The sequence below is a fragment of the Salinicola sp. CPA57 genome (genome assembly GCF_003206035.1).
In the GTDB taxonomy this organism is placed as follows: Bacteria; Pseudomonadota; Gammaproteobacteria; order Pseudomonadales; family Halomonadaceae; genus Salinicola; species Salinicola socius.
In genome coordinates this window covers 1-56,616 of record NZ_PZJR01000018.1, presented here as the reverse complement: position 1 = coordinate 56,616, position 56,616 = coordinate 1, and the positions used below count along the sequence as shown (strand labels likewise).

Sequence of the window (56,616 nt, the reverse complement as noted above, 5' to 3'; positions counted from 1 at the left end):
TGGGCGACTATCTGGCCAGCGGCGGCTACGGCGAAGATTTCCATCGCCGTTACCTTCTGCCCATGGGTGGCGCGATCTGGTCCGCCAGCGAGGCGGGCATGCGCGACTTTCCGGCTCGGTTCTTCGTGCGCTTCTTTCATCATCACGGCCTGCTGTCGCTGAACGATCGCCCGCAATGGCGCACGATAAAGGGGGGATCCCGGGCGTACATCGATCCCCTCGTCGCGCCCTACCGCGAACACGTACATCTCGATACGCCGGTGACGGCGCTGCACCGCGACGACGAAGGCGTGACGCTCGCAACCGCTGTCGGCGAACGGCGCTTCGATCAGGTGGTGTTGGCCTGCCACAGCGATCAGGCCCTGCGTATTCTCGGTGCCCAGGCCAGCGATACCGAGCGGGCGGTCCTGAGCGCCATCGGTTACCGTCGCAACCGTGTCGTGCTGCACACCGACACCGGCATGCTTCCCCGACGGCGGCGCGCGTGGGCCAGCTGGAACTATCGTCTCGACGGCCGTGATGCCGAGGCCTGCGTGCCCGTCACCTACAACATGAACATCCTCCAGCAACTGAAAAGCGACACCACCTTCTGTGTAACGCTCAACGATGATGCCAGCATCGATCCCGCTCGGGTGCTGGGCCGGTTCGAATATGCACACCCCCAGTTCACCTTCGAGGCGCAGCAGGCGCAGGCTCGCCATCGCGATATTTCCAGCGCGTCCCGGCGCACGCATTTCTGCGGTGCCTACTGGCGCAACGGATTTCACGAAGATGGCGTCTGGAGTGCGCTGCGCGTGGTCGAAGCGATCGATGGGAGCCCTGCGCAGCCATCTTCGACCCAATCAGCGGCTCCGGCCGGGCATCAGGTCGAACCGGCATGAGCGACCCCTGCTTTCACAGCCGGCTCGCCGTGGGGCGTTTGCGTCACCGCCGTTTTCTGCCTCGCTGGCACGCTTTCGATTACCGCGTGTGGATGCTGTGGCTCGATCTCGATGAGCTGCCGGCGCTACTGGCCCGGACCCCGGGGTTCGGCACCCGTCGCGGGGCACCGGCACGCTTTCGCCGCGAGGATTATCTGGCGCCCCACGAGCTGCCGCTGGCCGATGCCGTCCGCGCCCGTCTGACGACGGAGCTGGGTAGCGCGCCGACCGGCCCGGTTCGCATGCTGAGCCAGATCCGCCTGTTCGGCGTGCTGTTCAACCCGTTGACGCTGTATTACGCCTACGACGTGCACGGCAGGCTGCGGGCCGTCCTTGCCGAGGTCACCAATACCCCATGGCGCGAGCGCCAGGTCTACGCCTGCCGGGTCGATCCCGAGCGTCATTCGCACCGGGCCGAGTTCGACAAGCGCCTGCATGTTTCGCCCTTCAACCCGATGGAGATGCGTTATTACTGGCGTTTCAATACGCCGCGTTCCGCCTCATCGCATTGCCCGTCGTCGCATTGCCCGTCGTCGCATTGCCCGTCGTCGCATTCCGCCAAGTCGAACGGGCGCCTGATGATGCACATGGAGACGTGGCACGAAGAAGCGCGCCACTTCGACGCCACGCTGACATTGACGCTGAAGCCGGCGACCCGCACCGCCCTGGTGGCAGAGTTGATCAAGCATCCCGGCATGACGCTCAAGACCCTCATCACCATCCACTGGCAAGCGCTCAGGCTATGGCTCAAGCGCACGCCGATTCACGATCACCCCGGACGGGAGACGCCTTCGTCATGACCACCGCCCGCTCTTCCACCGCCGACCGCACCCCGGAAGCCCCGCGACTGTCGCGCTGGTTGCGCCCACGCCTGCTCAAGGCGCTCGATGCGCTGCAAGGCGGCCATCTGACATTGCGCGAAGGGGACGAGGTTCTCGAGCTGGGACAGCCGACGCCGAATACGCCACCGATCCACGTCGAGGTCACCATCCACGATGCCGATCTCTGGCGCCGCTTCGCTTTCGGCGGCACCGTGGGCGTCGCCGAGGCGTACATGGACGGAGCCTGGGAAGTCGACGATCTGGTCGGGCTGATTCGCCTGTTCGCGCGCAACGTCGAACGGGTCAACGATCGGATGGAGAACGGCACCGCCCGCTTCAGTCGCTGGGCGCTGGCCGCCCTCTATACGCTACAGCGCAACACCGCGCGGCGTTCGAAACGCCACATCGCCGCGCACTACGATCTGGGCAACGAGCTGTTTGCCACGTTTCTGGATCGCCAGCACTGGATGTATTCGAGCGCGGTGTTTCCCCACGCCGAGGCCACGCTGGAGGAGGCGTCGACACACAAGCTCGATATCATTCTCGACAAGCTCGCGCTGGAACCGCATCACCACTTGCTGGAGATCGGCACCGGCTGGGGAGGGCTGGCGATTCATGCGGCGAGGACTCGGGGTTGTCGCGTCACCACCACGACCATCTCCGAAGAACAGCACGCCTACACCGCGGCCCGCGTGCGAGAAGCCGGTCTCCAGGGCCGCATCACGCTGCTCAAGGACGACTACCGGGACCTCGAAGGCCGCTTCGATCGGCTCGTCTCGGTCGAGATGGTCGAAGCGGTCGGCCACCAATATCTGGGCACTTACCTGAGCTGTATCGACCGCCTGCTGACCCCCGACGGCCTGGCGCTACTGCAGTGCATCACCATTCGCGACCAGCGCTTCGAGGCGGCCAAGCGCGAAATGGATTTCATCAAGCGCCACATCTTTCCCGGCGGCTTTCTGCCTTCTCACACCGCACTGCTCTCGGGGCTGAGTCGTCATACTCAGCTCAATCTGATCGATCTCGACGAGATCGGCCTCCACTACGCGCGTACATTGCACGAGTGGCGATTGCGCTTCGAAGCGAGTCTCGAGCAGGTACGCGAGCTGGGTTACGACGAGCGTTTCATCCGCATGTGGCGCTACTACCTATGCTACTGCGAGGGGGCGTTCCTGGAACGGGCGATCGGCACCTGCCACCTGCTGCTGGCCAAACCGGAGGCCCGACGCGCCCCTTTGACCGGCGGCGTTTAGCGCTCGCGAATCATGCCGCCATCCAACAGCCGCCTGGCATTAATCGCCAATGCTCTGATGTTTCAAGGGGGCTGGTTCGCGTGTGTACTGGGCGGTTCCGGATGGGCCAGCGTCGTCATGCCGCTGATTCTTTGGGCACACTGGCATTGGCTCGCCCGAGCCGGCGAGTGGCGGTGGTGGCTTGGGTTCGCAATGACCGGCGTCATCGTCGATGGCGGGCTGATGATCGCAGGAGGGATCGAGATCGAACACGGCTCCCCATTCTGGCTCTGGGCGCTGTGGCCACTATTCGCCACGACGCTGCATCACTGTCTGGCTTGGCTTTGGTCACACCGCGCCCTGGCGGTGGCCTGCGGCATTATCGGCGGGCCGATGAGCTATCTTTCCGGCGCGGCGCTCGCCGGTGTCAATATCCAGCCTTGGGCCATCGCTGTCGAAGCCATGGTCTGGGCCATCATCTGCAGTGGAGTCGCGTGGCGCCTGGGCGGTTCCCCCCAGTCGCAGCCCGGCGGGCAGAATCAGGAATAAACGTTTGCCACGGCCTGTCGCAGCCGATTTTCCACTTCCCCGGCTGGCTGGGGTCGGGCATAGAGATAGCCCTGTACGTGGCGGCATCCTCTGGCCAGCAGGAAATCCCGCTGCTCGGCGGTCTCCACGCCCTCGGCGATCACATCCAGATTCAGACCATGGGCCATCGCCAGCACCGCCGAGGTGATCGCCGCATCGGCATGGTCGTGCGGCAGGGCGCGGATGAACTCACGATCGAGCTTCAGCTTGTCGACCGGCAGTCGCTTGAGATAGGCCATCGACGAATAGCCGGTACCGAAATCATCGATCGCGATCTGCAGCCCTTCCCGCCGCAGCGCCTCCAGCCGCCGCGAAATGTCGCCGGCGCGCTCGTCGAGCAGTACCGATTCGGTCAGTTCCAGGCCGAGCAGTCGAGCCGGCACCCGATACTGCTTCAAGGTCGAGATCAGATGCGACTCCAGGTCGCCCTGGATCAGCTGCAGCGCCGAGAGGTTGACCCAGACGGGCAGCACGTCGAGACCCTGTCCCCGCCAGGTCGCGAGCTGCGCCACGGCCTGGTCGATGACCCAGTTTCCCAGAACCGGCATCAATCCGTGGCGCTCCGCCAGCGGAATGAACTCGCTGGGCAGGATCAGACCATGGTCGGGATGATGCCAGCGCAGCAGCGCCTCCATGCCGACCATTTCGCCATCGTCGAGACGATGCTGGGTCTGATAGTAGAGTTCCAGCTGGGAGCCCTGAGCCAGAGCCTGGCGCAGTTCGTTGAGAATGGTCAGTTGGCGGTCGCCTTCGACTTCCAGCGAGGGGCGAAAACGTCGATCGTGGTTGCGACCGTGACGTTTGGCGCTGTAGAGCGCGGATTCGAGCCGCTGGAACAGCACGTTGGGATCGGCCCCGTCTTCCGGCGCCCGACAGCTGCCGATGGTCAATCCCAGATGCAACGAACTCTCGTCGATCTCGAACGGTTCGCTGAGATGCTGGCGCAGAGTGGCGATCCACTTGTCATGATCGTCGAACGTCGTGGTGCGAATGACCATGAATTCGTCGCCGCCCAGCCGCCCGACGATACCGCCAGCCACCTGGGCGGCCAGGCGCTGACCGAAACGTGCCAGTAGCCGGTCTCCACTATCGACACCGAGACTGTCGTTGACCGTCTTGAACGCATCGATATCGATCAGCGCCAGGTCCAGTCCCTCGCCGGCACGCAGATGACGCAAACGCGACGCCAGCAGATCATGCAGCCGCCGCCGATTGGGCAGCCCGGTGAGCGGATCCTCGAAACCGATACGACGCAGATCCTGCTCCCGTGACTTGTGCCGGGTGATATCGGTGAACAGGCCGACATAATGGGATACCCGTCCCTTGTGGTCATGACACGCCTGAACCCGCAGCCACTGGGGATACTGATCACCGTGCTTGCGCTCGTTCCAGATCTCGCCTTCCCAGCGCCCGGTGGTTTTCAGGGTCTGCCAGTAGCGATCGTAGAACGCCTTGTCGTGACGACCTGAAGAGAGGGCGGAAGGATCGAGGCCGCGGATCTCCTCGAGCGTATAGCCGGTGATCTGGGTAAAGGCGGGATTGACGATCACGATTCGATTGGCGGCGTTGGTGATCATCACGCCATCCTGGGACAGTTCGAGGGCCTGCTCGCCGAGGCGACGCCGCTGATGCTCGAGCCGGATCTGGCGCCAGCCATCGACCATGCCAATAGCGATGACCACCAGCGCCGCCAGTCGCAAGCTCAGCAACGGCAGCACGCTAGCGCCAGCGAGTGCCGCCAGCGCCAACCAGACCAGCGGTCGATTCAGCGTAAAGAAAGGCCACATAGATCGTCTTTTATCGTCGTTATCATTTGCCTGGCGGCCGTTGCAAAGACCCCGTTCCCTTTTTGCATCATGCCCCGCCGGTATTCGCCAGAGCAAGCGTCGCGCGGATCATTGCGCGGCAGATCGCACACGACTAGGCTTTGGCCGACGTGCATTCAGTGCTCGCAGCCATTAGACTGGCCGCGCCTTGGAGACGACAAGGCAAACTCTTTTTCGATTCTCGGAACCATCCAGTGACCAGACAGCACTCTTTCAGCCAAGACGATCTGCTGAAATGCAGCCGGGGGGAACTGTTCGGCCCCGGAAACGCCCAGCTTCCCGCGCCCAACATGCTGATGCTCGATCGCATCACGCGGATCAACGAGGACGGCGGCAAGTATCACAAGGGCGAGATCATCGCCGAGCTGGATATCCATCCCGACCTGTGGTTCTTCCAGTGCCACTTCCCCGGTGACCCGGTCATGCCCGGCTGCCTCGGCCTGGATGCCATGTGGCAGCTGGTCGGCTTTCATCTTGGCTGGCTGGGTAACCCCGGCCGAGGCCGCGCCCTGGGGTGTGGCGAGGTCAAGTTCTCCGGACAGATCCTGCCCAGCGCCGGCCAGGTTTCGTATCATATCGAGATCAAGCGCGTGATCACTCGACGCCTGGTACTGGGTATCGCCGACGGCACGCTGTCGGTAGATGGCCAGGATATCTACGAGGCCAAGGACTTGCGCGTCGGTCTATTTACCAATACTGAGAAATTCTGAGCGGGAGGCTTCCATGAAACGAGTGGTAGTCACCGGCCTGGGTATTGTTTCCTGCCTGGGCAATGATGCCCGGCAGGTGCTCGATGCTCTGCGCCAGGGGCGCTCCGGCATTCGCTTCAAGCCGGAATATGCCGAACTCGGCTTTCGCAGCCACGTGGCCGGTGCCGTCGATATCGATATCGAATCGCTGGTCGATCGCAAGCAGCTTCGCTTCATGGGCGATGCGGCGGCCTATGCCTACATCGCCATGCAGCAGGCGATCGAGGATGCCGGGCTCGAAGCCAGCGATATCTCCAATCCGCGTACCGGACTGATTGCAGGTTCGGGTGGCGCGTCCAGCGCCAATCAGGTCGAAGCCGCCGATGTGATGCGTGAAAAAGGTCTGCGCCGCGTCGGGCCTTACCGAGTGACCCGAACCATGGGGAGCACGGTCTCGGCGTGTCTGGCAACGCCGTTCAAGATCAAGGGTGTCAACTACTCCATCTCTTCCGCCTGCGCCACTTCGGCTCACTGCATCGGCAGTGCCGTCGAGCAGATCCAGCTCGGCAAGCAGGACGTGGTCTTCGCCGGTGGCGGCGAGGAGGAGCACTGGACGCTGTCGTGTCTGTTCGATGCCATGGGCGCACTGACCACCCACTACAACGACACGCCGGAAAAGGCCTCGCGCCCTTACGACGTGGATCGCGACGGCTTCATCATTGCCGGCGGCGGCGGGATGCTGGTGGTGGAAGAACTCGAACATGCCAAGGCTCGCGGTGCCAGGATCTATGCCGAGATCACCGGCTACGGCGCCACTTCCGACGGTCATGACATGGTGGCCCCCTCCGGCGAAGGGGCGGCGCGCTGCATGCGTCAGGCGCTCGCGGGTCTCGACGGCAAGGTCGACTACGTCAATACCCACGGCACTTCGACGCCGGTGGGCGACGTGGCCGAGCTCAAGGCGATTCGCGAAGTGTTCGGCGACAGCACGCCGGCGATGAGCTCGACCAAATCGCTGACCGGCCACTCGCTGGGCGCAACCGGCGTGCAGGAGGCGATCTACTCGCTGTTGATGATGCAGAACCGTTTCATCTGCGCGTCGGCCAATATCGACACGCTCGACGAGCAGGCCGACGGTTTCGATATCGTTCGCCAGCGACGCGACGATGTCGACATCAAGCGAGTGCTTTCCAACAGCTTCGGCTTCGGTGGCACCAATGCCTGCCTGGTGCTGGATCGCTTCGAAAGCTGATCGCCGACATCATCGCTGCCAATGCAAAAGGCGCCCCGCGGGGCGCCTTTTTTGGCTCGTTCTAAGTGAGGTCCAGCTGCCGGAGAATGGGGTCAGGACGGCAGCTCTGCCGGCGGCGCCCTTTCCGGCAGCGGTGGACGCGGCACTTCGGAAATCTCGTCCAGCGTGCGCTCGATCCAGGCTTCCATCTCGGCCATCACGTCTTCGGGCCGGCGCCCGACGGTGGCGATCGGTTCTCCCACCACCACGTTGAGCACGCCCGGCTGCTTGATCCAGTGGCGTCCCCAGCGCTCGCCGGCATTATGGGCGACTGGCAGCACCGGCACTCCCGTGCGACACGCGATCACCGCACCGCTCTTGTTGAAGCGGCGACGCTCTCCCGGCGGCACCCGGGTACCCTCGGGGAAGATCAGCACCGACAGCCCTTTTTCCAGCCGCTGCCTGCCATGGGAAAGCACCTGGCGCATGGCCGCCGATGGCTTCGAGCGATCCAGCGGGATCGGTTTGAGCAGACGCACGCCCCAGCCGAACAGAGGAATGGTGAGCAGCTCCTTCTTGAGCACGGTACAGATCGGCGTCTTGAGCAATTGCAGGTAGACGGTCTCCCACTCGCTCTGGTGATTGGCCAGTACCACGCAGGGCCCGTCGGGCACCCGTTCGCGTCCCTCCACGCGATAGCGAATGCCGCAGGTCAGCGACAGCCAGGTGACGATGAATCGGTTATGGCAGTTGAACAACCGAAATCGCGCGCGTACCGGCAGCATCAGGCCAAGAGGTAGCATCACCAGGCCGGAGACCAGGATCGCCAGAAAATAGCCGATATAGAAGATCACACTACGAAAGACTTTCATGCGCGGGCCGCTTCTCCTCTGCTGCTGTCTCGGCTGCCATTGTCGGCCTCATCGTGATCGGGATAGTGCTGCTGACACCAGGCGTCCAGCATCAGTCCCAGCTCCAGCCGCCAGGACTTCTGATGGATCCCGAAGACATCGAGTAGCCGTCGGCAGTCGAGCACCCGCCGCAGCGGCGTATCATGATGCTGGTTGAGCGCCTGTAACTCCCCAAGCGCCGGTGATGCGCCCACGCCCTCGAGGCGGGTCGCCAGCTGAGTCCGGACGACCGAGCAGAAGGTGAAGACGCTGACCGGCTCCGTGCCGCAGAGATGGTAGGTGCCCCAGGCGCCGGCACCACTGTCGAGCTGCAGCAGCATGCCCGTGATGGCACGCGCGGCGGCCATGACCGACGTCGGGCAGAGCACCAGATCCTGAGTCGCTCGCACCGACTCGCCGCGCACCAGCGACTCGATCAACTCACTCAGCCAGGCATCCTCACCCTCGAGACCGAACAGCGGCCCCAGACGCAATATGAGGTGTCGAGGATGGTGGCGCACCCGCTGGCCGACCTCGACCAGACGGCGCATTGCCGCGTCCCGCGGTTGCGGCAGAACGGTCTCGTCGATAGGGCTTTCCGCACCATCTTCGTAGAGCGTATCCGATACGCCCCAGACCAGCGGGATCCCGAGTGTCTGGCACGCCTCGAGCAACGCTTCGACCCGATCGGCATGACGATAGACCGCCGCCGGCTCGCAGTGGCCGGGATCCGCCAGAGGCGGCACGATCACGGCATCCGGTGCTATCTCGGTCAGCACGCCGACGTCCACCACGGCGGGCGCCGGCAGGTACGCGATATCACCACGCTGCACCGCGGTGCCCCGCAGCGCCAGATTCAGGCAGTGCTCCGCTTGCAACACCAGACACTTCACGATGGCACCTCGACACGCCTCATCGCCTTGGAATCCTTACTCGTTTGGAAAACCATATTCCCATCGTCGACACCGGCACTATGATAACCAAGGCAGTGACAACGGAAGCACTGAACACCTCGGAATCGATCATGACCGAGATCGATACCGGTAAAATATCGACTGCCACCTAGCCAATCATGGAGACCATCATGCACAAGGACGTCACCGTCATCTGGAACGTCGGCGCCGAACTCGGCGAGGGCCCCATCTGGTCCGACAGCCTCGATGCCCTGCTGTTCGTCGATATTCGCCAAGCCAGAATTCACGCCTACTTTCCCGATGGCGGCGAACGCCAGAGCTGGGATCTCGACGAGGCCTGCTGCTGGCTGCTGCCCCGCGAGGGCGGCGGCTTCGTCGCCGGCCTGCTGTCCGGCGTGGTCGAACTCGACCTCGATGCCGATGGGCCTCGCATCGGCAAACGTCTGACGCCGATCGAGTGGCTGCCCGCCGGCGACCGCCTCAACGACGCCAACAGCGATACCCACGGTCGGCTGTGGTTCGGCTCCATGGACAATGACGAGGCCGAGGTCCGCGGCCACCTGTTTCGTCTCGATAGCCGTGGCCTGGTCGAGATGGACAGCGAGTACCACGTCACCAACGGGCCCGCCATCAGCCCTGACGGTGCCACACTTTATCATAATGACAGCGCGCGCCAGATCGTGTTCGCGTTCGATCTCGACGACCGGGGCGAATTGTCGAACCGACGCCAACACATCCGGCTCGCGCCCGGTGCCGGCTATCCGGACGGGATGACCTGCGACCGCGAGGGCGGCCTGTGGATCGCCCTTTGGGACGGCGGGCGCATCGCCCGCTACCACGCCGACGGCTCGCTCGATCGCGAGATCGCGCTACCCGTCTCCCGGCCCACCTCGTGCATCTTCGCCGGCGAGGCGCTGGATCGCCTGTTCGTCACATCGGCTGCCACCGGCTGCCCCGACGAGCCCATGGCCGGTGCGCTGTTCGAAATCGAGGTCGATATCGGCGGCATCGCGACCACCCCCGTGATCATGCCCAACGATTCGTCTCTGTAACCCGGCACAGCGACGAGCTCGACCGGCAGGATCAGGAGTCGACCGAAAGCATCGGGATCACCCGGCCCTGGGTAGCGCCAGCACGCGCCGATAGAAGCCGAGGCAGACGGCGACGAATGCCACCAGCCCCAGCCACCGGGCGGTACTGGCGAAGTCGTCGCCGACCAGCGCCAGCGGCGCCGGCGCCCCGCTCATGCCGATGACGCCGGCCAGCAGCACGCCGACCAGGCTCTCGCCAACGATCAATCCTGAAGCGAGCAGCACGCCGCGCTGGCGAGGCTGCGCCGAGGCACGCTCGACGTCCTCGCCCCGCGCCAGCGCGCGGGCCCGCAGCCGACGGTCGATCAACCAGCCCAGCACGGCGCCGATCACCAGCGGCATGTTGATGCTCGGCGGCAGATAGATACCGATCCCCACGGCCAGCACCGGCAGGCGTGCGGTGCCGCCGCGTTTGCGCAACCCTTCGTCGACGGCGATCAATGCAGCACCGATCGCCAGCCCGATGATGATCATCGTCCACTCGAGATCGTGGGAGAACACCCCCCGCACGATGGCCGTCATCAGCGATGCCTGCGGCGCCGCCAGCGCCTGGGCAGGATCCATGCCATCCCGCGGCATCGCCCCGACGAACCCGTAGGCGTTGTAGAGCAGCGACAGCACCGGCGGAATCACCATCGCCCCGACCAGGCAGCCGATGATCAACGCCACCTGCTGGCGCCAGGGCGTGGCCCCGACCAGATACCCCGTCTTGAGATCCTGCAGATTGTCGTTGGAGATCGCCGCCACGGCGAGAATGACGGAGGTCACGAACAGCGCCAGCGCCGTGGGCAGCATCCGCGCGACGCCGGGATCCAGCGCATCGAAGGCATCGCTGATGGCGGTGAAGCCGAGCAGCAACAGCGATACCAGAATCACCGCGACGATACCGATTCCCGAGATCGGGCTGCTCGACGACCCCACCAACCCGGCCATGTAGCCGCAGGCAGCGGCGATCAGAAAGCCGAACACGCCGGCGAATACCACGCTACCCAGCGTCAACGTCCAGAATGCCCCGCCGGCCAGCTGCGGCGCGGCCTCATGCAGGAAGATCGCGAATACTCCGGTCAGCAACAGCAGTAGTACGCCAGTCAGCGCCAGAATGATGCCTGCCGGCAGATCACGCTCGGTGCGCGGCTGATCTCGGAAGACCCCCTGATCCCCCCGCACCGCGCCGAACGAGGTGCGCATGCCGACCAGCATCGGCTTGAACAGCGTCGCCAGAGTCCATACCGCGGCGATACCGATGGTACCGGCACCGATGAATCGCACCTTGTCGGACCATAACGCCATGCCGGCATCGGCCAGCGACTGCCCCGGCCCCAGCGGCGTGATGCTGGTCAACCACGGGACCGCAACGCCCCAGGCGATCAGGGTACCGATCAGCATCGCCATGCCGCCGACGATACCGACCAGATAGCCCGCGCCGACCAGCGCCAGCGAAAACCCGGTGGAGAGCTGAAACGCCGCGCGCCCCGCCGAGAACCAGACGCTGACACTGTCCGCCAGCACTCGCAGGCCACCGCTGGCGATCGAAAACGCCGCGGCGACGATACCGCCCAGCAGAATCTCCCGGGCACCCGGTTCACCGGCAGACTTGTCGTCATTATTGCGCGAATCGTCCAGCTTGGCCGCACCCGACGTTTCCGGCGCCGATGAATCGCGGCTGCCGACTTCGAGGATCTCGGCGGCGGCAATCCCTTCCGGATAAGGAAGATCGCTCTGCACCACCATTACCCGGCGCAGCGGAATCGTGTAGAGCACCCCGAGAATGCCGCCGATCGCGCAGATTGCCGTGGTCTGCCAGAAAGGGAAACCCTGCCAGTAGCCGATCATCAATAGCCCCGGCAACACGAAGATGATGGCAGAGAGCGTTCCGGCCGCCGAGGCCTGGGTCTGAACCATGTTGTTCTCGAGCTTGTTGGCACCGGCCACACGCCGCAGAACGGCCATCGAAATGACGGCGGCCGGAATCGCTGAGGCAAAGGTCAGCCCGACCTTGAGACCCAGATAGACATTGGAGGCGGTGAACAACAGCGTAATGAGCGCACCGAGAATGACGCCCCGCAGCGTCAGCTCGGGGAGGCGGGCCTCATCGGGAATACGTTGTGGCATGGAGAGACTCTTGACGTGAGGGGCCGACGGAAAAGCAGTGCGCCTTCGCCGATGAGGGCGAAGGCGCAGTCACAGCGCACCCCATTAGCAGTACGCGCAAATCATTAGATGACTATCGAGAGCGGTATTCTAGAACCCCCCGCCTTCCGCGTCGAGGCCATCATATCGATGCCGTGCCTGACGGCAGGGCGCCTCAAACCTCCTCATGCCTCGCCGCCCCGATGATATTGCCTTTCGCGTCGTGTTCGAGCGTCACGCTGCGGGCGCGTTGCAGCTCGGCGACCTGAGCCGAGTTCACGCCAAAGGAAAGCGCCAGTTTTTCAGGCGTCACCGGGGAAGCCGGCTGTCGACGGTCGGCATGTCGGAAGCGGCGATAGTTGTAGAACGCCCAGACCAGCAGCGCGGCACCGGCCAGCACGATGGTGGCCGCGTAGATCGCCAGCGACGCCCAGGCATGACCATGATTGTCGATGACATAGGTGTCGAATCGGTGCACGCCGAAGATCCAGCTGCCGATCGTGGCCAGCGGCAGAAGCAGGCAGAGCCACAGCATCCAGCCGATGCCTGCCACCAGCGCGAAGACGCTTCGCTGGCGACGCGACTGCAGGTCGGGACGATGGATGATTCGAGGCAGCCTGACGGCGCCCCGCTGTCTGTGGAGGTCATGAGGAAACTCTTGCATGGCGATACGTCCTGTCAGGGTTGAATGCCGCGATCCGGACTTTTCCAGCGCGCCCGCTGGCGGCGTGAGGCCAGCAGCGTCTTGGGCACGGCAACGACGGCGGTCAAGGTCGACAGCACCCAATACAGCAGCGGGTACCAGATGACCCAGAAATAGTGGCGTAGAAATCCCGCACGTTCGTAGCGCTGGTCGATGCTCAGGCTGACCAGAAACTGGATCAGGCAGGTGGCACCCAGCAGCAGCCCGTTCCACTGCGGCAACAGCGTGGCGACCTGCCAGCGCGGCGGCAGCGGCATGAACCATCCGATGCAGAACAGGGCGGCAATGGCGAGCATCACGTATGCCCATATCAGGCTGGTGAGGTACTCGAGCGCGACGCCCCAGAAGCGACGCTGGCGCCACGCGAGCAGACGTCTGCCATAGCGCAGCATCACCTCTACCCCGCCCTGGGCCCAGCGCAGCCTCTGCTGCCACAGCCCTTTCAAGGTTTCCGGCATATAGATGTAGCAGAGCGCTTCGGGCTCGAAGCGAATATCCCAATGGTTGATCTGGAGGCGCCAGGAGACGTCGATATCCTCGGTCACCATGTCGGAACGCCAGTAACCGATGCTATCCAGCGCCGCGCGATTGAAGCCCGTGATTACCCCGGAGACGGTGAAGATACGACCGTAGGTCCGCTGCGCCCGCTTGATCAGGCCGATGATAGAGGAGAACTCGCCTACCTGGATTTTGCCCAGTAGCGTCGAGCGATTGAGAATGCGCGGATTGCCGGTCACCGCGCCGACGCGCGGCCCGCCGGTGAGATGCTGCATCATCCAGTAGACGGCAAACGGGTGAAGCAGCGCATCGCCGTCGATGCACACGAGATAGTCCGAGGGCGCCGCCAGCGCGCCGGCACGCAGCGCCACCGCCTTGCCCTGGTTGGTCGCGAAATGAATCACGCGCAGGCGTTCATGCTGCTCGGCCAGACGGTCGAGGATCGCCCCGGTGTCATCATGGCTGCCGTCGTTGACCGCGATGACATCGAAATGCGGATAGCGGGTAGCCAACGCATAGCGGATCGTCTGCTCGACCTGATCCGCCTCGTCGAAGCAGGGAATGATGATGCTGGCATGGGGCGCATCGGAGCCTAGCGTTTCCAGTCGCGGGGTCATGTCTCTGCCACGCTCGCGGCGCAGATAGAACCACAGCCCACCGGTAATCCACATCCAGGCCATGAAGATCGGATAGTAGAACGCGAAGCCGAACATCACGTCCCGCCAGTCGATGGCCACGATCCAGGCTTCGATATCGGCGATCATGGCTGACTCCGGAGAGGGGAAGTTGAGTAGGGAAATTCGTTGAGGCTCATGCCCTCGAATGTCGGCTGAAACGCCGGTTTGCCGGTGATGAAGTCATCCGGGTAATAAGCGAGATTCAATCCGCCGCGGCGCACGAGCTGCTGCATCCAGCCCTGGAAGCGTTGCGGTTCGATCCAGCGCTCACGCGCCCAGTCGTATGCCTGCAATTCGAACACCGTCTTGTCGAGCCCGTCGGGATAGCGCATCACCTGATCGATCAGCGCATTCAACCACTGGCTGGCCGTCTCGCCGTCACGCGTCATGTCCGCCTGATCGAGATACGGCATCGCCATCAGCGCCACTTCGTCGTAACTCTCGAGGAACGGCCCCAACGCTTGGGCGAAACGCGACTCGGCATCGGGATCGAGCACCACTCGCGGGTAGATATTGCGCGCCACTCGGAAGCGATGGCTCAGATTGACGTATTCACGGGCACCGGCGACCGCCTGGCGACTGAAGTCGATCAGCGCTCGGGTCTTGTCGCGAGCGCTCAAGCCACAGTCGATCAGCACCTGCTGAGTGCCGGGCCACCGCGCTTCGGGGGTGCAGGCCTGTGCGTCCTCGTCGGCCGCCAGGTAGGCATCGTCGTGAATCAAGATGCCGTTGATGCCCGATGTGTTGCGGGCCAGATCGGCATAGATCCCGCGAACGATCGACAGCGTAGCGGGGCGAAACGGGCTCAGCCGGCGATAATCGCGATCGGCGGCCTGACTGTCGCCGTCGGCGCCATGCGCTCTCACCGCCAGCCGCTGCTGGCGTTCTTCATCCGGCAGATCGAAGGCGAGCAGCGGCAACCAGGCGTAGACCTCGACGCCGGCTCGGGTCTTCAGCTGCCAGGCGACGCGGTTGAACAGATCGGCACGCATCGGTAGCGAGTGGTTGGGGAAGTAGAGCGACGAGGCCGTGCCGTCGCCATCCGGATCGGCGAAGGCCTGCAGGTAGACCGTGCGCACTTGCAGGGCCTGGACTCGATCCAGCAAGGCGCTGAGATTGGCATTGACCTGATCGGGGTCCGGGTCGTAGAGATAGTCGAGATCCACCTGAACGGCGCGCTGTATCCGCTTGGGCGGCGCGACCGCCTGGGCGATCTGGGACTCGATGGCGACCGGATCGGGATCGTCCATGACCAGAAACCGGCCGAAATCGGGTCCGCTCGATGGCGTCGACAGGCGCTGATCGCCAAGGCTGAAGGTAAATCGGTAGCCCGCCTTCCTCGCGATCGCCTCGGTGACGGCATTGGTAGCGCCGTAAGGCCAGACCAGCGTTCGCGGTCGAATGCCGGTGTGTTCCTCGATGATATCGGCACTGCGAACCAGATCGTCATGCACTCGCCGTCGATAGTCGGCATCGCTCTCGTATTCGCCGCTCGACGCATCGTACTGCCGCGTCAGCGCCGCAGGCTCGACGTTACCCTGCGGGTTGGCCGAAATGCCGCGGTGAAGATCGTCGGTATGCGACGCCACTTCCACCAGCCCGGACGCCTGCATCTCGCGCACCTGCCGCCAGTCGACGAAGCCGGCACTTCCTCGCCCGCGACCGTTGTAACGCACCTCGTTGTCGGTCTCGTCGCCGCCATCACCGCGGATGACGGCGCCCTCGTCGAGCGGCGAGGTCACCGGATCGGTATCGGCCGCGGCCACGGTATCGCCGCGACTGACACGCTCGATCCAGCCGGTCTCCACTGCGAACAGCGCCGGGTAGTCGAATGCCAGCAGCAGCGGAAAGGCTCGGGTGTAGAAGCTTTCCAGCCCATCATCGAAGCTCAGCAGAACCGCATTGTGCGGCAGTACTCGCTCGCCGTTACGAGCCGCCTGGATATCGTCCAGCGACACCGGATGCCAATCGTTGACCGCGAGCCAGTCGAACAGCGATGCCAGCCGCTCGGTGCTGACGGCGTAGGGGTCGTGATCCACGGCGGGCTGCGCATCGTCGCGGACGTCGTGGAATGCCAGCGTCACGAATTGGCCGGCCGGAATCTGCAGTGTGGCTATCTTCGACGACGCCTCGCCCAGGCCACGGATCTGCATAGCGGTCGCTGTCCCGGCCGAAGCGCCGGTCGATCCGACGGCCGGTACTTCGGTAGCGGCGCCGGCCTGCGCCGGTGCCGGCGGAATCGAGCCTGCCGCCAGCGTCACTGCCAGCAGGGATCGGGTGCAGGTCGACCGCATCCGCTGACTCATCATAGCGCCCATCACAGCACCCCCTCGAAACCGAACTGGCCCAGCCAACGCCGCTCGCGCTCGCCCTCGTAATCGTGTTGTCCCCAGCCGACGCCATAATGGATCGACCAGGTTCGGGTCAGTTGCCAGGTGTGACCGTAAGTGACGTCGTAACCCGCTGCGCTGCCGTAGCCGCGCTCCCATTCGGAGGCTGCGCCCAACGTCAGATTCTGGGTGAAGGCGTGGTTGTAACGGCGCCAGGTCAGCCAGTCGTGCTCGAGAGCCAACCCCATCGAACGGGTATCCTCGGGGTTGTAGTAATCCGCCTCGGATTGGCTGTTGTGCTCGGCGGAGAGCGAGCCGATCAGTCGCGTCTGATGATGGGCACTGGCCTGAATGCGCTGGGTCAGATCGGCCGCGGCGTCGCTTCGCAGGTTGCCGTCGCTGATATCCAGCGCTCCCAGTGTCAGCGTGGCTTCACGCGACTCGTTCTGACGCCAGGTCAACTGCGCCTGATAGAGCCGCCCATCCAGATCATCGCGCTCCGCACGCAATGGTGTTTCGGGGGACTGGGTCTGGGTTCGCAGCTGGTACTGCCAGCGATCATCGAGCCACTGCGACCAGCCGAGTTCGAGCCCAAGACCGTGGCTGAAATGCTCTCCGCTCAGCCCCGCCCACCAGTGACGACGCAGCCATTGGCGCTCCACGCCGACCCCCTCGCGGTCGTGACGCTCGGTACCCTCGTCGTAGTCGCCCCAGCGGTATGACTGCTCGACGTAAGCGCGATAGCCACCCTCGCTCCATGGGGAGTTCAGCCGAAGCTGGTACTCACCATCCTGGCTGCCGTTGACGGCATTGCCACCGTGGGATCGGCCGAAGCTGCCCTGCCCCTCGAGGGAGAAATGCTGGCGGTCCTGCCACTCGAGGCGGTTACGCCGAATCGCGCTATCGGTCGGAAACTGCGCCGCCAGTGGCTCGATGGTGTGTTGCCAGCGCGGGAAGTTCTCGAGGTCCTGAGCATTTTCGGCAATGTTCAGCCGGGTGGCCTGATCGCCGGGGGCGTAGGCAGCCGCCAGCTCAGCGGTTGCCTGGGCCTGTTCATACCAACCTCTCGAACGCTGGGCGGTAGCCAGACCATCGATTACGTCGGTGTTGCGCGGCGCCTGACGATAGAGCCCTCTGGCCTGCTCGAGAGCCGCTGCCTCGTGATGACGGTAATTGGCATCGAGCACTCGCAGACGGTCGACTTCGCTACGCTCCCAGTTCGGCACCGGCGATGCCGTCGCATTCGGGCGCGAGCGCCAGATCGGTGTGTCGATGTTCATCTGCGCCAGCACTTCGCCCGCGGCGGCGTAGTTCTCGCTCTCGATCAGCGCGTAGTAGTAACCGGTGCGCACGGACAGCGGCGCTTGAGGATTGGCATCGATCGCGTCGCGGTAGAGTCTTGCCGCGACCTCCGGCTGGCGACGCGCCAGATAGGCATCGCCAACGGCACCCTTGGCATAGCTCGGAACGACAATCGAGTCACGCTGCAAGGCACGGTAGTCTGCAATCACGGCGTCGAAGCGATTCAGTTGGCGCAGCACGATCAGGCGGTCGACACGAGTGCGCTGGCGAGCTTCGCTTGCGGCGGGGAAGCGTTCGAGATTGGCATTCAGCGTCTCGAGCGACTTGACCAACTCGAGATTGCTCGTCGCATAGCGATGTCGTCGCTCGAGACGGGCCTGCTCCTGCGTGCCATCGCGAATCGCCGAAGTCGCCACGTCGGCGTGGAAGCGCTCCTGCGTGGCCTGCGGCCAATCGGGCCGATACTGCTCACGCAGCTGATCGGCGCGGCGATGCGCGCCCAGATTGGCCAGGCTGGAAATCCGGGTCTGAATGGCCTGCGGGTTGTCCGGTGCGTACGCCAGCACCCGCTGGGCGAGGCGCAGTGCCGTCGCCGGGTGCCCCTGCTGCCGCTGGCGCTCCGCGATACCGGCCAGATCATCGGCATTGGGTTGCCCCCTGGGACCGGGACGAACGTCGTTACCGTAGGCTGATGCCGGCGCGTCGATCGCCGGCAGGCGACCGCCCGGAAAGCGTTCGGCGGCCTGAGCCGAAGGCGTCAATAGTGACAGGAGACCAAGTGCGAGCGGCGCAAGAGAATAAAAAGCGCTGTCGCGGACACGGCCAGAATCGCCACGAGAGACCGTCGAAAGGTCAAGACCTTCGACAGCTCGCGCGGCTCGACCGCGGAAGCAGGATGTTCGCATTACAGGATTGAACCACCGTTATTTCCGTTAAGACTCTGATACGAGAGCACTCAAATCCCTGAGTGTGGTGCAGACAAGCGAGGTCAACTTAGAGACAAATGGGGTTTCTTACAAATTAGTAAACAATCATATATTTATGTATTTCGAACGCCTCGGCCAGATCCCGGAAACGACGACGCCCCGCGTCGCGGGGCGCCGAGGTGACGGCCGACGAGTGGGTCGGCCGCACGGCTTCTCTCAAACGTTTTTTCAGATGACCGCTAGAACGGGATTTCGTCGTCGAAATCGTCGAAGCTACCCGGATTGGGCGCGCCGTAATTGGGGTTCTGGTTGGGCTGCGGCGCCGGCTGACCCTGCTGCGGTGGGCGCTGTCCCTGAGCCGGGCGCTGCTGGGGCGGCTGTTGCGGCTGCGCGTTGCCACCCTGCTGCGGTGACGACTGATCGTAGCCGCCCTGGTCATATCCGCCCTGGGCCGCTCCACCATACTGACCCTGGGGCTGGTAGTCACCGCCCTGGCCACCGCCACGGGAATCCAGCATCTGCATGTCGTTACCGACGATTTCGGTCGAGTAGCGATCCTGACCGTCCTGGCCCTGCCATTTACGGGTCTGGAGGCGGCCTTCGATGTAGATTCGCGAGCCTTTCTTCACGTACTGCTGGGCGATTTCCGCCAGCTTGTTGAACAGCACCACACTGTGCCATTCCGTGCGCTCCTGGCGCTGGCCGCTCTGACGGTCGGTCCAGCTATCGGTGGTGGCGATGCGCAGGTTGCACACCGGATTTCCCGAAGGCAGGAAGCGAACTTCCGGATCCTGTCCCAGGTTGCCGATCAGGATGACTTTGTTTACACCTCGGGCCATCGTTGTCTCCTCGCATTCCTGCGTTGCGACGCGTTCACGCGTCGGTTCGTTGCCATTGATTACCTGCGATACTGGCCAGCGCCTCGACATCCAGGTGCTGGCGGTCGACCTTGAGATAGGCCACCTGCTCTTCGGGCACGACCATGACGTCCTCGACACCGGTCACCGAGGCAAAGCGCTCGAGTAGTGTATCGAGCCTGTCCATGGATTGCTCGTCGAGTGCAATGATCTCGCTGGAGAGGTGGCGGGGTGCCGGCATTTTCCAGACCACGGCCAGCCAGACCGCACCGACCGCCGCCGCCCCCAGAAAGACACTTTGCACACCGAAGCCTTGCGACAGTGCGCCACCCAGCGTACCGCCGAGAAAGGCGCCAAAGAACTGACTGGTCGAATAGACGCCCATGGCAGTGCCCTTGGCACCGGCCGGGGCCAATTTGCTGATCATCGAGGGTAACGTTGCCTCCAGAAGATTGAAGACCACGAAAAAGCCCCAAAGTAGAGTAACCAGCGTCACCCGATCCGTGGCGAGTTCGCCGAAACCGAGCAGAATCAGCGTCATTGCCGCGACGGCACCGACGAAGATGGGCTTCATCTGGCGATACTTCTCGGCCACGATGACCAGCGGAATCATGCCGAGGAAGGCCAGCGCCATCACCGGCAGGTATACCCAGCCGTGGTCTGCCGGCGCGAACCCCAGGGCCTCGAGCCGAAACGGCAGCGCCGTGAAGCAGGCGGTCAGGATCAGATGCAGCGCGAAGATCGAGAAGTCCAGCCGTAACAGATCGCTCTGGCCGAGCGTCGCCCGCAGCTGGCGGCGATCGATGCCGACATCGCGATGCGACATGCGCCGCGGCGCCTTCGGCACCAGCTTCCATAAAATCAGCAATCCGCAGGCGGCCAGCGCCGCCGTGAACCAGAATACCCCGGCGAGCCCGCCGATGTCCGCTATCAGCGGCCCGGCGACCATGGCCACTGCAAACGCCACGCCGATGGAGAGCCCAATGGTAGCCATCGCCGCGGTGCGGATCTCTTCACGCGTCTGATCCGCCAGCAGGGCCATGATGGCACCGGCAACGGCACCGCTTCCCTGCAGGCAGCGGCCGATGATGATGCCGGTGATGGAGGTGGCATTGGCGGCGACGATACTGCCGATGATGAACAGGACGATGCCGCCGCCAATGACCGCCTTGCGGCCGATGCGGTCAGATAACAGCCCGAAGGGAATTTGCAGGAGCGCCTGGGTCAGGCCGTAGCCGCCCAGCGCCATGCCGACCAGCAAGGGCGTCGCACCATCGAGATGATCGGCATACAGCGCCAGCACCGGCAGGACCATGAACAGGCCCAGCATGCGCGAGGCATAGAGACTGGCCAGCCCGACGATGGCACGTCGTTCGGTAACGAGAAAACGAGAAGTCATGGAGGTCACAACGTTGGGTGAACTCGGTCAGCACCGAGGATGGTTCGGAATGAGCGACGCATTTTACCGCTCGCCTTCCACTAGTGAAAGCAGCCGGCTTTGCCGGGCATTTGATCCGCGACCTATAATGGTCGTTTCCCGCGTCGCAGCATGAGGTAGTCATGGACAGCATTCTGGTCAGGGGCGCACGAACCCATAACCTGAAGAACATTGATGTCGAACTGCCGCGCGACAAGTTGATCGTGGTAACCGGTCTATCCGGTTCGGGTAAGTCTTCACTCGCATTCGACACGCTTTACGCCGAAGGACAGCGACGTTACGTCGAGTCCCTGTCGACCTACGCCCGCCAGTTCCTGTCGATGATGGAAAAGCCTGACGTCGATCACATCGAAGGACTGTCGCCGGCCATCTCCATCGAGCAGAAATCGACATCGCACAATCCGCGCTCCACCGTGGGCACGATCACCGAGATCTACGACTACCTGCGCCTGCTTTTCGCCCGCGCCGGTACGCCGCGATGCCCGGATCACGATGAGGAACTGGAAGCCCAGACGGTCTCGCAGATGGTCGATCAGGTCCTGAGCTTGCCCGAAGGCAGCCGGCTGATGCTGCTGGCGCCGGTGATCAAGGGCCGCAAGGGCGAGCACCAGCAGCTGATCAGCGAGCTGCGGGCCCAGGGGTTCGTACGCGCGGTGATCGACGGTCATACCGTCGAGCTCGACGATGTGCCGGACCTCGACAAGAAGCGCAAGCACGACATCAGCGTGGTGGTCGATCGAATCAAGGTGCGATCCGATCTCCAGCAGCGCCTGGCGGAATCCTTCGAGACCGCCCTCAACCTGGCCGACGGCACCGCGATCATCCATTTCATGGATGGCGAACGGGAAGATCTGGCATTCTCGTCGCGCTTCGCCTGCCCCATCTGTGGCTATTCGCTCGCCGAGCTGGAGCCGCGGCTGTTCTCGTTCAACAACCCGGCCGGCGCCTGCCCGACCTGCGATGGCCTCGGCGTGCGTCAGTTCTTCGATCCGGACAAACTGATCAGCCATCCCGAACTCTCGCTGGCCGAGGGCGCGATCAAGGGTTGGGACCGGCGCAGCATCTACTACTTCAGCCAACTGCAGGCGGTCGCCGAACACTACCGATTCACCCTGGATACGCCCTGGAACGAGCTCGCCCGCCACGAGCGTGATCTGGTGCTCAACGGCAGCGGCAAGGACGAGGTCGCGTTCAGCTACGTCAACGACCGGGGCCGCAAGGTCACCCGCGAGCACCCGTTCGAAGGCGTGCTGCCCAATCTGGAACGGCGCTATCGTGAGACCGAATCGTCCATGGTGCGCGATGATCTCTCCAAGTACCTGGCCGTTCGCCCCTGTCCGACCTGCGACGGTGCCCGCCTCAAGCGGGAGGCGCGCCATGTCTTCGTCGACGGCAACAATCTTCCGACGCTGACCCAGATGCCGGTGGGTGAAGCCTGGAAGTATTTTGGCCAGGTGACGCTGCCCGGCCGCAAGGGCGAGATCGCGGTCAAGATCGTCCACGAGATTCACGCGCGCCTGGAGTTTCTGGTCAATGTCGGCCTCGACTACCTGACCCTGGAGCGCAGTGCCGATACGCTTTCCGGCGGCGAGGCCCAGCGCATCCGCCTGGCCAGCCAGATCGGTGCCGGCCTGGTCGGGGTGATGTACATTCTCGACGAACCCTCCATCGGCCTCCACCAGCGCGACAACGATCGTCTGCTGCGCACGCTGATCCGGCTGCGCGATCTGGGCAACACGGTCATCGTGGTCGAGCACGACGAAGACGCGATTCGTGCCGCCGACCACGTGCTGGATATCGGTCCCGGCGCCGGCGTTCACGGCGGCCAGATCGTCGCCCAGGGCACACCGCACGATATCGAGACGTCGCCGGACTCGCTGACCGGACAATATCTCTCCGGAAAACGCTGCATCGAGGTGCCGCCCTATCGAATACCGGTCAATCCGGAAAAGCAGCTGCATCTGCGCGGTGCCAGCGGCAACAACCTGCAGGATGTGGATCTGGCACTGCCGTTGGGGCTGTTCGTCTGCGTGACCGGCGTTTCCGGATCCGGCAAGTCCACCCTGATCAACTCGACGCTGATGCCGATCGCCGCGCGTGAGCTCAACCGTGCCACGACGCTCACCGCAGCGCCGTATCGCAGCATCGAGGGCCTCGAGCAGCTCGACAAGATCATCGACATCGATCAGAGCCCCATCGGGCGCACGCCACGCTCCAACCCTGCCACCTACACCGGCATCTTCACTCCGATCCGCGAGCTGTTCTCGGGGACCCAGGAAGCCCGTGCACGCGGCTACAAGCCGGGACGTTTCAGCTTCAACGTCAAGGGCGGTCGCTGCGAGGCGTGTCAGGGCGAGGGCATGATCAAGGTGGAGATGCACTTCCTGCCGGATATCTATGTCCCCTGTGACGTCTGCAAAGGCAAGCGCTACAACCGCGAGACGCTGGAGATTCACTACAAGGGCAAGAGCATCCACGAAGTGCTCGAGATGACCATCGAAGAAGCGCTGGCGTTCTTCAGCCCGGTGCCGGCGATTGCACGCCGTCTACAGACGCTGATGGATGTCGGGCTCTCCTACGTGCGTCTCGGCCAGAGCGCGACGACGCTCTCCGGCGGCGAGGCGCAACGCGTCAAGCTCGCCCGCGAGCTGGCCAAACGCGATACCGGCCAGACGCTCTATATCCTCGATGAGCCGACGACGGGTCTACACTTCGAGGATATCCGCCAGCTGCTTGGAGTGCTGCACCGCCTGCGCGATCACGGCAACACGGTGGTGGTGATCGAACACAACCTGGACGTGATCAAGACTGCCGACTGGGTCATCGATCTCGGCCCTGAAGGCGGCTCCGGCGGTGGACGTATCATCGCGGAGGGCACGCCGGAACAGGTAGCCACACTCGAACACTCCCACACAGGCCATTTCCTGGCCCCACTGCTGCCAGCGCCCAAGGCCCGCAAGGCCAAGCGCGCCTGAAGCCCCTACGCCGGCATGCTGCGTTGACGAGAGGGCGACACCCGCTCGTCAATGCAGCACCATGCCGTCGATGACCGCCCTTGATCGTCAGATCCCGAAATATCAGGCAAAAGAAAACCGGCTACCCANNTGGGTAGCCGGTTTTTGTCGTGCCGGAAGCGTGGGACTTATTCGTCGCCAGCGGCTTCTTCAACGACCGGACGATCGACCAGCTCGATGTAAGCCATCGGGGCGTTGTCGCCAGTACGGAAACCGCACTTCAGCACACGGACGTAACCGCCCGGGCGAGTGGCGTAACGCGGGCCAAGCTCGTTGAAGAGCTTGCCGACAGCTTCTTTGGAGCGGGTGCGGCTGAACGCCAGACGGCGGTTTGCCACGCTATCCTGCTTGGCCAAAGTGATCAGCGGCTCGATATGACGACGCAGCTCCTTGGCTTTGGGCAGGGTAGTCTTGATCACTTCATGCTCGACCAGCGAGATGCACATGTTCTTGAACATGGCGTGCCGATGCGAGCTGGTCCGATTCAGATGACGACCACTCTTACGATGACGCATGATTGCTATTCCTTACCAAACTGGTGATTCGAGTCGGCACGCTGGTTTCGACGCTAGGGCGACGACACCGAAGACGGAGTCCCGGCGTCACCTTCCTCAGGCGGAAGCCTTGTCGTCTTTCAAACTCGCCGGCGGCCAGTTATCCAACCGCATACCGAGTGAAAGACCGCGCGAAGCCAACACGTCCTTGATCTCGTTCAAGGACTTCTTGCCAAGGTTCGGCGTCTTGAGCAGCTCGACTTCCGTGCGCTGAATCAAATCGCCAATGTAGTAAATATTCTCGGCCTTCAAGCAGTTGGCACTGCGAACCGTGAGTTCGAGATCATCCACGGGGCGCAGAAGAATCGGATCGATCTGATCTTCTTCCTCTTCGGTTTCCTGCTCTCTGTCAGCTTCGAGGTCGACGAAGGCGGCCAGCTGTTCCTGAAGAATGGTCGCACTGCGGCGAATCGCTTCTTCGGGATCCAGAGTACCGTCAGTTTCGAGATCGATGACCAGCTTATCGAGGTCGGTGCGCTGTTCGACACGTGCAGCCTCTACCGCATACGACACGCGGCGTACGGGGCTGAATGTCGCGTCCAGCTGCAGACGACCGATGGCACGGGATTCGTCCTCGTCGGAGAGTCGCGCATCCGCTGGCTCGTAACCACGACCCCGAACGATCTTCAGCTGCATTTTCAGCTCGCTGCCGTCGTTGAGGTGAGCGATCACGTGCTCCGGATTGACGATCTCGACGTCATGACCGACGGCGATATCACCCGCAGTCATTACACCGGGGCCCTGCTTGTTCAGGGTCAGGACGGCTTCGTCGCGGCCGTGCATCCTGATGGCCACGTCCTTGAGATTCAGAAGAATCTCGATGACGTCTTCCTGAACACCCTCGATGGCGCTGTACTCATGCAGTACGCCTTCGATTTCCGCTTCGACCACGGCACAGCCGGGCATCGAAGAGAGCAGGATGCGACGCAGCGCATTCCCCAGGGTATGGCCGAAACCACGTTCGAAGGGTTCCAGCACGATCTTTGCGTGATGTGCACTGACCTCTTCGACCTTGATGTCGCGGGGACGGAGAAACTCTGTCACTGAACGCTGCATATGAACACCTTCCCAGGCTGCCAAACGAAATTCGGTACCCAATGCTGGAATCGGGCCACACGGAGCGGCCCGATATCAGACTTACTTGGAGTACAGCTCGACGATCAGGTTTTCGTTGATGTCGGCAGACAGGTCACCGCGTTCCGGGACAGCCTTGAAAGTGCCTTCCATCTTCTTCGAATCGATGTCGATCCACGTCACGTCGCCGCGGTTGGCAGCGATGGACAGGGCCTGCTGGATACGGGCCTGGTTCTTGGCCTTCTCGCGAACAGACACGACGTCGCCCGGACGCACCTGATAGGACGCCACGTTGACGGTACGGCCATTGACCATAATCGCCTTGTGGCTGACCAACTGGCGAGATTCGTTACGCGTGGAGCCGAAGCCCATGCGATAAACCACGTTGTCCAGTCGGCATTCCAGCAGCTGCAACAGAGATTCACCGGTCGCCCCTTTCAGGCGAGCGGCTTCCTTGTAGTAGTTGCGGAACTGTTTTTCGAGTACGCCGTAGATACGACGCACTTTCTGCTTCTCGCGAAGCTGCAAGCCGTAGTCGGAAAGACGCTGACGGCGCTGGCCGTGCACACCCGGAATCTGCTCGGATTTGCACTTCTTCTCGAAGGGAGTGACACCGCTCTTGAGAAAGAGGTCGGTACCCTCACGACGAGACAACTTACACTTGGGTCCAAGATAACGAGCCATGAGTCTGTCTCCTTAAACGCGGCGTTTCTTCGGCGGACGGCATCCGTTGTGCGGAATCGGCGTCGCGTCAGTAATGCTCTGTACACGGAAGCCGGCGGCATTGAGCGCGCGCACGGCAGACTCACGGCCAGGACCTGGGCCCTTGACCAGCACGTCGACGTTTTTCACACCATACTCGGCTGCAGCAGTCGCTGCACGTTCACTCGCCACTTGAGCTGCGAACGGGGTGCTCTTGCGAGAACCACGAAAACCCGAACCACCGGCAGTTGCCCAGGAAAGCGCATTGCCCTGGCGGTCTGTGATCGTCACGATCGTATTGTTAAAAGAGGCGTGGATATGCGCAACCGCATCCACCACCTGCTTTTTAACCTTTTTTCGGTTGCTACGCGGGTTAGCCATGTTGATGTATCCTGATCTTAAACGCCGGAACGTTAATTACTTACGAATCGGTTTACGCGGTCCCTTACGGGTACGCGCATTGGTCTTGGTACGCTGACCACGCAGCGGTAGACCACGACGATGGCGCAGACCACGGTAGCAACCCAAGTCCATGAGACGCTTGATATTCAGCGTCACATCACGGCGAAGGTCGCCTTCTACGGTGTACTTGCCCACTTCGGTACGCAGGGTGTCGAGCTCTTCGCCTGACAGTTCCTGAACCTTGGCGGTCGGTGCGATGCCGGCAGCGACACAGATCATCTGTGCACGCGTGCGGCCAATCCCGTAGATGTAGGTCAGCGAGATCGCCGCATGCTTATTGTCCGGGATATTGACGCCTGCAATACGGGCCATCAGCTTACTCCGAATGTTGAGCGGCTTGCTCGTTTTAGTCGTCCACAAAGGGCGCAATAGCATACCCCCTGACCTCTCTCAAGGCAAGGGGTATGCCATGGCCCGCTTTTTACTCGCAACTTCAGGATCAGATCAACCCTGACGCTGCTTGTGACGAGGTTCCGTGCAAATGACACGAACCGCGCCGTTGCGCCGAATGATCTTGCAGTTACGGCACATTTTCTTTACAGAAGCTCGAACTTTCATCGTTCTCTCCAAATGCTCTCTGGCGGAGGCTCAGCGCGTCAGGCCGCCGCTACCGTAGCCCTTCAGGTTCGATTTCTTCATCACCGATTCATACTGATTCGACATCAGGTGTGACTGAACCTGGGCCATGAAGTCCATGATTACCACGACCACGATCAGCAGCGAGGTACCCCCGAAGTAGAACGGCACCTGCCAGGCCACCACCAGGAACTGCGGCATCAACGAGACCAGTGTGATGTAGAGCGCCCCGAACAGCGTCAGACGCGTCATCACCTTGTCGACGTAGCGCGCCGTCTGCTCTCCCGGACGAATCCCCGGCAAAAAGGCACCGGACTTCTTCAGGTTGTCGGCGACATCTCTCGGATTGAACACCAACGCCGTGTAGAAGAAGCAGAAGAACAGCACTGCCGCGGCGAACAGGATGATGTACAGCGGCGCACCGGGTGCCAGCTGTTGCGAGGCCACCTGTAGCCACTCGAAACCATCGCTCTGACCCAGCCACTGACCGATGGAACCCGGGAACAGCAGGATACTGGACGCGAAGATTGGCGGAATCACACCCGCCATGTTGACCTTCAACGGCAGATAGCTGCTCTGTCCGGCGTACATCTTGTTGCCCACCTGCCGGCGAGGATAGTTCACCGTAATACGACGTTGGCCTCGCTCGATGAACACCACAAAAGCAACCGTGGCGATACCGAGAATCGACAGCGCCAGCAAGGGCAGCACGTTCCAGGCTCCATCGTTACGAGCGAGCTCGAACGACTGACCGATCGCATTGGGCAAGCCCGCCACGATCCCGGAAAAGATGATCAACGAGATACCGTTGCCGATACCCTTCTCGGTAATCTGCTCGCCCAGCCACATCAGGAATACGGCACCGGCCACGAACGTCACGATCGCCGTGAAGTAGAAGCTGATGTCGCCCGAATAGGCAACGCCCTGACTGACCAGACCAACTGACATGCCCGTCGCCTGAATCAATGCCAGCAACACCGTACCGTAGCGCGTGTACTGGTTGATCTTGCGGCGCCCGGCTTCGCCTTCCTTCTTCAGCGCTTCGAGCTGAGGCGATACCGCGGTCAGAAGCTGCATGATGATCGACGCGGAGATGTACGGCATGATCCCCAGCGCGAAGATACTCATGCGCTGCAGCGCACCCCCCGAGAACATGTTGAACATGCCCAGGATGGTGCCCTGGTTCTCCCGAAACAGGGCAGCCAGCTGGTCAGGATCGATGCCGGGGACGGGGATGTGGGCACCAATGCGGTACACCACGATCGCGATAAAGACGAAACGCAGGCGTGCCCACAGCTCGCTGAGACCACTACCCATGTTCGCCGGCATGTTTCCTGACTTAGCCATTTAGTCCTCTACTTTGCCACCGGCCGCTTCGATCGCAGCACGCGCACCTTTGGTGACCTTGAGGCCACGCACGGTAACTGCCTTGCTCAGCTCGCCGGAAAGAACGACCTTGGCGTACTCGGTAGCATTCTTGAGTACGTTGGCTTTCTTCAGGCTAGCGAGATCGGCGACGTCGCCATCGACCTTGGCCAGCTCGGCCAGGCGGACTTCTTCGGACACCAGCGACTTGGCCGAGGTGAAACCGAATTTCGGCAGACGACGCTGCAAGGGCATCTGACCACCCTCGAAGCCCGGCTTGACCGAGCCACCGGAGCGGGACTTCAGACCCTTGTGGCCGCGGCCACCGGTCTTGCCCAGACCAGAACCGATACCGCGTCCCACACGCTTTTCAGCATGCTTGGAACCCGGGGCCGGGCTTAAGTCATTAAGTTTCATGGATTACTCTCCCTCGATTCGAACAAGGTAGTTGACCTTGTTGATCATGCCGCGAACGGCGGGGGTGTCTTCCAGCTCGACCGAGTGCCCAATTCGACGCAGACCGAGACCGGTCATCGTCGCCTTGTGCTTCTGCAGGACACCAATGGTGCTGCGGGTCTGAGTGATTTTGATCGTCTGTGCCATGGTCACTTACCCCGCCAGCTCTTCGACAGACAGGCCACGCTTGGCGGCGATGTCATCCCGAGATTGCATGGATTCAAGCCCCTTGATGGTGGCGCGAACCACGTTCACCGGGTTGGTGGAACCGTAGCACTTGGCCAGAACGTCATGCACACCCGCCAGTTCTAGCACGGAACGCATGGCGCCACCGGCGATGATGCCGGTACCTTCGGAAGCCGGCTGCATGTAGACCTTGGACGCACCGTGACGGGCGCGAACCGGGTACTGCAGCGTGCTGCCGCTGAGGCTGACCTTGACCATGTTGCGGCGAGCCTGGTCCATGGCTTTCTGAATCGCAACAGGCACTTCACGTGCCTTGCCGCGACCGAAGCCGACCCGGCCGTTGCCATCACCAACGACGGTCAGGGCGGTGAAACCGAAGATACGGCCACCCTTGACCACCTTGGCGACGCGGTTGACCTGCACCAACTTCTCTTGCAGATCTCCGCCCTTCTGTTCGTTATTCGCCATCGTTAAACCCTTTAGAATTGCAGACCGCCTTCGCGTGCGGCATCAGCCAATGCCTTGACACGCCCGTGGTACTGGAACCCAGCGCGGTCGAAGGCCACTTTAGAGATGCCGGCATCCTTGGCGCGCTCGGCAATCAGAGCACCCACCTTGGCAGCCGCGTCAGCGTTGCCCGTGGCACCTTCGCGCAAATTCTTGTCCAGCGTGGAAGCGCTGGCCAGGACCTTGCCGCCGTCCGGTGAGATGATCTGCGCATAGATGTGTCGCGGGGTGCGGTTGACGCACAGGCGAAACACACCCAAATCGCGGATCTTGGCACGGGCGCGGCGGGCACGACGGAGACGAGATTCTTTCTTCGCGTTCATAACCCTGCCTTACTTCTTCTTGGCTTCTTTGCGGCGGACACGTTCGTCGCTGTACCGAACCCCTTTGCCCTTGTAGGGCTCCGGCGGACGGAACGCACGAATTTCCGCTGCCACCTGACCGAGCTTCTGCTTGTCCGCGCTTTTCAGCACGATCACAGTGTTCTTCGGCGTTTCCGCCGTGACACCTTCGGGCAGTGTGTAATCGATCGGGTGTGAGAAACCGAGTGTTAGGTTCAGCGTCTTGCCACTAGCCTGGGCACGATAGCCGACGCCATTGATTTCCAGCGACCGAGTGAAACCCTCGGAAGCGCCGGTGACCATGTTCTGGACCAGGGCACGCGTGGTGCCGACCATGGCCCATGTCTTCGCCGTTTCGCTCGGGGCGAAAACCAGCTGACCGTCTTCCTGAGTGATCTTCACGTCGGGATGCACGGTCAGTTCAAGCGTGCCCTGGCCGCCCTTGACGGACAGCTGGTCGCCGTCGAACTTCGCTTCGACGCCGCTGGGCAGTTTAACCGGATACTTGGCTACGCGAGACATTTCTCACTCCTAGAATACGGTGCAGATGACTTCACCACCGACACCCGCCTGGCGTGCGGCACGATCGGTCATGACACCTTGGGAGGTGGTGACGATCGCCACACCCAGACCGTCCGCGACCTTGGGCAGTTCACCTTTGCCCTTGTAGATCCGCAGTGACGGCTTGGACATACGCTGGATGTGCTCGATAACCGGCTTGCCCTCGAAATACTTGAGGGTCACGGTCAGCTCAGGCTTGGCGCCTTCGGTGACCGCGATATCGGTGATATAGCCTTCCTGCTTGAGTACGCGGGCCACTTCAATCTTGAGCTTGGAAGACGGCATGGTAACCGTCTCCTTGGTGGCCATCTGCGCATTGCGAATACGAGTAAACATATCCGCTAGAGTGTCTTGCATGCTCATTACATTGCGCTCCTGAATTCCTCGACGTGGCTTACCAGCTGGACTTCTTCAGCCCAGGGACATCGCCACGCATGGCAGCTTCGCGCAGCTTGTTACGGGCCAGTCCGAACTTGTTGTAGTAACCGTGCGGACGACCGGTAATGCGGCAGCGATTGCGCTGACGGACCTGACTGGAGTCCCGCGGCAACTGCTGCAGCTTCAGCTGAGCGTCAAAGCGCTCTTCATCAGAAGCGTTGACGTCATAAATGACGGCTTTGAGCGCGGTACGCTTGGCGGCGTATTTGTCGACCAGCTTCGCGCGCTTGAGCTCACGCTCAATCATGCTTTTCTTTGCCATGAATCCACCCTTATTGCTTGAACGGGAAGTTCAGCGCGCTGAGAAGCGCACGACCTTCTTCGTCGGTGATGGCGCTGGTCGTGATGGTGACATCCAGACCCCGAATCCGGTCGATCTTATCATATTCGATCTCCGGGAAGATGATCTGCTCACGTACGCCCATGGAGTAGTTACCACGGCCGTCGAAGGATTTCGGGTTCAGACCGCGGAAGTCACGTACGCGAGGAATCGCGATGTTGACCAGCCGATCCAGAAATTCCCACATCCTCTCGCGGCGCAGCGTCACCTTGACGCCAATCGGCCAGCCTTCGCGGACTTTGAAGCCTGCGATGGACTTGCGCGCCTTGGTTACCACCGGCTTCTGACCGGAGAGCTTCTCCAGGTCGCCGATGGCGTTGTCGATCAGCTTTTTGTCGCTGGTCGCTTCGCCGATGCCCATGTTCAGCGTCACCTTCGTGATCCGGGGCACCTGCATAACGTTGGCATAGCTGAACTGCTCTTTGAGCTGAGCCATGACTTCGTTTTGATAACGTTCTTTCAAGTTCGCCATTTTGCTACCCGACTCGCGTTAGGCGTCGATCTGCTTCTGCGTCGACTTGTAGATACGTACCTTGGTACCGTCATCCTGTAGCTGAAAGCCGACGCGATCCGCTTTGCCGGTTTCCGCGTTGAAGATGGCTACATTGGACGCATGGATCGGAGCCTCACGCTCGACGATACCCCCCGGGTTGCCAGCCATAGGATTGGGCTTGGTGTGGCGCTTGATCATGTTCACGCCCGAAACGACATAGCGGTCGTTTTCGAGAACGCGCTTGATCGTGCCACGCTTGCCCTTGTCCTTGCCGGCGATGACGATGACTTCGTCGTCACGTTTGATCTTGTGCATATCCGCCTCGCTCCTTACAGCACTTCGGGCGCCAAGGAAATGATCTTCATGAACTTCTCGTTACGCAGTTCACGAGTTACCGGTCCGAAGATACGGGTACCGATCGGCTGTTCGTTGGTGTTATTCAACAGAACCGCCGCATTTCCATCGAAGCGAATCAGCGAACCGTCGTTACGACGGACACCGCTACGCGTACGCACGACCACCGCCTTGAGGACCTGGCCTTTCTTGACCTTGCCCCGCGGGATGGCTTCTTTGACCGTCACTTTAATGATGTCGCCAACGCGAGCGTAACGGCGGTGTGAACCGCCCAGCACCTTGATGCACTGCACCCGGCGCGCGCCGCTGTTATCCGCGACATCCAGCATTGTCTGCGTCTGAATCATTGGTTTTCTCCAAACCTAATCTGACTGCACTGGTTCAGAAGGCGCCTGTCGGGCTCAGCCCTTGGCCTGCTCGACCACCTCGACCAACGTCCAGGCCTTCTTCTTGGACAGCGGACGGCATTCCTGAATGGAAACCAGATCGCCGGCCTTGGCCTGATTCGACTCGTCGTGGGCGTGCAGCTTGGTGGAGCGCTTCATGTACTTGCCGTAGATCGGATGACGCTCACGGCGCTCGATCAATACGACAATCGACTTTTCCATCTTGTCGCTCACCACCCTGCCGGTGAGCGTACGTGCTTTGCTTGCTTCAGCCATCATTGGTCACCTGACTTCTGGTTGAGCACAGTCTTGACGCGAGCGATGTCGCGACGAACCTGCTTCAGCAGATGCGTCTGGCTCAGCTGGCCGGTGGCCTTCTGCATGCGCAGGTTGAACTGCTCGCGGAGCAGTTCGAAAAGCTGCTCCTGCAGCGCATCGACTGACTTTTCACGCATTTCGTTGGCTTTCATCACATCACCGTCCGTTTCACAAAGGTGGTGGAGATGGGCATTTTCTGGGCCGCCAGGGAGAAGGCTTCACGCGCCAGCTCCTCGGAGACACCTTCGATCTCGTAAAGCACCCTGCCCGGCTGAATCTGGGCCACCCAGTACTCGACGGAACCTTTACCCTTACCCATACGAACCTCGAGAGGCTTGTTGGTAATCGGCTTGTCCGGGAATACGCGGATCCAGATCTTGCCACCACGCTTGACGTGACGGGTAATTGCACGACGACCCGCTTCGATCTGACGTGCAGTAATACGGCCGCGATCGGTAGCTTTGAGACCGAAGTCCCCGAAGCTCACCTTGCTGCCGCGATGCGCCAGGCCGCGGTTACGACCTTTCTGCACCTTGCGGAACTTTGTACGCTTGGGTTGCAACATCGATCAGTCTCCCCTTACCTGGAACCTTTCTTCTTCGGTGCGGGTGCCTGAGCCTGCTGCTTCTGCTTGGCACGCACCTCTTCGATGCCCCCGAGGATTTCGCCCTTGAAGACCCATACCTTGACGCCGATGACGCCGTAGGTGGTGTGGGCTTCATAAGTGGCGTAATCGATGTCGGCACGCAACGTATGAAGCGGCACGCGACCTTCGCGATACCATTCGGTACGTGCGATCTCGGCACCACCCAGACGACCGGAGAGCTGCACCTTGATGCCGCCGGCGCCCAGACGCATGGCGTTCTGGACGGCGCGCTTCATGGCACGACGGAACATCACCCGACGCTCCAGCTGACCGGCGATATTCTGCGCGACCAGGGCGGCATCCAGTTCCGGCTTGCGGACTTCTTCGATGTTGACGTGCACCGGCACACCCATCATGCGGGTGACGTCCTGGCGCAGGCGATCGACGTCCTCACCCTTCTTGCCGATCACGATGCCCGGACGGGCAGTGTGAATGGTAATACGGGCGTTGTTGGCCGGACGTTCGATGGTAATGCGGCTCACGGAAGCGTTTTTCAAACGCTGCTCCAGAAAGCTACGCACTTCCAGATCGCTGTTCAGCTTGTCGGCATAGGCTCCACGCTCGGCATACCAGACCGAGGTGTGATCCTTGACGATGCCCAATCGGATACCGATTGGATTGACTTTCTGACCCATCTGGTCGACTCCTACTTCTCGGCTACCTTGACGGTGATGTGGCAGGTGCGCTTCAGAATGCGATCCGCACGGCCTTTGGCGCGCGGTTGAATGCGCTTGAGCGTCATGCCCTCATCGACACAGATGGTCGAGACACGCAGCTCGTCGATGTCCATGCCGTTGTTTTCTTCCGCATTGGCGATCGCGGACTGCAGCACCTTCTTGACCAACTTGGCGGCCTTCTTCGGTGAGAAGGTCAGCACGTCGAGCGCTTCGGCGACCGGCTTACCGCGCACCTGGTCAGCCACCAAACGGGCCTTCTGGGCGGATAAGCTCGCGCCACGCAACTTAGCAGCGACTTCCATCTCTTATTCCTCTTGGCTTACCGTTTGGCTTTCTTGTCCGCTGCATGACCGCGATACGTGCGGGTGGCAGCGAACTCGCCCAACTTGTGGCCGACCATTTCCTCGGAGACATGCACCGGGACATGCTGGCGACCGTTATGTACCGCAATGGTGAGCCCGACCATATTCGGCAGGATCATCGAACGACGCGACCAGGTCTTGATCGGTTTGCGATCGTTCTTTTCCGTTGCGACGTCGACCTTCTTCAACAGATGAAGGTCGATAAAAGGACCTTTCTTCAGTGAACGTGGCACAGCCGTTACCTCTTAATGTCTGTTACTTGGACTTGCGGCGACGAACGATGAGCTTGTCGGTACGCTTGTTCTTGCGGGTCTTGTGGCCCTTGGTGGGAATCCCCCACGGGCTGACCGGGTGACGGCCGCCACTGGTACGGCCTTCACCGCCACCGTGCGGGTGATCCACCGGGTTCATTGCGACACCGCGAACAGTCGGGCGCACCCCTCTCCAACGTTTCGCACCGGCCTTGCCCAATTGACGCAGGCTGTGCTCAGAGTTACCGACTTCGCCCAATGTAGCGCGGCATTCGGACAGCACGCGACGCATCTCGCCGGAGCGCAGACGCAGCGTTGCATAGTTGCCTTCACGAGCCACCAGCTGAGCGCTGGCACCGGCACTACGCGCGATCTGCGCACCCTTGCCCGGCTTCAGTTCGATGCAGTGCACCGTGGAACCGACCGGGATGTTGCGCAGCGGCAGCGCGTTGCCACGCTTGATGGCGGCGTTGACACCGGACTCCACCACGTCGCCGACCTTGACGGCCTTGGGCGCGATGATGTAACGACGCTCGCCGTCCATGTACTTCAGCAGCGCAATGTTGGCGCTACGGTTCGGATCGTATTCGATGCGCTCGACGGTGGCCTTGATGCCATCCTTGATGCGCTTGAAATCGATCAAACGATAATGCTGACGATGGCCACCACCGATATGACGCGTGGTGATACGGCCATTGTTGTTACGCCCACCCGACTTGGACTGCTTCTCGACAAGCGCGCCGTAAGCGCGGCCCTTGAAGAGCTCGTCGTTGACCACTTTGACGACGTGACGACGACCGGCGGACGTGGGTTTTGTCTTGACTACTGCCATGATCCGTACTCCTGCCTTACTCGGCGCCAGAGAAGTCTTCGAGCGTCTCGCCCGCAGCCAGGGTCACATACGCCTTGCGGTAACCCTTGCGCAGACCAGTACCGAAGCGAGTGCGTTTGACCTTACCCTTGACATTGAGCACCTGAACGCCGGCAACTTTCTTGCCAAACAGCGCTTCGACGGCTTTCTTGATCTCGGGCTTGGTCGCATCCTGGGCCACCTTGAACACGTACTGATTGTTCTCAGCGGCGTGAGCGGCCTTCTCGGTCATGTGAGGTCCGAGCAGAACCTTATATACGCGTTCCTGGTTCATCCCAGCTTCTCCTCGAATTTACGCAGAGCGGAGACGGTCATCAGCACCTTGTCCAAGGCAATCAGACTGACCGGATCGGCGGCCGCAGCATCAACGACGTGAACGTTGGGAATGTTGCGTGCTGCCAGATAGAGCTTCTCGTCGATCTCTTCCGTGACGATCAGCACTTTCTCGAGCTCCAGCTCCTTCAGCTTGCCGACCAGCTGCTTGGTCTTGGAGGTCTCGACGACGAACTCCTCGACCAGCACCAGGCGCTCCTGGCGAACCAGCTCGGACAGGATGGAACGCATGGCCGCACGGTACATCTTGCGGTTGACCTTCTGCGTGTAGTCCTGCGGACGAGCGGCGAACGTCACGCCACCACTACGCCACAGCGGCGAGCGGATGGTGCCGGCACGCGCACGACCGGTACCCTTCTGGCGCCACGGCTTCTTGCCACCGCCACGTACGTCGGAGCGGTTCTTCTGAGCGCGGGTACCCTGGCGGCCTGCCGCCAGATAGGCGGTAACCACCTGGTGCACCAGCGCTTCGTTGAAGTCTTTGCCGAAAGTCTCTTCGGAGACTTCGACGGTGCCTGCAGCACCTACGAGATTCAGATTCATCGGTCTCAGTCCCCTCAGCGAGCTTTCACGGCACTGCGCACAACGACATTGCTGCCGGGTGCACCGGGCACGGCGCCCTTGATCAACAGCAGATTGCGCTCGGTATCGATACGCACCACTTCCAGGGTCTGGACGGTGACGCGCTCGTTACCCATCTGACCGGCCATTTTCTTGCCTTTGAAAACGCGACCTGGAGTCTGGCACTGGCCAATGGAGCCTGGCGCACGGTGAGAAAGCGAGTTGCCGTGGGTATTGTCCTGGGTACGGAAATTCCAGCGCTTAACAGCGCCCTGGAAGCCTTTACCTTTGGAGGTACCGGTCACATCAACTTTCTGACCAGCTTCAAAGAGGGATACGGTGAAGGAACCGCCAACTTCCGGAGTCTCATCGTCTTCTGCCAGACGGAACTCCATCAGGGAACGGCCTGCCTCGACACCCGCCTTGGCGTATTGACCAGCAATCGCCTTGGAGAGGTGCTTGGCTTTGCGGGAGCCAGTTGTCACCTGGACCGCTCGGTAGCCGTCGGACTCTAGAGTCTTGACGCCAGCGATGCGGTTGGGCTCAACCTCAATAACGGTTACGGGCACGGATGCGCCATCTTCGGTGAAGACACGGGTCATGCCCGCCTTCTTACCGACTAAACCGATCGTCATGTTCAGTCTCCTTTAGTGTACGGGGCTATCACCCGCTATGGCTGCCCTTTCCAGAGCATTCCACTAGCACATTGTGTGGCGTCTCACGACGCGGCGGATACCGTTGAACTCGGCGCCCGCTAGTGTCTAGTGTTAGTTTCAGTCGAGTTTGATCTGCACGTCTACGCCAGCGGCCAGATCGAGTTTCATCAGCGCGTCGACGGTCTTTTCCGTCGGCTCGACGATGTCGAGAACGCGCTTGTGCGTGCGAATCTCATACTGATCACGCGCGTCCTTGTTGACGTGCGGAGAGATCAGGATGGTGTAACGCTCGCGATTGGTCGGCAGCGGAATCGGACCACGCACCTGAGCGCCAGTGCGCTTGGCAGTATCCACGATTTCCTGGGCCGACTGATCGATCAGCCGATGGTCGAACGCTTTCAGCCGAATGCGAATCTTCTGGTTCTGCATTTACCTTATGCTCCACTGGATGCTGACGGCGCGAGCCGTCGACCCACGCGTTCAAAGGACGCGCATTATAGGAGAGCCCCGATCGAGAGTCAAACACACTCTCCATCAAGGGCTGTCGAATCCATACAGAAAAAGGGGCGCGTGAGCGCCCCTTCTTTAGCAAGCATCGAAAAGATTATTCGATGATCTTGGCAACGACACCGGCACCAACGGTACGACCACCTTCGCGGATCGCGAAGCGCAGGCCGTCTTCCATGGCGATCGGCGCGATCAGCGTCACGATCATCTGGACATTGTCGCCCGGCATGACCATCTCGACGCCTTCCGGCAGTTCACAAGTACCGGTAACGTCGGTGGTACGGAAGTAGAACTGCGGACGATAGCCCTTGAAGAACGGCGTATGACGACCACCTTCTTCCTTGGACAGAACGTAGACTTCGGCTTCGAACTTGGTGTGCGGCTTGATGGTGCCCGGCTTGGCCAGAACCTGACCACGCTCGACGTCATCACGCTTGGTACCACGCAGCAGCGCGCCCACGTTCTCGCCAGCACGACCTTCGTCGAGCAGCTTACGGAACATCTCGACGCCAGTGACGATCGTCTTGGTGGTGTCGTGAATACCGACGATTTCGACTTCGTCGCCAGTCTTGACGATGCCACGCTCGACACGACCCGTTACCACGGTACCGCGACCCGAGATGGAGAACACGTCTTCGATCGGCATCAGGAACGGCTGATCGATAGCGCGCTCCGGCTCCGGAATGTACTCGTCCAGAGACTTGATCAGGTTGGCAACGGCGGTAGTACCCATGCCGTTGTCATCCTTGCCTTCCAGCGCCATCAGCGCGGAGCCGATGATGATCGGGGTGTCGTCGCCCGGGAAGTCGTACTCGCTCAGGAGTTCGCGGACTTCCATCTCGACCAGCTCGAGCAGCTCTTCGTCATCGACCATGTCAGCCTTGTTCAGGAACACGACGATGTACGGAACGCCGACCTGACGAGACAGCAGGATGTGCTCGCGCGTCTGCGGCATCGGGCCGTCAGCGGCGGAACAGACCAGGATAGCGCCGTCCATCTGGGCAGCACCGGTGATCATGTTCTTGACGTAGTCAGCGTGACCCGGGCAGTCGACGTGCGCGTAATGGCGAACTTCGGACTGGTACTCGACGTGAGCGGTCGCGATGGTGATACCGCGCTCGCGCTCTTCCGGAGCGTTGTCGATCGTGTCGAACTGACGCCATTCGCCACCGAAGACTTCGGCGGAAACACGAGTCAGCGCTGCCGTCAGGGTCGTTTTACCGTGGTCGACGTGACCGATGGTGCCGACGTTGACGTGCGGTTTGGAGCGTTCAAATTTTGCCTTAGCCACTGCTATAACCTCTTTACGTTAGCTAACGGTTAACCGTTCTGATTGATGACGGCATCAACGACGCTGGATGGTGCCTCTTCGTAATCCGCAAACTCCATGGTGTAGCTTGCGCGTCCCTGGGTCTGAGAACGCAGATCGGTTGCATAACCGAACATCTCAGCCAACGGAACCGTGGCGCGGATGATCTTGCCAGAAGTGGAGTCATCCATGCCCTGCACAAGGCCACGACGGCGGTTGAGATCGCCCATGACATCGCCCATGAAATCCTCGGGAGTCACGACTTCGACCTTCATCACCGGCTCGAGCAACACGGCCTTGGCCTTACGAGCACCTTCTTTGATCGCCATGGAAGAGGCGACCTTGAACGCAGTCTCGTTGGAGTCCACGTCGTGGTAGGAACCGTCGAACAGCGTGACCTTGACGTCGATCATCGGGTAACCCGCGATAACGCCGTTCTTGAGCTGCTCGTAAGCCCCTTTTTCGACGGCCGGCACGTACTCTTTCGGCACGGCGCCACCGACGATCTCGGACGCGAACTTGAAGGTCATCTCCTCGTCCTCGCCCTTGTCTTCGGCCGTCAGCGGTTCAATGCGCAACCAGACGTGACCGTACTGACCGCGACCACCTGACTGGCGGACGAACTTGCCTTCCTGCTCGACCTTGCTGCGGATGGTCTCGCGGTAGGCAACCTGCGGCTTGCCGATGTTGGCCTCGACCTTGAACTCGCGACGCATGCGGTCGACCAGGATATCGAGGTGCAACTCGCCCATGCCCGAGATGATGGTCTGACCGGTCTCTTCGTCGGTCTGGACACGGAAAGACGGATCTTCCTGCGCCAGCTTGCCGAGCGCGACACCCATCTTTTCCTGATCGGGCTTGGACTTAGGCTCGACGGCGACGGAAATGACCGGCTCCGGAAACTCCATGCGCTCGAGCACGATCTTGTCGTTCAGATCGCACAGCGTGTCACCCGTCGTGACGTCCTTCAGGCCGATGCACGCCGCGATATCGCCAGCGTAAACTTCCTTGATCTCTTCACGCGAGTTGGCGTGCATCTGAACGATACGACCGACACGCTCTTTCTTCGACTTCACGGAGTTGAAGATGCTGTCACCGGATTTCAGAACGCCGGAGTAGACGCGCATGAAGGTCAGCGTACCGACGAACGGGTCGGTCGCAATCTTGAACGCCAGTGCCGAGAACGGCGCACTGTCGTCGGCTTCACGCGTCGCAACGGTACCGTCCTTGTCATCCAGCTCACCTTCGATCGCCTTGACCTCGGTGGGCGACGGCAGGTACTCGATGACGCAGTCCAGAACGGCCTGTACGCCCTTGTTCTTGAACGCCGAACCACAGGTCACGAGAACGATCTCGTTGGCCAGTGTACGGGCACGCAGGCCAGCCTTGATTTCCGCTTCGGAGAGCTCGACCCCTTCGAGGTACTTGTCCATCAGCTCTTCGTTGGCTTCGGCCGCAGCTTCGACCATCTGCTCGCGATACTTTTCAGCGGTTTCCTGCAGGTCGGCCGGGATATCAGCCAACTCGTAGTTCATGCCGAAGTTCTCTTCGTCCCAGACGATCGCCTTCATCTGAATCAGGTCGATGACGCCCTTGAACTCGTCTTCCGCGCCCCAGTTGATCTGGATCGGAACGACGTTGGCGCCCAGGCGATCCTTGAGCTGATCGATCACCATGAAGAAGTCGGCGCCGGCACGGTCCATCTTGTTGACGAACACCATGCGCGGAACTTCGTACTTGTTGGCCTGACGCCAGACGGTCTCTGTCTGCGGCTGCACGCCGGAAGAGCCGCACAGCACGACGACCGCACCATCCAGAACACGCAGAGAACGCTCGACTTCGATGGTGAAGTCGACGTGTCCCGGGGTATCGATGATGTTGATACGGTGCTCGTCGAACTGCTTGTTCATGCCCTGCCAGAAGCAGGTAGTCGCAGCGGAGGTGATCGTGATGCCACGCTCCTGCTCCTGCTCCATCCAGTCCATGACGGCAGCACCTTCATGAACCTCGCCCACCTTGTGGGACAGACCGGTATAGAACAGGACACGCTCGGTAGTGGTCGTCTTACCAGCGTCGACGTGGGCAACGATACCGATATTGCGATAACGCTTGAGTGGTGTCTTTCGTGCCACGATGGAAGTCCCCGTTGATTAGAAGCGGTAGTGAGAGAAGGCCTTGTTGGCATCTGCCATGCGGTGCACGTCTTCACGCTTCTTCACAGCAGCACCCTTGCCTTCGGCGGCATCCAGCATCTCGCCAGCAAGACGTTGCACCATGGTCTTCTCGCCACGGCCGCGCGCGGCGTCGACCAGCCAGCGCATGGCCAACGCCTGACGGCGTGACGGGCGAACTTCGACCGGAACCTGGTACGTCGCACCACCGACACGTCGCGACTTGACCTCGACCATCGGTTGAATGGCTTCCAGCGACTTGTCGAAGATGTCCAGCGGCGCTTCGTTACTGCGCTCGGCAACCCTGTCCAACGCGCCGTAAACGATGCGCTCGGCTATGGACTTCTTGCCGCTGACCATCAGATGGTTCATGAACTTGGCCAGGCGCTCGCTTCCGAATTTGGGATCGGGAAGGATCTCGCGCTTAGCGGCGACTCTTCTTCTTGGCATGATAAGCCCTCTAGTTAAGGGTCGTTCAGGTAAACCCGGCACCACTTGTCGCTAGCGAGCGAGAAGGGCCGACCTTACTCTTATCTGACCGATAATGAATATGGAAAGCGCCCGGATCAGGACTTGGGACGCTTGGTGCCGTACTTGGAACGGCCTTGACGACGATTCTGGACACCGGAGGTGTCAAGGGCGCCACGAACGGTGTGATAACGCACACCCGGCAAATCCTTGACGCGGCCGCCACGAATCAGGACCACGGAGTGCTCCTGCAGGTTGTGGCCTTCACCGCCGATGTAAGAACTGACTTCAAAACCGTTGGTCAGACGCACACGACACACCTTACGCAGCGCCGAGTTCGGCTTCTTGGGCGTAGTGGTGTAGACGCGGGTACAGACCCCACGGCGTTGTGGGCAGGCCTGCAGCGCCGGCACGTCGCTAGTCTCGACGGGGCGCTTGCGCGGCTTGCGCACGAGCTGGTTAATCGTTGCCATAGTCTTTAGCTGACTCCATTGGGTTGCCTTGCCTCATGCCGGGAACGATGTGCACGGACCGGTACATCGATCGGTTGCACCTCCCCTACATAAAGGCTGCGCATTCTAATCAGTTGTCATGAGACCCGTCAAGGCCACCCACCCCGAGAGGCAGGTGGCCGGGATCACGACTTACAGATCGTCGTCATCGGCGTCGAGCGCGGTGAGCTGGGCGCCCAGCTCCTGCTCGACATCGAATGCCGACGGCTGCAGCGTGCGCTCGGACTCTTCGCGCTTGCGACGCCGCTCGTCGTGATGGGCAAGGCCGGTACCGGCCGGGATCAGACGCCCCACCACCACGTTTTCCTTCAGACCGCGCAGATAGTCACGCTTGCCGGTCACCGCAGCTTCGGTCAGTACGCGCGTCGTCTCCTGGAACGATGCCGCGGAGATGAACGACTCGGTCGCCAACGATGCCTTGGTGATACCCAGCAGCAGACGCTCGTACTTGGCCGGGAATTTCTCTTCCTGCTCGAGACGGGCATTTTCCTCGAGCACCCGAACCAGTTCGACCTGATCGCCCGGAATGAACGTCGAATCGCCGGAATCGGTGATCTCGACCTTGCGCAGCATCTGACGCACGATGACTTCGATGTGCTTGTCGTTGATGCTGACGCCCTGCAGACGATAGACGTCCTGGATCTCGACGGTGATGTACTTGGCCAGTTCCGCCACACCCAGCAAGCGCAGGATATCGTGCGGGTTGCTCGGACCGTCGGAGATGACCTCGCCCTTCTCGACCGTTTCGCCTTCGAACACCCCGATCTGGCGCCATTTCGGGATCAGCATTTCCAACGGATCGCCTTCTTCCGGCGTGATCGTCAGACGACGCTTGCCCTTGGTCTCCTTGCCGAAGCTGATCGTACCGCTGATCTCGGCGAGGATGGACGGCTCTTTCGGCTTGCGCGCTTCGAACAGATCGGCAACGCGCGGCAGACCACCGGTAATGTCCTTGTTGCCGGACGCTTCCAGCGGAATACGGGCGATGACTTCACCGACACCGATCTCGGTACCGTTCTCCGCCGCCACGATGGCACGACCCGGCATCAGGTACTGAACCGGCGTGTTGGAGCCCGGCAGCGTCACGTGCTGACCGTCTTCGCCCACCAGCATGATCATCGGTCGCTTGTCGCGACCAGAGGCCGGACGCGCCGCCGACTCGATCACCTCGATGTTCGACAGACCGGTCATCTCGTCGACGGTGCGCGTCATGGTCAGACCTTCGGTCATGTCCGTGAACTGCGCCTTGCCCTGAACTTCGGCGACGACCGGGTGGGTGTGCGGATCCCACTTCGCCACCACCTGACCGCCTTCGACGTGATCGCCGTCCTTGACAGACAGCTCGGCACCATAGGGCAGCTTGTAGTACTCGCGCTCGCGGCCATGGTCGTCGGCGACGGCCAGGGCGCTCGAGCGAGACACCACGATCAGCTTGCCATCGGCGCGCTCGACCGACTTGATGTTGTGCAGTCGAACACTACCACCGTGCTTGACCTGGACGCTGTCGACGGCAGACGCACGCGATGCCGCGCCACCGATGTGGAACGTACGCATGGTCAGCTGGGTACCCGGCTCACCGATGGACTGGGCGGCGATGACGCCGACCGCTTCACCGATGTTGGCCTGGTGCCCGCGGGCCAGATCGCGACCGTAGCAGGAGGCGCAGACGCCATGAGCCGTTTCGCAACTGATCGGGCTACGCATGACGATCTCGTCGACACCCATGGTGTCGAGTTCCTCGCACCAGGCTTCGTCAAGCAGCGTGCCGCGAGGAATCAGGACATCCTCGGTCTGCGGATCGATGACGTCCTGTGCCACGACGCGGCCCAGCACGCGCTGCGCCAGTGACACGATGACATCGCCGCCTTCGATCACCGGATGCAGGGTCAGACCGCGATCGGTGCCGCAATCCTCTTCGGTGATGACCAGATCCTGCGCCACGTCGACCAGGCGGCGTGTCAGGTAACCGGAGTTGGCAGTCTTGAGTGCCGTATCCGCCAGACCCTTACGCGCCCCGTGTGTGGAGATGAAGTACTGGAGTACGTTCAGACCTTCACGGAAGTTGGCGGTGATCGGCGTCTCGATGATCGAGCCATCCGGCTTGGCCATCAGGCCACGCATGCCGGCCAGCTGACGAATCTGGGCCGCACTACCACGGGCGCCGGAATCCGCCATGATGAAGACGCTGTTGAACGAGTCCTGCTCGACTTCGTTGCCATCGCGATCGACCACGGTCTCTTTCGAGATCCCGGCCATCATCGCCTTGGCGACCTTGTCGTTGGCCTTGGACCAGATATCGATGACCTTATTGTACTTCTCGCCCGCGGTCACCAGACCGGAGGAGAACTGGTCCTCGATCTCCTTGACCTCGTCCTCGGCCGCATCGACGATCTCGGCCTTGGCGTCAGGGATGACGAAGTCGTTGACGCCAATGGAGGCGCCTGACCACGTCGCCAGACGGAAGCCGGTGTACATCAGCTGGTCGGCGAAGATCACCGCGTCCTTGAGACCGGTACGACGATAGACCTCGTTGATCAGCCCGGAGATCGCCTTTTTCTTCATCGGACGATCGACGAGCTCGAAGGGCATGCCCTTCGGCAGAATGCGGAACAGCAGCGCACGACCGACCGTGGTTTCCTTGATCGAGGTCGTCTCGGTCAGTTCGGTCACCTCGCCGTCCTTCTCGTCGGACAGCCACTCGGTCAGGCGCACCTTGACCCGGGCATGCAGCGCCACGTTATGGGTCGCGAATGCGCGGTCCAGCTCGTTGAGGTTGGCGAAGGCCTTGCCTTCACCCTTGGCGTTGATGCGCTCGCGGGTCATGTAATAGAGACCCAGCACGACGTCCTGGGACGGCACGATGATCGGCTCGCCGTTGGCCGGCGACAGCACGTTGTTGGTCGACATCATCAGCGCACGCGCTTCGAGCTGGGATTCCAGCGTCAGCGGTACGTGAACGGCCATCTGGTCACCGTCGAAGTCGGCGTTGTAGGCCGCACAGACCAACGGATGCAGCTGAATCGCCTTGCCTTCGATCAGCAGCGGCTCGAACGCCTGAATACCCAGGCGGTGCAGCGTCGGCGCGCGGTTGAGCAGGACCGGATGCTCGCGGATGACATCGGCGAGGATATCCCACACTTCCGGCAGTTCCCGCTCGACCATCTTCTTGGCGGCCTTGATCGTGGACGCCTGACCGCTGCCCTGCAGCTTGGAGTAGATGAACGGCTTGAACAGCTCGAGTGCCATCTTCTTGGGCAGACCGCACTGATGCAGACGCAGGGTCGGACCGACGGTGATGACCGAACGACCGGAGTAGTCGACACGCTTGCCCAGCAGGTTCTGACGGAAACGCCCCTGCTTGCCCTTGATCATGTCGGCCAGCGACTTCAGCGGACGCTTGTTGGAACCGGTGATGGCGCGACCGCGACGACCGTTGTCGAGCAGCGCATCGACCGACTCCTGCAGCATGCGCTTCTCGTTGCGCACGATGATGTCCGGCGCATTGAGGTCGAGCAGGCGCTTGAGACGGTTGTTGCGGTTGATCACGCGACGGTACAGATCGTTGAGATCCGAGGTCGCGAAACGGCCACCGTCCAGCGGCACCAGCGGGCGCAGATCCGGTGGCAGCACCGGCAGCACTTCCATGACCATCCACGCCGGCGCATTGCCGGACTTGTAGAAGGCCTCCAGCAGCTTGAGGCGCTTGGAGAGCTTCTTGATCTTGGTCTCGGAGTTGGTCTGCGGAATCTCTTCACGCAGCCGATCGATCTCTTCTTCCAGATCGATGTCCTTGAGCAACGCCTGCACGGCTTCGGCGCCCATGCGCGCGTCGAAGTCGTCGCCGAACTCTTCCAGCGCCTCGAAGTACTGCTCGTCATTGAGCAGCTGGCCACGCTCGAGGGTGGTCATGCCCGGATCGATCACCACGAACGATTCGAAATAGAGCACGCGCTCGATATCACGCAGGGTCATGTCCAGGAACATGCCGATGCGTGACGGCAGCGACTTCAAAAACCAGATGTGCGCGACCGGCGAGGCCAGTTCGATGTGGCCCATGCGCTCACGGCGAACCGCCGCCTTGGTCACTTCGACGCCACACTTCTCGCAGATGATGCCGCGATGTTTCATGCGCTTGTACTTGCCGCACAAGCACTCGTAATCCTTGACCGGCCCGAAGATCTTGGCGCAGAAAAGTCCGTCACGTTCAGGTTTGAACGTACGGTAGTTGATGGTCTCGGGCTTCTTGACTTCGCCGTATGACCAGGAGCGAATCATTTCCGGCGAGGCGAGCGTGATCTTGATCGCCTCGAACTCGTCAGATTGCGCCTGTGACTTGAGGACTTTCACCAAATCTTTCATGGGATCGCTCCGTTGCGGAGTTGTCATGAGCGGGGCCGCGAATCACTCGCTCGCCCCGCAAACCGTCGCTATCGATCGACTGTGCCGGTCTTAGCTTTCCAATTCGATGTCGATACCCAGCGAGCGGATCTCCTTCACCAGCACATTGAAGGATTCCGGCATACCGGCCTGCATGGTGTGGTCGCCGTCCACGATGCTCTTGTACATCTTGGTACGACCTTCGACGTCATCCGACTTAACGGTGAGCATCTCCTGCAGGGTGTAGGCGGCGCCGTACGCCTCGAGTGCCCACACTTCCATCTCACCGAAGCGCTGTCCGCCGAACTGCGCCTTACCACCCAGCGGCTGCTGCGTGACGAGCGAGTAAGAGCCGGTGGAACGCGCGTGCATCTTGTCGTCGACCAAGTGGTTGAGCTTGAGCATGTACATGTAGCCCACGGTCACCGGACGATCGAACGATTCACCGGTACGCCCGTCGTAGAGCGTCATCTGGCCGGAATCCGGCAGATCGGCGAGCCGCAGCAGATGCTTGATCTCGTGCTCCTTGGCGCCGTCGAACACCGGCGTCGCGATGGGTACACCGCCGCGCAGGTTCTTGGCCAGCGTGATGATCTCGTCATCGGTCAGCGAGTCGATGTCTTCCTGACGCGTTTCCTCGGTGTTGTAGACCTGCTTGAGGAAACCGCGAATCTCGCCGACCTGCTGTTCGCGCGCATCACGCAGCATCCGATCGATCTTGACGCCGAGACCGTGGGCCGCCATGCCCAGGTGGGTCTCGAGGATCTGACCGACGTTCATGCGCGACGGCACGCCCAGCGGGTTGAGCACCACGTCGACCGGCTGACCGTTGTCGTCGAACGGCATGTCCTCGATCGGCATGATCGCGGAAATGACACCCTTGTTACCGTGGCGACCGGCCATCTTGTCACCCGGCTGGATGCGACGCTTGACCGCCAGGTAGACCTTGACGATCTTGAGCACGCCCGGGGCCAGATCGTCACCCTGAGTGAGCTTGCGTTTCTTGTCTTCGAAACGCTCGTCCATCTCCTTGCGACGATTTTCCAGCTGCTCGTCGGCCTGAGCCAGCAGCTCGTTGACGGCCTCGTCCTGCATGCGCAGCTTGAACCACTGCTGGCGCGGCAGCTCGTCGAGGTAGTCCTCGCTCAGCACGTCGCCTTTCTTCAGCTTCGGACCGCCGTGAACCGCCTGACCATCCAGCGTGCGCTTGAGGCGCTCGAACGTGGCTTCCTCGGCGATACGGTAAGTTTCCTGGAGGTCGCGGCGCACTTCGTCGAGCTGCTGCTGCTCGATGGACAGTGCACGCGAATCCTTCTCCACGCCGTCGCGAGTGAACACCTGAACGTCGATGATGGTACCGCGGATGCCGGTCGGCGCCCGTAGCGAGGTGTCCTTAACGTCGGACGCCTTCTCACCGAAGATCGCACGCAGGAGTTTCTCTTCCGGTGTCAGCTGGGTTTCGCCCTTCGGCGTCACCTTACCGACCAGGATATCGCCCGCGCCCACTTCGGCACCGATGTAGACGACGCCCGCCTCGTCCAGCTTGCCCAGTGCCGACTCGCCCACGTTGGGGATGTCGGAGGTGATCTCCTCCGCGCCCAGCTTGGTGTCACGAGAGACACAGGTCAGTTCCTGGATGTGGATCGTGGTGAATCGATCATCCTCGACCACACGCTCGGAGACGAGGATGGAGTCCTCGAAGTTGTAGCCATTCCACGGCATGAACGCGAGACGCATGTTCTGACCCAGCGCCAGGTCACCCATGTCGACGGACGGACCGTCGGCGAGAATATCGCCACGCGCCACCTTGTCGCCCGGGCGCACGATGGGGCGCTGGTTCTGGCAGGTGTTCTGGTTCGAACGCACGTACTTGGTCAGATTGTAGATATCGACGCCAGCTTCACCGCCGATGATCTCGTCCTCATCGATACGCACGACGATACGCTTGGCATCGACGGAGTCGATCACGCCACCCCGACGAGCCACGGCGCAGACGCCGGAGTCACGGGCGACGAAACGCTCCATGCCGGTACCCACGAGTGGCTTGTCGGCACGCAGGGTCGGCACCGCCTGACGCTGCATGTTCGACCCCATCAGGGCGCGGTTGGCGTCATCGTGCTCGAGGAACGGGATCAACGCGGCAGCCACGGAAACGACCTGACGCGGCGACACGTCCATCAGCGTGACCTTGTCCGGCGCCATGAAGGTGGTTTCACCCTTGTGGCGGACCTGGACCAGGTCGTCGATCAGCTTGTTGCTCTCGTCGACCGTTGCCGAAGCCTGGGCGATGATGAAGTCGCCTTCCTCGATCGCCGACAGGTGCACGATCTCGTCGGTCAGCTGGCGATCCACGACCTTGCGGTACGGCGTCTCGAGGAAGCCGTAGCTGTTGGTCTTGGAGTAGGTCGCCAGCGAGTTGATCAGACCGATGTTCGGGCCTTCCGGCGTTTCGATCGGGCACAACCTGCCATAGTGCGTGGCGTGAACGTCGCGCACCTCGAAGCCGGCACGCTCACGGGTCAGACCGCCCGGCCCAAGCGCGGAGACACGACGCTTGTGCGTCACTTCCGACAGCGGGTTGTTCTGGTCCATGAACTGGGACAGCTGCGAGGAGCCGAAGAACTCCTTGACCGCGGCCGCTACCGGCTTGGCATTGATCAGATCCTGCGGCATCAGGCCTTCGCTCTCCGCCATGGAGAGACGTTCCTTGACCGCACGTTCGACGCGCACCAGGCCGACGCGGAACTGATTTTCCGCCATCTCGCCGACGCAGCGGATGCGGCGGTTGCCCAGGTGGTCGATATCGTCGACTTCACCGAAACCGTTACGGATATTGATCAGCTCTTTCAGGACATCGAGGATGTCCTGATTGTCGAGCACACCGGAACCGGTATCGCCTTCACGACGCAGACGGCGATTGAACTTCATCCGGCCAACGCCCGACAGGTCGTAGCGATCTTCGGAGAAGAACAGGTTGTGGAACAGCGTCTCGGCCGCTTCCTTGGTCGGCGGCTCGCCGGGACGCATCATGCGATAGATCTCGACCAGCGCTTCCAGTCCAGAGCGGGTCGAATCCACCTTCAGCGTATCGGAGATGAACGAACCGGCGTCGAGATCGTTGGTGTAGAGCGTTTCCAGCTTGGTGACACCGCCCTGCCCCAGCTTCTCCAGCAGATCCGGCGTCAGCTCGCTGTTGCACTCGCAGATCAGCTCGCCCGTATTGGCGTCGATCTGATCCTTGGCCAGCGTCTTGCCGAACAGGTAATCCATCGGCACCTTTAGCCGCTCGAGTCCGGCACTTTCCAGCTGACGGATGTGCTTCTGGGTAATTCGACGGCCTTCTTCGACGATGACGTTGCCGTCGTTGTCCTTGATGTCGAAGGTCGCGGTTTCACCACGCAACCGCGACGGCACCAGCTCGACGAAGATGCCTTCGCTTTCGATATGGAACGTGCTGGTATCGAAGAAGGTATCGAGAATCTCTTCGGCATTCATGCCCAACGCGCGCATCAGGACGGTCGCCGGCAGCTTGCGGCGACGGTCGATACGCACGAAGACGTTGTCTTTCGGGTCGAACTCGAAATCCAGCCAGGAGCCGCGGTAAGGAATGATACGCGCGGAATAGAGCAGCTTCCCGGAGGAGTGGCTCTTGCCCTTGTCATGATCGAAGAACACGCCCGGCGAGCGGTGGAGCTGAGACACGATGACACGCTCGGTACCATTGACGACGAAGGTACCGTTCTCGGTCATCAGGGGGATTTCCCCCATGTAGACTTCCTGCTCCTTGATGTCCTTGATAGCCTTGTTCGACGACTCTTTGTCGTAGATGATCAGGCGTACCTTGACGCGCAGCGGTGCAGAGTAGGTCACGCCACGGAGCTGACACTCCTTGACGTCGAAAGCCGGCGTGCCAAAGCGGTAACTGACATACTCGAGCGCCGCATTACCCGAGAAGCTCTCGATCGGAAATACGGACTTGAAAGCCGCATGGAGACCGGTCTCGAGACGCTCTTCCGGCGCCCGGTCCTGCTGGAGAAAGTCGTAGTAGGAATCAAGCTGGATGGCCAGCAGGTAGGGCACATCCATTACTTGAGGCAGTTTGCCGAAATCCTTGCGGATGCGTTTTTTCTCAGTGTATGAGTAAGCCATCTGTATTCCCCAGCTTGTTCACCATGGGTGACCGGTGCGTGGTCGGCGCTCCCCTAACGCGGGCTACCCCCGTTAGGCGCTGACGGCAAGCCTCCCGAAAGAGGGAGCTCGCCGTCGGAATTCGTCTAGTGGCAACAATCCTGAACCCGGGAGGTCGACCCCGAGTCAGGCGTACTAACGCCAGGCTAGCAAAAACAGAAAAAGGCCGGCAGCGGGTAGGCCCGCCACCAGCCGTGGCGCTTACGCAGCGCGTGAAGCCGTGAGCACAGAGTTACTTGAGCTCCACAGAAGCGCCAGCTTCTTCCAGCTTCTTCTTGGCTTCTTCGGCATCGTCCTTGGACAGACCTTCCTTGATAGTCGCCGGAGCGCCGTCAACGGCACCTTTGGCTTCTTTCAGGCCCAGACCGGTGATCTCACGGACGACCTTGATGACGTTGACTTTCTTGTCACCGGCAGCGGTCAGAACCACGGAGAATTCAGTCTGTTCTTCAGCAGCAGCTTCACCGCCGCCACCAGGACCGGCAACGACAGCAGCCGCCGCAGAAACGCCGAACTTTTCTTCCATTGCAGAAACCAGTTCCGCAACTTCCATCACGGACATTTCGGCAACGGCGTTGATGATATCTTCTTGAGAAAGTGCCATTTTCAGATTCCTAAACTTTGCGGAGCCCCGACCGGAATCGGCCAAGTGCTCGTTGATTCAAACGTCGACTCAGTCTGCGAAAGCAGGCCACCTATCAGGCAGCTTCGTCCTGCTTTTGATCGCGAACTGCTGCAAGAGTACGAACCAGCTTGCCGGCAGAAGCTTCCTTCATGACGGACATCAGCTTGGCGATCGCTTCATCGTAAGTCGGCAGGGTTGCCAGACGGTCGATATCAGCAGCCGGGATCATCTCCCCTTCGTAAGCCAGCGCCTTGACTTCGAATTCCTTCTGCGTTTTGCCGAACTCCTTGAACAGCCGCGCGGCAGCGCCGGGGTGCTCGTAGGAGAAGGCCAACAGCGTCGGGCCTGCGAAAGTCTCGTTCAGGCACTCCCATGAAGTCCCTGACAGCGCTCGGCGTGCCAGCGTGTTGCGAACAACACGAATCTGGACGCCATTCTCGCGTGCCTGTTTGCGCAGATCGGTCATTGCGCTAACGGTCACACCACGAGAATCGGCAACTACGACGGAAAGAGCGTCCTTAGCGGCTTCACTGACCTCGGCAACAATCGCTTTTTTGCCTTCGAGTGCTAGTGGCACAGTGGTTACTCCTTCGTGCCGGGGCGACGACGTCGCGACCCGGTGATTACCATCTCTTCCACCCGACTGCGGTGAAAGTCTTGGATGATGGCTGCACACCTGAACCGGCGAGCAACACCATCTGCGCAGGCCCCTTTACAGAGCATTAAGTCGACGGCTTGCGTCGACACCTGCGGTCTTTGACGGTGCCCCGCCCCAAGCTGTCGAGACAGACTGCAGGACTGTCGAAACAGTACACGGGGACCGCAAAGTTATTGCCTGGTTACCGCCAATCAAGCGTAAGCGCTATGGTCGACGGTCAGACCCGGGCCCATGGTACTGGACAGGGTCAACTTCTTGAGATAAATGCCTTTGGACGTGCTCGGCTTGAGACGCTTGAGGTCGTTGACCAGCGCTTCAAGGTTGCCACGCAGCGCTTCGGCCGGAAAATCCACCTTGCCGATAGAGGCATGGATGATGCCGTTCTTGTCGGTACGGAAGCGAACCTGACCCGCCTTGGCGTTCTTGACCGCGGTCGCCACGTCCGGCGTCACGGTACCGACCTTCGGGTTCGGCATCAGGCCGCGCGGACCCAGGATCTGACCGAGCTGGCCGACCACACGCATGGCGTCCGGTGCAGCAACGACAACGTCGAAATTCATGTTGCCTTTCTTGACGTCATCGGCCAGATCTTCCATGCCAACGATGTCGGCACCGGCTTCCTTGGCGGCGTCAGCAGCAGCACCCTGGGCGAACACGGCGACGCGGACGTCACGACCCGTACCGTTCGGCAGCACGGTAGCACCGCGCACGACCTGGTCGGATTTACGCGGATCGACACCCAAGTTGATAGAGACTTCGAGAGCCTCCTTGAACTTGACGGTGGACACCTCGGAAAGCAGCGCGACGGCTTCTTCCAGCGTGTAGACCTTGCCCGGCTCGACTTTCTCGCGAATCATCTGAGCGCGTTTCGTCAGTTTTGCCATGATCAGAGGCCCTCCACGTTGAGGCCCATGCTGCGAGCACTGCCAGCAATGGTACGAACGGCGGCGTCAAGACTGGCAGCCGTCAGATCGGGCTCCTTGGTCTTGGCGATCTCTTCGAGCTGCTCGCGAGTCACGGTGCCAACCTTGGTCTTGTTCGGCACGCCGGAACCGGATTTGATACCGGCAGCCTTCTTCAGCAGCACCGCCGCCGGCGGCGTCTTGGTGACGAAGGTGAAGCTGCGGTCGCTGTAGACGGTGATCACGACCGGCGTCGGCAGACCCGGCTCGATTTCCTGAGTCGCCGCGTTGAACGACTTGCAGAATTCCATGATGTTGACGCCGTGCTGACCCAGCGCTGGGCCCACGGGCGGACTCGGATTGGCCTTACCGGCTGCCACTTGCAGCTTGATGTAGGCCTGGACTTTCTTAGCCATTTTCAACTCCAGTCGGGTACGGACGCCTTGCGGCTCCCCTGTTCAGCCGGCATTCGACCGGCAACGATAACGCAGCACCCGGAGGCACTGCGGTGAATTCCTGCTTTTACGCCGATCAGTCCTTGACCACCTGGATAAACTCCAGTTCGACCGGCGTCGAGCGTCCGAAGATCAGCACGCTGACCTGAAGACGGCTCTTTTCATAATTGACCTCTTCCACGACGCCATTGAAGTCGGCGAAGGGGCCGTCGACGACACGCACGGTCTCGCCTGGCTCGAAGAGTGTCTTGGGACGAGGCTTGTCGGTACCGTCCTGAACACGACGCAGAATCGCATCTGCTTCTTTCTGGGTGATCGCAGCGGGCTTCTCCGGCGTACCGCCGATGAACCCCATGACACGCGGCGTTTCATTGACCATGTGCCAGGTCTGTTCGTTCATTTCCATCTCGACCAGCACATAGCCGGGATAGAACTTGCGCTCGCTCTTGCGGCGCTTGCCGTCACGCATCTCGACGACTTCCTCGGTCGGCACCAGAATGTCACCGAACTGATCCTCGACACCGTAAAGCTTGACCCGCTCGATCAACGAACGCATCACCTGCTTCTCAAAACCGGAATAAGCGTGAACGACGTACCAACGCTTGGACATGAAAACTCCTAGCCAATGATTCCGGACATCGCCCAACCGAGGACGGTATCGATAAGCCACAGCAACAGACCCACAACCAGAACGGCCGCCAACACGATCAGCGTCGTCTGGATAGTCTCTTGTCGAGTCGGCCAGACGACACGCTGAATCTCGCGCTTGGAACCGCGCGCAAGCTCCATCAGTGCCTGCCCTTTCGTAGTGGTCAACGCGATCGCTGCAGCAATGCCGCAAATGACAACGACGCCCAGCACGCGATACAGCAACGCTTGATCCGCAAACCAGGCATTGCCGCCAACCGCGACTGCCAGCAGCAACACCACGACGATCCATTTAGGGGTGTCGTAGCGTGGCTCCTGCACCTCGGCGTTGTGCTTCATGAAAACTCCTCAACTCAAGGCGCGATAACCGAACAAGACAAGATATCAAGACAAGCCAGCCTGGGGAAGACTGGCAGGCCAGGAGGGAATCGAACCCCCAACCTGCGGTTTTGGAGACCGCTGCTCTGCCAATTGAGCTACTGGCCTGCAACTACACATCCGAGAATCACCCGGAAATTAGGAGGGCGCTATGATAGCGAAGAAGTGCCGGACAATGCAATCCCGCCACAACATTTTCTTTTGCCATCAAAAAAGCGAGCCAAAGCTCGCCTTCACGCATCAAACCGAAGATCGATAATGGAGCTCATGGACGGAATTGAACCGTCGACCTCACCCTTACCAAGGGTGTGCTCTACCCCTGAGCTACATGAGCCTGAATCATCATCAACACAGTTGGAGCGGGTAGTGGGAATCGAACCCACACCATCAGCTTGGAAGGCTGAGGTTCTACCATTGAACTATACCCGCCTACCCGCTCTGACTCCGGCTTGCCGAGACAGACCGGTGAAACTGTGGTGGAGAGGGAAGGATTCGAACCTTCGAAGCTTTCGCGGCAGATTTACAGTCTGCTCCCTTTGGCCACTCGGGAACCTCTCCATACCGGCGGCAGATTTTACACTGCCTTGCATCGATGTCAAGCATCTGTTTTTGCTGCAATAACAGAACTGCTGACCGATGGCCTTGCGCTCAAAGCGGGGCGCATTGTGTCAAAGCAAAACACCGAATGCAAGCTCGAAGTCGCTCTTTTCAGCCGTCTCATCCGCTGCGAACGGACGATCCAAGGGCGGCAGCCTGGATTCGTCAATCCGGACGGATGCTGATCTCTCCGCCGGTCAGGGTACGCTTGCCGCCATTCGTCATCACGATGAGATTGCCATTCCCATCTACCTCGCCGGCCACGGCCGCATAGGAAGCGTTGCCCTGGTGGACGCGAATGGTGCTACCGACATAAGCATGGCGACGATTCCATTCAGCCTGCCAGGCACCGAAACCGTGTTGCTCGAACCGAGGCAGCATCGTCAGCAGAGATTCGATCAGGGAGGCAGCCACATGGTTGCGAGACGGCGCCTCTATCACGTCTGCCAGGGCGCCTACAGGCTGCCCTGCAGCCTCTCTGACCGCGTCGCTCAGAGAGATGTTGACCCCGATACCGATGACCACCTCGCAAGGCCCTTCAACATCGCCGGTTACCTCGAGCAGGATGCCGGCGAGCTTGCGCCATTCGCCATCGATGGCAACCAGAACGTCATTGGGCCATTTCAATGCGACTTCGCCGCCTGCGGCTTCGATGACTTCGGCCAGCAGCACCCCGACGGCCAGGCTGAGACCTTCCAGCGCTGCGACCCCGGCGTCGAACCGCCACCCCATGGAGAGAATCAGGCTCCCTCCCCAATGGGTATTCCATGCCTTGCCTCGTCGACCTCGTCCCGCCGTCTGGCTTTCCGCCAGACAGACTTCTCCGTGGCCAGCGCCATGACGGAAGCGTTCACGCAGGAAGGTATTGGTGGAGTCGAGCACGTCCTCGACAAAAAGCCGCTTGAGATGCCGGCGCGGTTCGGCAGGTAGCTGCGATACGATGCTGGCGCCATCCAGAGACTCCAGAGAGTTGACCAGACGGTATCCGCGCCCTTTGACCGCCTCCAGCGGCAGGTCCATCGCCTCGAGCTTCTTGAGCTGCTTCCAGACCGCCGTTCTCGATACACCGAGGCGCTCGCCTAGCTGCTGGCCCGAGTGATAACGACCATCGCCGAGAAGGCGAATGAGATCACCGATACTCATAGAAATACGCCTGACGACAAAAGCCGACAGTCTAGCGAAATTACCCGCTTACCGGTAACTCGGCGGAGGGGCCACTCGAGGTTCTGAGCATGAGCTTCTGAACGCAAGGTTCTGGACATGAGGTTCTGGAC

The 56,616-nt window shown here is 61.3% G+C and carries 59 protein-coding genes and 4 tRNA genes (1 of these 63 only partly in view); 8 read left to right on the top strand and 55 right to left on the bottom strand.

Features of this window, described 5'->3' with window-relative positions; all coding sequences use genetic code 11:
- The 4 genes in view from DOM36_RS18505 to DOM36_RS18490 are tightly spaced (at most 12 nt apart) and all read left to right on the top strand, a layout consistent with a single transcriptional unit that may run on beyond the window.
- Positions 1-881: the 3' portion of an FAD-dependent oxidoreductase gene (locus DOM36_RS18505; RefSeq protein ID WP_110643976.1), read on the top strand. It extends 448 nt beyond the left edge of the window; 881 of the gene's 1,329 nt are visible here — the last part of the coding sequence; its start codon lies off the left edge, out of view; it ends in the stop codon at positions 879-881.
- Complete coding sequence (locus tag DOM36_RS18500) at positions 878-1,720, top strand: DUF1365 domain-containing protein (RefSeq protein WP_110643975.1); 843 nt, start codon at positions 878-880, stop codon at positions 1,718-1,720. Before DOM36_RS18505 ends, DOM36_RS18500 begins: the two co-directional genes overlap by 4 nt.
- A complete protein-coding gene (locus DOM36_RS18495) occupies positions 1,717-2,994 on the top strand; it encodes a cyclopropane-fatty-acyl-phospholipid synthase family protein (RefSeq protein ID WP_110643974.1) in 1,278 nt (425 codons plus the stop codon). Before DOM36_RS18500 ends, DOM36_RS18495 begins: the two co-directional genes overlap by 4 nt.
- Positions 2,995-3,006: 12 nt before the next feature.
- Positions 3,007-3,522 carry a DUF2878 domain-containing protein gene (locus tag DOM36_RS18490; protein ID WP_075570223.1) on the top strand — a complete coding sequence of 172 codons (516 nt, stop codon included), beginning with the start codon at positions 3,007-3,009 and terminating at the stop codon, positions 3,520-3,522.
- On the opposite strand, the gene DOM36_RS18485 is transcribed toward DOM36_RS18490, so the two are convergent.
- Entirely contained in the window at positions 3,513-5,348 is a 1,836-nt protein-coding gene (locus DOM36_RS18485; protein ID WP_075570224.1) for a GGDEF domain-containing phosphodiesterase, read from the bottom strand. The two genes, DOM36_RS18490 and DOM36_RS18485, sit on opposite strands and share 10 nt — an antisense overlap.
- Before the next feature lie 233 nt (positions 5,349-5,581).
- On the opposite strand from DOM36_RS18485, the gene fabA reads away from it, so the two are divergent.
- Together fabA and fabB are read left to right on the top strand one after the other, a co-directional pair.
- Positions 5,582-6,097: a 3-hydroxyacyl-[acyl-carrier-protein] dehydratase FabA gene (gene fabA / locus DOM36_RS18480; RefSeq protein WP_075570225.1), complete on the top strand. Its 516-nt coding sequence runs from the start codon at positions 5,582-5,584 to the stop codon at positions 6,095-6,097.
- 13 nt (positions 6,098-6,110) lie between these two features.
- A complete protein-coding gene (fabB, locus tag DOM36_RS18475) occupies positions 6,111-7,328 on the top strand; it encodes a beta-ketoacyl-ACP synthase I (protein ID WP_110643973.1) in 1,218 nt (405 codons plus the stop codon).
- 92 nt (positions 7,329-7,420) lie between these two features.
- Here fabB and DOM36_RS18470 read toward each other — a convergent pair whose 3' ends face one another.
- On the bottom strand, positions 7,421-8,179 hold the full coding sequence (locus tag DOM36_RS18470) for a lysophospholipid acyltransferase family protein (RefSeq protein WP_110643972.1): 759 nt from the start codon (positions 8,177-8,179) through the stop codon (positions 7,421-7,423).
- Complete coding sequence (locus DOM36_RS18465) at positions 8,176-9,090, bottom strand: sugar nucleotide-binding protein (protein WP_075571367.1); 915 nt, start codon at positions 9,088-9,090, stop codon at positions 8,176-8,178. Before DOM36_RS18465 ends, DOM36_RS18470 begins: the two co-directional genes overlap by 4 nt.
- A gap of 191 nt (positions 9,091-9,281) precedes the next feature.
- On the opposite strand from DOM36_RS18465, the gene DOM36_RS18460 reads away from it, so the two are divergent.
- Positions 9,282-10,163 (top strand): SMP-30/gluconolactonase/LRE family protein, encoded by an 882-nt coding sequence (locus tag DOM36_RS18460; protein ID WP_075571368.1) that lies wholly within the window; start codon positions 9,282-9,284, stop codon positions 10,161-10,163.
- A gap of 57 nt (positions 10,164-10,220) precedes the next feature.
- Here DOM36_RS18460 and DOM36_RS18455 read toward each other — a convergent pair whose 3' ends face one another.
- From DOM36_RS18455 to DOM36_RS18425, 7 genes are all read right to left on the bottom strand, one after another.
- Positions 10,221-12,314, bottom strand: a complete 2,094-nt coding sequence (locus tag DOM36_RS18455; RefSeq protein WP_110643971.1) for an oligopeptide transporter, OPT family — start codon at positions 12,312-12,314, stop codon at positions 10,221-10,223.
- 193 nt (positions 12,315-12,507) lie between these two features.
- Complete coding sequence (gene pgaD / locus DOM36_RS18450; protein WP_110643970.1) at positions 12,508-12,996, bottom strand: poly-beta-1,6-N-acetyl-D-glucosamine biosynthesis protein PgaD; 489 nt, start codon at positions 12,994-12,996, stop codon at positions 12,508-12,510.
- A 14-nt stretch (positions 12,997-13,010) separates the two neighbouring features.
- Positions 13,011-14,297, bottom strand: coding sequence for a poly-beta-1,6-N-acetyl-D-glucosamine synthase (pgaC, locus tag DOM36_RS18445; protein WP_110643969.1), 1,287 nt, complete (start codon positions 14,295-14,297; stop codon positions 13,011-13,013).
- Entirely contained in the window at positions 14,294-16,504 is a 2,211-nt protein-coding gene (gene pgaB / locus DOM36_RS18440; RefSeq protein WP_157958682.1) for a poly-beta-1,6-N-acetyl-D-glucosamine N-deacetylase PgaB, read from the bottom strand. The genes pgaC and pgaB overlap by 4 nt, the downstream gene beginning before the upstream one ends.
- Before the next feature lie 23 nt (positions 16,505-16,527).
- Entirely contained in the window at positions 16,528-18,603 is a 2,076-nt protein-coding gene (pgaA, locus tag DOM36_RS18435; RefSeq protein ID WP_157958681.1) for a poly-beta-1,6 N-acetyl-D-glucosamine export porin PgaA, read from the bottom strand.
- 404 nt (positions 18,604-19,007) lie between these two features.
- Positions 19,008-19,607, bottom strand: coding sequence for a single-stranded DNA-binding protein (gene ssb / locus DOM36_RS18430; RefSeq protein WP_075571373.1), 600 nt, complete (start codon positions 19,605-19,607; stop codon positions 19,008-19,010).
- Positions 19,608-19,641: 34 nt separating this feature from the next.
- Entirely contained in the window at positions 19,642-21,024 is a 1,383-nt protein-coding gene (locus tag DOM36_RS18425; protein WP_198651332.1) for an MFS transporter, read from the bottom strand.
- Positions 21,025-21,185: 161 nt separating this feature from the next.
- Between DOM36_RS18425 and uvrA the strand changes: the two genes are divergently transcribed.
- A complete protein-coding gene (uvrA, locus tag DOM36_RS18420; protein ID WP_110643965.1) occupies positions 21,186-24,038 on the top strand; it encodes an excinuclease ABC subunit UvrA in 2,853 nt (950 codons plus the stop codon).
- A gap of 167 nt (positions 24,039-24,205) precedes the next feature.
- Here the strand turns inward: uvrA and rplQ are convergent, their stop codons facing one another.
- From rplQ to DOM36_RS18195, 45 genes are all read right to left on the bottom strand, one after another.
- A complete protein-coding gene (gene rplQ / locus DOM36_RS18415) occupies positions 24,206-24,592 on the bottom strand; it encodes a 50S ribosomal protein L17 (protein WP_075571376.1) in 387 nt (128 codons plus the stop codon).
- A gap of 96 nt (positions 24,593-24,688) precedes the next feature.
- Positions 24,689-25,687, bottom strand: coding sequence for a DNA-directed RNA polymerase subunit alpha (gene rpoA / locus DOM36_RS18410; protein WP_110643999.1), 999 nt, complete (start codon positions 25,685-25,687; stop codon positions 24,689-24,691).
- An 81-nt stretch (positions 25,688-25,768) separates the two neighbouring features.
- Positions 25,769-26,389, bottom strand: coding sequence for a 30S ribosomal protein S4 (gene rpsD / locus DOM36_RS18405; protein WP_075563665.1), 621 nt, complete (start codon positions 26,387-26,389; stop codon positions 25,769-25,771).
- A 12-nt stretch (positions 26,390-26,401) separates the two neighbouring features.
- Positions 26,402-26,788: a 30S ribosomal protein S11 gene (rpsK, locus tag DOM36_RS18400; RefSeq protein ID WP_009723883.1), complete on the bottom strand. Its 387-nt coding sequence runs from the start codon at positions 26,786-26,788 to the stop codon at positions 26,402-26,404.
- 36 nt (positions 26,789-26,824) lie between these two features.
- On the bottom strand, positions 26,825-27,181 hold the full coding sequence (gene rpsM, locus DOM36_RS18395; protein WP_075571377.1) for a 30S ribosomal protein S13: 357 nt from the start codon (positions 27,179-27,181) through the stop codon (positions 26,825-26,827).
- A gap of 132 nt (positions 27,182-27,313) precedes the next feature.
- Positions 27,314-27,427 carry a 50S ribosomal protein L36 gene (gene rpmJ, locus DOM36_RS18390; protein ID WP_031384759.1) on the bottom strand — a complete coding sequence of 38 codons (114 nt, stop codon included), beginning with the start codon at positions 27,425-27,427 and terminating at the stop codon, positions 27,314-27,316.
- A gap of 30 nt (positions 27,428-27,457) precedes the next feature.
- Positions 27,458-28,792, bottom strand: a complete 1,335-nt coding sequence (secY, locus tag DOM36_RS18385) for a preprotein translocase subunit SecY (RefSeq protein WP_075571378.1) — start codon at positions 28,790-28,792, stop codon at positions 27,458-27,460.
- Positions 28,793-29,227, bottom strand: coding sequence for a 50S ribosomal protein L15 (gene rplO, locus DOM36_RS18380; protein ID WP_075571379.1), 435 nt, complete (start codon positions 29,225-29,227; stop codon positions 28,793-28,795).
- 3 nt (positions 29,228-29,230) lie between these two features.
- Positions 29,231-29,413, bottom strand: coding sequence for a 50S ribosomal protein L30 (gene rpmD, locus DOM36_RS18375; RefSeq protein WP_075571409.1), 183 nt, complete (start codon positions 29,411-29,413; stop codon positions 29,231-29,233).
- Between the two features lie 6 nt (positions 29,414-29,419).
- A complete protein-coding gene (gene rpsE, locus DOM36_RS18370; protein ID WP_075571380.1) occupies positions 29,420-29,920 on the bottom strand; it encodes a 30S ribosomal protein S5 in 501 nt (166 codons plus the stop codon).
- A gap of 11 nt (positions 29,921-29,931) precedes the next feature.
- Positions 29,932-30,282, bottom strand: coding sequence for a 50S ribosomal protein L18 (gene rplR, locus DOM36_RS18365; protein ID WP_075571381.1), 351 nt, complete (start codon positions 30,280-30,282; stop codon positions 29,932-29,934).
- A gap of 9 nt (positions 30,283-30,291) precedes the next feature.
- Positions 30,292-30,822: a 50S ribosomal protein L6 gene (rplF, locus tag DOM36_RS18360; protein ID WP_075571382.1), complete on the bottom strand. Its 531-nt coding sequence runs from the start codon at positions 30,820-30,822 to the stop codon at positions 30,292-30,294.
- A gap of 9 nt (positions 30,823-30,831) precedes the next feature.
- Positions 30,832-31,224: a 30S ribosomal protein S8 gene (gene rpsH / locus DOM36_RS18355; RefSeq protein WP_075571383.1), complete on the bottom strand. Its 393-nt coding sequence runs from the start codon at positions 31,222-31,224 to the stop codon at positions 30,832-30,834.
- A gap of 31 nt (positions 31,225-31,255) precedes the next feature.
- Positions 31,256-31,561, bottom strand: a complete 306-nt coding sequence (rpsN, locus tag DOM36_RS18350) for a 30S ribosomal protein S14 (protein WP_075571384.1) — start codon at positions 31,559-31,561, stop codon at positions 31,256-31,258.
- A 10-nt stretch (positions 31,562-31,571) separates the two neighbouring features.
- Positions 31,572-32,111 carry a 50S ribosomal protein L5 gene (gene rplE / locus DOM36_RS18345; RefSeq protein ID WP_071230717.1) on the bottom strand — a complete coding sequence of 180 codons (540 nt, stop codon included), beginning with the start codon at positions 32,109-32,111 and terminating at the stop codon, positions 31,572-31,574.
- 18 nt (positions 32,112-32,129) lie between these two features.
- On the bottom strand, positions 32,130-32,447 hold the full coding sequence (gene rplX, locus DOM36_RS18340) for a 50S ribosomal protein L24 (protein ID WP_075571385.1): 318 nt from the start codon (positions 32,445-32,447) through the stop codon (positions 32,130-32,132).
- A 14-nt stretch (positions 32,448-32,461) separates the two neighbouring features.
- Positions 32,462-32,833, bottom strand: coding sequence for a 50S ribosomal protein L14 (gene rplN, locus DOM36_RS18335; RefSeq protein WP_075571386.1), 372 nt, complete (start codon positions 32,831-32,833; stop codon positions 32,462-32,464).
- A gap of 54 nt (positions 32,834-32,887) precedes the next feature.
- Positions 32,888-33,148: a 30S ribosomal protein S17 gene (gene rpsQ, locus DOM36_RS18330; RefSeq protein WP_071230714.1), complete on the bottom strand. Its 261-nt coding sequence runs from the start codon at positions 33,146-33,148 to the stop codon at positions 32,888-32,890.
- Positions 33,148-33,342, bottom strand: a complete 195-nt coding sequence (gene rpmC / locus DOM36_RS18325) for a 50S ribosomal protein L29 (RefSeq protein ID WP_075563678.1) — start codon at positions 33,340-33,342, stop codon at positions 33,148-33,150. The genes rpsQ and rpmC overlap by 1 nt, the downstream gene beginning before the upstream one ends.
- The gene (gene rplP, locus DOM36_RS18320; RefSeq protein ID WP_071230712.1) at positions 33,342-33,755 is read right to left on the bottom strand and encodes a 50S ribosomal protein L16; all 414 of its coding nucleotides are present in this window, start codon (positions 33,753-33,755) and stop codon (positions 33,342-33,344) included. Before rplP ends, rpmC begins: the two co-directional genes overlap by 1 nt.
- Positions 33,756-33,769: 14 nt before the next feature.
- On the bottom strand, positions 33,770-34,471 hold the full coding sequence (rpsC, locus tag DOM36_RS18315; protein ID WP_075571388.1) for a 30S ribosomal protein S3: 702 nt from the start codon (positions 34,469-34,471) through the stop codon (positions 33,770-33,772).
- Positions 34,472-34,482: 11 nt separating this feature from the next.
- A complete protein-coding gene (rplV, locus tag DOM36_RS18310; RefSeq protein WP_035470378.1) occupies positions 34,483-34,815 on the bottom strand; it encodes a 50S ribosomal protein L22 in 333 nt (110 codons plus the stop codon).
- 17 nt (positions 34,816-34,832) lie between these two features.
- Positions 34,833-35,108 carry a 30S ribosomal protein S19 gene (gene rpsS / locus DOM36_RS18305; RefSeq protein ID WP_075563680.1) on the bottom strand — a complete coding sequence of 92 codons (276 nt, stop codon included), beginning with the start codon at positions 35,106-35,108 and terminating at the stop codon, positions 34,833-34,835.
- A gap of 22 nt (positions 35,109-35,130) precedes the next feature.
- Positions 35,131-35,958 (bottom strand): 50S ribosomal protein L2, encoded by an 828-nt coding sequence (gene rplB, locus DOM36_RS18300; protein ID WP_075571389.1) that lies wholly within the window; start codon positions 35,956-35,958, stop codon positions 35,131-35,133.
- A gap of 16 nt (positions 35,959-35,974) precedes the next feature.
- A complete protein-coding gene (gene rplW, locus DOM36_RS18295) occupies positions 35,975-36,271 on the bottom strand; it encodes a 50S ribosomal protein L23 (protein ID WP_075571390.1) in 297 nt (98 codons plus the stop codon).
- Positions 36,268-36,873: a 50S ribosomal protein L4 gene (rplD, locus tag DOM36_RS18290; protein WP_075571391.1), complete on the bottom strand. Its 606-nt coding sequence runs from the start codon at positions 36,871-36,873 to the stop codon at positions 36,268-36,270. Before rplD ends, rplW begins: the two co-directional genes overlap by 4 nt.
- A 14-nt stretch (positions 36,874-36,887) precedes the next feature.
- Positions 36,888-37,526 (bottom strand): 50S ribosomal protein L3, encoded by a 639-nt coding sequence (gene rplC, locus DOM36_RS18285; protein WP_075571392.1) that lies wholly within the window; start codon positions 37,524-37,526, stop codon positions 36,888-36,890.
- A 138-nt stretch (positions 37,527-37,664) separates the two neighbouring features.
- The gene (gene rpsJ / locus DOM36_RS18280) at positions 37,665-37,976 is read right to left on the bottom strand and encodes a 30S ribosomal protein S10 (protein WP_035470365.1); all 312 of its coding nucleotides are present in this window, start codon (positions 37,974-37,976) and stop codon (positions 37,665-37,667) included.
- Between the two features lie 175 nt (positions 37,977-38,151).
- On the bottom strand, positions 38,152-39,345 hold the full coding sequence (tuf, locus tag DOM36_RS18275) for an elongation factor Tu (RefSeq protein WP_075571393.1): 1,194 nt from the start codon (positions 39,343-39,345) through the stop codon (positions 38,152-38,154).
- Between the two features lie 29 nt (positions 39,346-39,374).
- Entirely contained in the window at positions 39,375-41,495 is a 2,121-nt protein-coding gene (gene fusA / locus DOM36_RS18270) for an elongation factor G (protein ID WP_075571394.1), read from the bottom strand.
- An 18-nt stretch (positions 41,496-41,513) separates the two neighbouring features.
- Positions 41,514-41,984 (bottom strand): 30S ribosomal protein S7, encoded by a 471-nt coding sequence (rpsG, locus tag DOM36_RS18265; protein ID WP_075571395.1) that lies wholly within the window; start codon positions 41,982-41,984, stop codon positions 41,514-41,516.
- A gap of 116 nt (positions 41,985-42,100) precedes the next feature.
- On the bottom strand, positions 42,101-42,475 hold the full coding sequence (gene rpsL / locus DOM36_RS18260; RefSeq protein ID WP_075571396.1) for a 30S ribosomal protein S12: 375 nt from the start codon (positions 42,473-42,475) through the stop codon (positions 42,101-42,103).
- Positions 42,476-42,646: 171 nt separating this feature from the next.
- A complete protein-coding gene (rpoC, locus tag DOM36_RS18255; RefSeq protein WP_110643964.1) occupies positions 42,647-46,873 on the bottom strand; it encodes a DNA-directed RNA polymerase subunit beta' in 4,227 nt (1,408 codons plus the stop codon).
- A 90-nt stretch (positions 46,874-46,963) separates the two neighbouring features.
- Positions 46,964-51,040 (bottom strand): DNA-directed RNA polymerase subunit beta, encoded by a 4,077-nt coding sequence (gene rpoB / locus DOM36_RS18250; protein ID WP_110643963.1) that lies wholly within the window; start codon positions 51,038-51,040, stop codon positions 46,964-46,966.
- 271 nt (positions 51,041-51,311) lie between these two features.
- Positions 51,312-51,683, bottom strand: coding sequence for a 50S ribosomal protein L7/L12 (gene rplL / locus DOM36_RS18245; protein ID WP_075571399.1), 372 nt, complete (start codon positions 51,681-51,683; stop codon positions 51,312-51,314).
- Positions 51,684-51,777: 94 nt separating this feature from the next.
- On the bottom strand, positions 51,778-52,281 hold the full coding sequence (rplJ, locus tag DOM36_RS18240) for a 50S ribosomal protein L10 (RefSeq protein WP_075571400.1): 504 nt from the start codon (positions 52,279-52,281) through the stop codon (positions 51,778-51,780).
- Between the two features lie 272 nt (positions 52,282-52,553).
- Positions 52,554-53,246 carry a 50S ribosomal protein L1 gene (gene rplA / locus DOM36_RS18235; RefSeq protein ID WP_075571401.1) on the bottom strand — a complete coding sequence of 231 codons (693 nt, stop codon included), beginning with the start codon at positions 53,244-53,246 and terminating at the stop codon, positions 52,554-52,556.
- A 2-nt stretch (positions 53,247-53,248) separates the two neighbouring features.
- Positions 53,249-53,680, bottom strand: a complete 432-nt coding sequence (gene rplK, locus DOM36_RS18230; RefSeq protein WP_075571402.1) for a 50S ribosomal protein L11 — start codon at positions 53,678-53,680, stop codon at positions 53,249-53,251.
- A 115-nt stretch (positions 53,681-53,795) separates the two neighbouring features.
- Positions 53,796-54,329, bottom strand: coding sequence for a transcription termination/antitermination protein NusG (gene nusG / locus DOM36_RS18225; RefSeq protein WP_075571403.1), 534 nt, complete (start codon positions 54,327-54,329; stop codon positions 53,796-53,798).
- An 8-nt stretch (positions 54,330-54,337) separates the two neighbouring features.
- On the bottom strand, positions 54,338-54,706 hold the full coding sequence (secE, locus tag DOM36_RS18220) for a preprotein translocase subunit SecE (protein WP_075571404.1): 369 nt from the start codon (positions 54,704-54,706) through the stop codon (positions 54,338-54,340).
- Between the two features lie 71 nt (positions 54,707-54,777).
- Positions 54,778-54,853, bottom strand: a tRNA-Trp gene (locus DOM36_RS18215).
- A gap of 151 nt (positions 54,854-55,004) precedes the next feature.
- Positions 55,005-55,079, bottom strand: a tRNA-Thr gene (locus DOM36_RS18210).
- Positions 55,080-55,100: 21 nt separating this feature from the next.
- Positions 55,101-55,174, bottom strand: a tRNA-Gly gene (locus DOM36_RS18205).
- A gap of 45 nt (positions 55,175-55,219) precedes the next feature.
- Positions 55,220-55,303: transfer RNA gene (locus DOM36_RS18200), tRNA-Tyr, on the bottom strand.
- A gap of 204 nt (positions 55,304-55,507) precedes the next feature.
- Positions 55,508-56,485, bottom strand: a complete 978-nt coding sequence (locus DOM36_RS18195; protein WP_110643962.1) for a biotin--[acetyl-CoA-carboxylase] ligase — start codon at positions 56,483-56,485, stop codon at positions 55,508-55,510.
- Between the last annotated feature and the right edge of the window lie 131 nt (positions 56,486-56,616).

Excerpts from the sequence above, each read along its gene's own strand:
- DOM36_RS18500 (WP_110643975.1), top strand. The coding sequence starts at position 878 with ATGAGCGACCCCTGCTTTCACAGCCGGCTCGCCGTGGGGCGTTTGCGT.
- DOM36_RS18495 (WP_110643974.1), top strand. The coding sequence starts at position 1,717 with ATGACCACCGCCCGCTCTTCCACCGCCGACCGCACCCCGGAAGCCCCG.
- DOM36_RS18490 (WP_075570223.1), top strand. The coding sequence starts at position 3,007 with ATGCCGCCATCCAACAGCCGCCTGGCATTAATCGCCAATGCTCTGATG.
- DOM36_RS18485 (WP_075570224.1), bottom strand. The coding sequence starts at position 5,348 with ATGTGGCCTTTCTTTACGCTGAATCGACCGCTGGTCTGGTTGGCGCTG.
- fabB (WP_110643973.1), top strand. The coding sequence starts at position 6,111 with ATGAAACGAGTGGTAGTCACCGGCCTGGGTATTGTTTCCTGCCTGGGC.
- DOM36_RS18470 (WP_110643972.1), bottom strand. The coding sequence starts at position 8,179 with ATGAAAGTCTTTCGTAGTGTGATCTTCTATATCGGCTATTTTCTGGCG.
- DOM36_RS18460 (WP_075571368.1), top strand. The coding sequence starts at position 9,282 with ATGCACAAGGACGTCACCGTCATCTGGAACGTCGGCGCCGAACTCGGC.
- DOM36_RS18455 (WP_110643971.1), bottom strand. The coding sequence starts at position 12,314 with ATGCCACAACGTATTCCCGATGAGGCCCGCCTCCCCGAGCTGACGCTG.
- pgaD (WP_110643970.1), bottom strand. The coding sequence starts at position 12,996 with ATGCAAGAGTTTCCTCATGACCTCCACAGACAGCGGGGCGCCGTCAGG.
- pgaC (WP_110643969.1), bottom strand. The coding sequence starts at position 14,297 with ATGATCGCCGATATCGAAGCCTGGATCGTGGCCATCGACTGGCGGGAC.
- pgaB (WP_157958682.1), bottom strand. The coding sequence starts at position 16,504 with ATGCGGTCGACCTGCACCCGATCCCTGCTGGCAGTGACGCTGGCGGCA.
- ssb (WP_075571373.1), bottom strand. The coding sequence starts at position 19,607 with ATGGCCCGAGGTGTAAACAAAGTCATCCTGATCGGCAACCTGGGACAG.
- DOM36_RS18425 (WP_198651332.1), bottom strand. The coding sequence starts at position 21,024 with ATGACTTCTCGTTTTCTCGTTACCGAACGACGTGCCATCGTCGGGCTG.
- uvrA (WP_110643965.1), top strand. The coding sequence starts at position 21,186 with ATGGACAGCATTCTGGTCAGGGGCGCACGAACCCATAACCTGAAGAAC.
- rplQ (WP_075571376.1), bottom strand. The coding sequence starts at position 24,592 with ATGCGTCATCGTAAGAGTGGTCGTCATCTGAATCGGACCAGCTCGCAT.
- rpoA (WP_110643999.1), bottom strand. The coding sequence starts at position 25,687 with ATGCAGCGTTCAGTGACAGAGTTTCTCCGTCCCCGCGACATCAAGGTC.
- rpsD (WP_075563665.1), bottom strand. The coding sequence starts at position 26,389 with ATGGCTCGTTATCTTGGACCCAAGTGTAAGTTGTCTCGTCGTGAGGGT.
- rpsK (WP_009723883.1), bottom strand. The coding sequence starts at position 26,788 with ATGGCTAACCCGCGTAGCAACCGAAAAAAGGTTAAAAAGCAGGTGGTG.
- rpsM (WP_075571377.1), bottom strand. The coding sequence starts at position 27,181 with ATGGCCCGTATTGCAGGCGTCAATATCCCGGACAATAAGCATGCGGCG.
- rpmJ (WP_031384759.1), bottom strand. The coding sequence starts at position 27,427 with ATGAAAGTTCGAGCTTCTGTAAAGAAAATGTGCCGTAACTGCAAGATC.
- secY (WP_075571378.1), bottom strand. The coding sequence starts at position 28,792 with ATGGCTAAGTCAGGAAACATGCCGGCGAACATGGGTAGTGGTCTCAGC.
- rplO (WP_075571379.1), bottom strand. The coding sequence starts at position 29,227 with ATGAAACTTAATGACTTAAGCCCGGCCCCGGGTTCCAAGCATGCTGAA.
- rpmD (WP_075571409.1), bottom strand. The coding sequence starts at position 29,413 with ATGGCACAGACGATCAAAATCACTCAGACCCGCAGCACCATTGGTGTC.
- rpsE (WP_075571380.1), bottom strand. The coding sequence starts at position 29,920 with ATGGCGAATAACGAACAGAAGGGCGGAGATCTGCAAGAGAAGTTGGTG.
- rplR (WP_075571381.1), bottom strand. The coding sequence starts at position 30,282 with ATGAACGCGAAGAAAGAATCTCGTCTCCGTCGTGCCCGCCGCGCCCGT.
- rplF (WP_075571382.1), bottom strand. The coding sequence starts at position 30,822 with ATGTCTCGCGTAGCCAAGTATCCGGTTAAACTGCCCAGCGGCGTCGAA.
- rpsH (WP_075571383.1), bottom strand. The coding sequence starts at position 31,224 with ATGAGCATGCAAGACACTCTAGCGGATATGTTTACTCGTATTCGCAAT.
- rpsN (WP_075571384.1), bottom strand. The coding sequence starts at position 31,561 with ATGGCAAAGAAAAGCATGATTGAGCGTGAGCTCAAGCGCGCGAAGCTG.
- rplE (WP_071230717.1), bottom strand. The coding sequence starts at position 32,111 with ATGGCGAACTTGAAAGAACGTTATCAAAACGAAGTCATGGCTCAGCTC.
- rplX (WP_075571385.1), bottom strand. The coding sequence starts at position 32,447 with ATGCACAAGATCAAACGTGACGACGAAGTCATCGTCATCGCCGGCAAG.
- rplN (WP_075571386.1), bottom strand. The coding sequence starts at position 32,833 with ATGATTCAGACGCAGACAATGCTGGATGTCGCGGATAACAGCGGCGCG.
- rpsQ (WP_071230714.1), bottom strand. The coding sequence starts at position 33,148 with ATGGCTGAAGCAAGCAAAGCACGTACGCTCACCGGCAGGGTGGTGAGC.
- rpmC (WP_075563678.1), bottom strand. The coding sequence starts at position 33,342 with ATGAAAGCCAACGAAATGCGTGAAAAGTCAGTCGATGCGCTGCAGGAG.
- rplP (WP_071230712.1), bottom strand. The coding sequence starts at position 33,755 with ATGTTGCAACCCAAGCGTACAAAGTTCCGCAAGGTGCAGAAAGGTCGT.
- rpsC (WP_075571388.1), bottom strand. The coding sequence starts at position 34,471 with ATGGGTCAGAAAGTCAATCCAATCGGTATCCGATTGGGCATCGTCAAG.
- rplV (WP_035470378.1), bottom strand. The coding sequence starts at position 34,815 with ATGGAAGTCGCTGCTAAGTTGCGTGGCGCGAGCTTATCCGCCCAGAAG.
- rplB (WP_075571389.1), bottom strand. The coding sequence starts at position 35,958 with ATGGCAGTAGTCAAGACAAAACCCACGTCCGCCGGTCGTCGTCACGTC.
- rplW (WP_075571390.1), bottom strand. The coding sequence starts at position 36,271 with ATGAACCAGGAACGCGTATATAAGGTTCTGCTCGGACCTCACATGACC.
- rplD (WP_075571391.1), bottom strand. The coding sequence starts at position 36,873 with ATGAATCTGAATCTCGTAGGTGCTGCAGGCACCGTCGAAGTCTCCGAA.
- rplC (WP_075571392.1), bottom strand. The coding sequence starts at position 37,526 with ATGACGATCGGTTTAGTCGGTAAGAAGGCGGGCATGACCCGTGTCTTC.
- rpsJ (WP_035470365.1), bottom strand. The coding sequence starts at position 37,976 with ATGCAGAACCAGAAGATTCGCATTCGGCTGAAAGCGTTCGACCATCGG.
- rpsG (WP_075571395.1), bottom strand. The coding sequence starts at position 41,984 with ATGCCAAGAAGAAGAGTCGCCGCTAAGCGCGAGATCCTTCCCGATCCC.
- rpsL (WP_075571396.1), bottom strand. The coding sequence starts at position 42,475 with ATGGCAACGATTAACCAGCTCGTGCGCAAGCCGCGCAAGCGCCCCGTC.
- rpoC (WP_110643964.1), bottom strand. The coding sequence starts at position 46,873 with ATGAAAGATTTGGTGAAAGTCCTCAAGTCACAGGCGCAATCTGACGAG.
- rpoB (WP_110643963.1), bottom strand. The coding sequence starts at position 51,040 with ATGGCTTACTCATACACTGAGAAAAAACGCATCCGCAAGGATTTCGGC.
- rplL (WP_075571399.1), bottom strand. The coding sequence starts at position 51,683 with ATGGCACTTTCTCAAGAAGATATCATCAACGCCGTTGCCGAAATGTCC.
- rplA (WP_075571401.1), bottom strand. The coding sequence starts at position 53,246 with ATGGCAAAACTGACGAAACGCGCTCAGATGATTCGCGAGAAAGTCGAG.
- rplK (WP_075571402.1), bottom strand. The coding sequence starts at position 53,680 with ATGGCTAAGAAAGTCCAGGCCTACATCAAGCTGCAAGTGGCAGCCGGT.
- nusG (WP_075571403.1), bottom strand. The coding sequence starts at position 54,329 with ATGTCCAAGCGTTGGTACGTCGTTCACGCTTATTCCGGTTTTGAGAAG.
- secE (WP_075571404.1), bottom strand. The coding sequence starts at position 54,706 with ATGAAGCACAACGCCGAGGTGCAGGAGCCACGCTACGACACCCCTAAA.
- DOM36_RS18195 (WP_110643962.1), bottom strand. The coding sequence starts at position 56,485 with ATGAGTATCGGTGATCTCATTCGCCTTCTCGGCGATGGTCGTTATCAC.